This is a genomic window from Streptomyces sp. NPDC091682, assembly GCF_044756625.1.
In the GTDB taxonomy this organism is placed as follows: domain Bacteria; phylum Actinomycetota; class Actinomycetes; order Streptomycetales; family Streptomycetaceae; genus Streptomyces.
Genome location: NZ_JBIVTH010000016.1, coordinates 56,300 through 111,950, shown reverse-complemented (window position 1 = coordinate 111,950; position 55,651 = coordinate 56,300). Strand labels below are relative to the sequence as shown.

Genomic DNA, 55,651 nt, shown 5'->3' with positions numbered 1-55,651 from the left:
ACCCCGACAATCCGGATCACTGGGACCCGTACGCCGACCGCAACCAGCGCTGGTGGCTCAAGGCCGCCAAGGCCCGGGGCGCCGACACCTTCGAGGCGTTCTCGAACTCACCGCCCTACTTCATGACCCACAGCGGACTCGCCTCGGGTGCGGTCGATCCGCTGCACGACAACCTTCGACCGGACCAGTACGAGCCGTTCGCCGCCTACCTGGCCGGGACCGTGCAGCGCGTACAAAACAGCACGGGCGTCACCTTCACCTCCGTGTCTCCCGTCAACGAACCGGACACCGCCTACTGGCGCGCGGGCGGGCGCCAGGAAGGCTCCCACTGGGCCCGCGACTCCCAGGCCCGAATGATCACGGCGCTGCGCACCGAGCTGGACCGCAACGGGCTGCGCACGCCGGTCGCAGCGATGGACGAGACGAACCCGGACATGTTCCGTGCGAACTGGGACAGTTACGGCAGCACAACCCGCTCCGCCGTCGGACGGCTCAACGCACACACCTACGGGACGCAGGGACGCAGCGGGGTCCGGGACATCGCCAAGGCCGCGCACAAGCCCCTGTGGATGTCCGAGGTGGACCTCGGCGGGGCGGTCCCGCAGAGCTTCACCGACATGAGCCCCGCCCTCGACCTCGCCGAGCGCATCACCGACGACCTCACGCAGCTCGAACCGCGCGCCTGGGTGCTGTGGCAGGCCGTGGAGGACTACGAAAACATGACCCCGGCCCACGAGGACTCCAACTGGGGCCTCATCCAGACCGACTTCACCCCGGCCGACGCCGCGAGGGAGCCGCTGCGCAAGAACAAGAAGTACTGGGCCATGGCCCAGTACAGCCGGTTCATCCGTCCGGGATCCCGCGTCATCGCCACGGACGACGACCACACGCTGGCCGCAGTGCGCCCAGGCGGCCAGGGCGCGGTCGTGGTCCACACCAATGCCACGGGTTCGGCCCGGACGATCACCCTGGACCTCACGGGCTTCCGGCACGTCACCGCCGCTCCGGTGCAGCGCTACACCACGGACGCGACCCGCAACGTCCACCGGGAGGCCGACGTCGCCGTCACCGGCAAACGCGTCACCGTGACCCTCGCCCCCCACTCGGTCACCACCCTCGTCGTACCGGGCACGTCCGGCGTCGACCCCGAGCAGGCGGCCCCCGGCGCCGGTCCCCGGCTCCTCGTCAACGACCACAGCGGTCTGGCCCTCACGGCCGCCCGGGCCGGGGCCGGCGGCGCCGTGGTCCAGCGCCCCCCGAACCGGTCCGACGCCGCGCAGCAGTGGACCTTCACCAGGTCGGCGCCCGGCGACTGGAGCAGCACGGCCTCGTACCGGGTGACGAACGCGGGCAGCGGGCAGGCCCTCGCTGTCGCCGACGGTGAGCTCACCCTGCTTCCTCCGGGACCGTCCGCGCAGCAGCAGTGGATGTTGTCCACCTCCGGAGACGGGCACCACACCCTGATCAACAGCGCGACCGGCACCCTTCTCGACGTCACCGGCGCCTCCACAGCCGACGGCGCCCCGGTCGGCACCTACCGGCCCAACACAGGCCGCAACCAGTCCTGGACCATCCGCGCGGACCCGGCGGGCGGGTAGTCCCGACGGCGCGGCACGCACGGCCGGTGGCGGACCCTGCGGCCCGTCACCGGCGGTGCCGGGTCGGGGGAAGCGTTGCCCGTCATTCATGTGCCGGCCGCTTTGGTTGCGTAAACATGTGGCGTCTCCCCCACGGGTCGCTCGATCGCGCCCCACACCCCCGGAAGGGCTGCCACCATGAAACGCAGGTCTCTGATCACCGCGGCGGCCGGCGCCGTCGCCCTCGGCACCGCGACCCCGTCGCCCGCCGCGGCGCAGCCGCTCGGCCACGCCCCCACCGCGCCACTGTCCACGTTCAACGTCATCAGCGACATCCAGGGCGACCTGGGGGACTTCGCCGTCGCCCTGCGCGACATCCGGGCCACGGCCCCGCACGGCTCGGGGCTCGCAGTCGCCGGCGACATCACTCCGCGCGGCTACGACTTCGAATACGCGGCGGTACGGCAGGTACTGGAACGGGGCCCGCGCCCGCGCGAGGTCGCGTGGGCCATCGGAAACCACGAGTTCTACGTGCCCAAGTACGCCGATCCGCAGACGCTCTCCCTGGCCACCTGGCCCAACGGCGCCACGGAGGACTCCCTTTTCCGCAGCTTTCACCGGTTCGCCGGGCGCGGCACGGTGTACGCCGAGACCACCTTCGGCGGCATCCCCGTCCTGACCATCGGCACCGAGCGGTACATGCACTACCACGACCCGAAGCTCTGGGACGAAGTATGGCTGAGCGAGGCGCAGTTGCGGTGGCTGGAGGGGCGCCTGCGGTACTGGAGCGCACGTCGCAAGCCGGTCATGCTGATCACGCACCACCCCCTGCCCAACACGGTCTCGGGCACACGGAACAAGCTCTACGCCACCGACTACCTCCAGGCGGACGCGCTCCTCGGGCTGCTGGGGCGCCACCGCGACGTGTTCCTGTTCAGCGGACACACGCACTGGGACCTGGCGCTGTCCGACTGGTACGTGCGGCGCGTCGTGCCCGGGACGGCGAACCTGGACGGGTTCTCGGTGATCAACACGGGGGCCGTGCAGACCGGCTTCGCCGACAACGGCCAAGGAGGCGAGAGCACGGTCCCCGGCGTCTTCAACCAGGGCCTCCAGGTCGAGGTGCACCGCGACCGCGTCGTCATCAAGGCCCGGGACTTCGCGGCCGGTGTCTGGTTGAAGCAGATCTCCGTCCCGCTGGCGACCACGATCTGACCCGGGGCGCCCTACCCCGAAGGTGACGCTGCGGTGGCGGTCATGCACGGAATGTCGAATTTTTTTACGAGCTGTTGACATTCAGGTGATGCGTGCGCCAGCCTCTGCTCAAAGTTGTTGGTTCACGCGCAGAAATGTTGGTTCCTGTGCACATGGGGGGCGGGACTCCCTATGTGCCAGGTGCCGGCGTGCGCGCGGTGACATCAAGGATCTGCATGCGAAGAGTGAGATCCGTCCTCGTCGGCCTGAGCCTGCTCCTCCCCGTTCTGGGTGGGGCGCCGACGGCGCTGGCGGCGCCCGTCACCACCGAACCCGGCACCCAGTTCCCGGACACCGCGGGACAAGGGGTGCAGGCGCACGGTGGCGGCGTACTCAAAGTCGACGACTACTACTACTGGTTCGGTGAGGACCGCGGCGACGACAACAAGTTCCGTTACGTCTCCGCGTACCGCTCCAAGGACCTGAAGAACTGGGAGCCCCGCGGCCACGTCCTGACGCAGGAGGCCGACCCGGAGATACGTTCCGCCGTGATCGAGCGGCCCAAGGTCCTCTACAACGAGAAGACCAAACAGTTCGTCATGTGGATGCACAAAGAGGCCGACGCCTCCTACGCCGAGGCCCGCGCCGCCGTGGCGGTGTCCTCCACGATCGACGGCCCCTACACCTGGAAGGGATCCTTCCGGCCGAAGGACGCCTCCGGCGCCGAGCACATGTCCCGCGACATCACCGTGTACGAGGACAAGGCCGCCGGCAAGGCCTACATGATCTCCTCGGCCAACTACAACGCCGACCTGCACATCTACGAGCTCAGCGACGACTACACACAGGTGAAGGACCTGGTGGCGAACCCCTGGCCGGGCCAGCACCGCGAGTCACCGGCCCTGTTCAAGCGCGGTGACGTCTACTTCATGCTCACCTCCGGGACCAGCTACTGGGACCCCAACCAGCAGAAGTACGCCACCGCCACCAGCCTGGCGGGACCGTGGTCGCCCATGAAGGACGTCGGAAGCCACAACGGCCACCACTCGCAGACGGCGTTCGTCCTGCCCGTGGAAGGCAGCGACACCACCTCCTTCCTCTACATGGGAGACCGCTGGGCGGGCGTGTGGTCCGACCCGAAGCACGTCAACGACTCCACGTACGTGTGGCTCCCGCTGGCGTTCCCCACGGCCACGACCATGATCCTTCCGTGGTACCCCCAGGTCTCGATCGACACCGCGACGGGCCGGATATCCGGCTCCGGAGGGGACCCCCGGACGATCACCAACAAGGGGAGCGGCGCCTGCGCCGCCGTGCCCGGCAGCTCCTCCGACAACCAGGTGCCGGTGACCCAGGAGACCTGCGCCGCCGGCACCCTGAACAGCCAGTGGCGGTTCACCGACAACAGCAATGGCTACGTGCGCGTCCTCGCCCAGCACAGCGGCAAGTGCCTGGACGTGGCGGACGAGTCGACCGCCGACGGCGCTGAGGTCAAGCAGTACGACTGCGGCTGGAAGGACAACCAGCGCTGGCGCTTCGAGACCCTCCCCGACGGGTACGTGCGCATCGTCGCCAAGCACAGCAGCAAGTGCCTCGCCGTCCGGGGCGGATCCACGACGGCCGGCGCCGGGATCGTCCAGTCCGCGTGCGACGGCTCGCCCGGCCAGGCCTGGAAGGTCTCCGCCGCAGGCGGTCCGGCCGACCCGGCCGACCCGGCCGACCCGCCGGCCCCCGGTACGGCCGAACGGCAGCTCACCGCGTCGGTCGGAGCCGGTGTACTGACCATGGCCACCACCGCGGACCCCGTCCGGCTCCCCCCTGTCGACTTCGGTACCGGCGGCACCTCGGCCGGACAGCTGGGCACCGTCACCGTGAAGGACTTCCGCGGCGGCACGGCCGGCTGGTCACTCACCGGCAAGGTCACCGACTTCGCCGGACCGCGCGGGAAGGTCGAGGCCAACCGGCTCACGTGGACGCCCGTCTGCTCCACCGGAAGCGGCAGCCCCAGCACGTGCGCCGCGGGCAGCCCGGGCGTCGTCGGAACGGACGGCGCGACCCTGGCCTCTGCCGCCGCAGGTGACGTGACGGGCGGGGAGTTCACCGCCGACGCCACCGTGTCCCTCGACATCCCGAAGTACACCCCCGTCGGCAGCTACACCGGCATCCTCTCCCTCACCCTCCTCTGACAGCGCCCGCGGGCCGGACGTCACGCGTCCGGCCCGCGGCGCCAGGAAAGCCGACGAGCCATGCGCACCGCCTTCATTACCCTGCTCCTTCTCCTCCTGACGAGCCTCTCCCCCACACCGGCCGGGGCGGCGGACAATGGCGAATGGTCGGTCAGGCCCGCGGACTCCACGATCACCCCGCGGGCGGCCTTCGAACTGCCGGCAAGGCCCGGCACGACGCTCACCGACCGCGCGGTCGTCACCAACACCACAGCCGCGGAGCTGACGTTCCGCCTCTACGTCGCGGACGCCCACAACACAGAACGCGACGGCGGACTGGCCGTACGCGGCATCGAGGAGACCCAACGGGACGTCGGTGCCTGGGGAAAGCCCGAGCACGACACCGTCACGGTGCCGGCCCGCTCGGCGGTGACGATCGGCATCACCCTCACCGTCCCCCGCGACGCCCCGCCCGGCGACCACGTGGGCGCCCTCGTCGCGGTCGACACCCGCGTTCGGCCTGCCGACGGCTCCCACCTCGGCGTCCAGCGCGGTGTCGGAGCCAGGATCTATCTGCGCGTCGAGGGGCCGCGGCAACCCGGCCTGGCCGTGGAGGACGTACGGTTCACAGCGCGGAGCCCGCAGATACCGTGGACCGGCACCCGCGAATCGACCGTCTCCTACACCGTGCACAACACGGGAAACGTGAAGCTCACCCCCACGGTCTCCTTCCGCACCGGCGGCGTGGTCGTGGGAGGGCCCGGCGAACGGCGGCTCGCCAACGTACCGGCCGAACTGCTCCCGGGGCAGAAGGTCCGACTCACCGAGACCTGGGCGGGAGCCCCCTTCGCGGGCTGGGGGCAGGTCACCGTCACGGCGAGCGCGGACGACGTCCGCGGTTCGGGAACCGACGGCTTCCTGAAGGCCCCGTGGCTCTTCGCGGCGTGCCTGGCGCTCCTGTCGGCCGCCTGGTTGCTGCTCCGCCGCCGGCGCAGGGCCGCCCGCGCGGCAGGCGCCGCCGCTCGCGGCTGATGCCCACGGGATCGAGCCGACTTTGGCCGAAGCCCGTTCTTCATGAGATCCGCTCTCTACGGATCGGCGCAGGTCGAGACCCAGACGGGCGCGGGGACGGATGAGGGGCTGCTTGACACCGATCCCTCGAACCCTCAGTCTCATCCCGATCCAACGTTTGATTCTGTTCGTACACGTTGAATCATGATTGCTGCTCGCGTGGTCGACGCCTGCCCACGTCGTTCTCATGCCCTGGCGGGCGCTCAGGCCATCCGATCTACCCGAACGCTCTCCAGGAGGTAGACCATGGACAAGGCGTTACCCCGCACCATCGCCTGCGGGACCGCCGCCCTCGGCCTCACACTGGCCCTCGCCGGCCCGGCGGCCGCGACGCCCGGCGTGCCTGCACCCGAGGCATCGGCCGACGCAACGCTGGTGATCAGGACCGGCACGTCCGTCACGGTGACGGCCGCCGTGGGACTGAGCAACACCATCTCGGTGTGGCAGGTCGGCGACACCATCCGGGTCAGGGACACCGGAGACACCGTGACCGCTCTGGGCGGGTGCAGGGCGGTCAGCGCCAACGAGGCCGACTGCCCGGGGGCCGGCAGCCTGACCGAGCTCGTCGTCCACGCCGGTGACCAGGCCGACGACGTCACGTCGTTCCTGGAGAGCCTGGGGGTGACCCTCATCGGTGGCGCGGGGGACGACAGCCTCTACGGCGGCGGCGCCAACGACACCCTGGAAGGCGACGAGGGCGCCAACTTCCTCTCGGGGGGGGGAACGGCAACGACACGCTCACCGGCTCCAGCGGCCGTGACCGCCTCTTCGGCGGCCCGGGCAACGACTCGATCGAGGGTCGGGGCGGCGCCGACATCGTCAACGCGGGCGCCGGGAACGACGTGGTGAGCGGCGGCAGCGGCAACGACCAGGTGATCGCGGGAACCGGAAACGACTTCGTCGACGGCGGCCCGGGCTGGGACACCCTCGACGCCGTCGACGAGGTCGGCGGCAACGACTACGTGCGTGGCGGCGACGAGAGCGACACCTGCCGCGCCGACCTGGGCGACAGCGTCACCGAATGCCCGTGACCGGCCCGCGGGTGCGGCCACTGCCGCACCCGCCCACGATGCACGTGCCCACGACGAACGCGTACCGACGACGAGGGAGACACACGAACATGGCAGTGCGACACATCTGCGCCTTACTCACCGCGGGAGCACTTCTGTGCGCCGCGTCGGCCGGCACCGTCGCCTCGGCGGCACCACTCGCCTCCGCGTCGCGTGACTTCGCGGGCGCCACGGTGGTCGAGATGTCCGGCGGCACCCTGCTCGTCACGGCCGGTCAGGGGGTGGACAACGACATCACCATCCGCCGCCAGGGCGACATCGTCCTCGTCTCGGACACCACTGCCGAGGTACGCGCCTCGGCCCCCTGCGAAGCCCGGGCACCGGGCACCGTGGCGTGCCCGCTCCCCACGGACGTACAGGCCCGCGGCCAGGACGGCGACGACACCATCACGGTCTCCCCCAACCTCGACGCCCCGGCCACCCTCTACGGAGGCAGCGGCAAGGACCGGCTCAACGGCGGCCCGCACGCCGACCGCCTCGTCGGCGACGAACCGGCCGGAGTCACCGGCCTGACGGCAGCGACCCCCGGCAACGACACCATCAACGGGGGCCCGGGCAATGACACCATCTTCGGCCTTGGAGGCAACGACACCATCAGCGGCGGGCCGGGGAACGACACCCTCAACGGGAACGAGGGCAACGACACCCTGAACGGCGACACCGGCAACGACACGCTGACGGGCGAGGGAGGCAACGACACCCTGAACGGTGGGGAGGGCAGCGACACCCTCGTCGCCGCCGACGGCGTCAACGCCAACGACAGCCTCGACGGCGGGCCCGCATTCGACTCCTGCACCCGCGACACAGGCGACGCGATGGTCAACTGCCCCTGACGAAAAGGCCTGTGTGCGCCTCCGCAGGAGCGGAGGCGCACACAGGCCTGTACGGGACCCGTCGCTTCGCGGGACTCAGGGATGGATATGGAGAGCAGTATCGTCGATCACGAAATAGGTCGGGGCGGCCAGGTCCTCCCTGGCGTTGAACGCCAAGGTCACGAACTTCCCCTCGAAGTCACCGAGTTCGACGGTCCGCCGGACATAGTCGGCGCTCGCGTCCAGGTTCGAGAACGTCGCCGGACTCGCGCCGTTCACCTGGACCGTCAGCTTGTCGTACGGGACGGTCGTGGTCTCCTCCCTGGTGACGACCCGCAGCCAGAAGCTGATCGTGGCCCGGCAGCCGTACGGGATGAAGGCGGTCTGGGTGAGGGTGTCGGTCACCGAGCTCCCGTGGCCCCCGAGCAGGGCCTTCCACGAGCCCGTGCGCGCGGGGAGCCAGGAGTTGTCGGCAGTGATCAACGACGAGTTGCTGTTGGCCTTCCAGGCTTTCGGCCCCTCCTCGAAGCCGGCGTTGTCGAGCAGTTGTGTCGTGGTGCAGTTGCCGGGGGTGTAGACGAGCCAGGAGAACGAGACCACGTCGACGGCTCCGGTCGAGTCCGCCGCCGTGAGGGTGACGGCCGAGCTGCCGTCCGTGGTCGGCGTGCCGGTGATCGCGCCGGTCGAGGCGTCGAGGGCCAGGCCGGCGGGCAGGGTGGTGGCCGCGTAGGTCAGGGTGGCTCCCGGGTTGCCGGTGGTGGCCCGGATCCGGAGGTCGACCGCCGCGGTGGTCGTGGAGACCTGGTTGCCGGGGCTGGTCAGCGTGACGCCCTGGAGCATGCGGGGGCCGACATTGACGGCCGCCCAGGCGTTCCCGACGTTGTTGTAGACGACGCCGTCCTTCCCGTACAGGTCGGCGGCGGCCTCCAACGTGGCGGTGCGCGCGCCCGCGTAGTCGGTGGTCGACGTCATGTAGGTCGTCAGCGCCCGGTACCAGATCTTCGCGGCGACGTCGCGGCCGATCGGATTGACCGGCTTGCCGTCGTGGGTCGGCGAGTCGTAGGTGACGCCGTTGACGAGCTTGGCACCACTGCCCTCGGAGGCCAGGTAGAACCAGTGGTTGGCGGGACCCGACGAGTGGTGGACGTCGATCCGGGAGATGCCCGGATACCAGTGGTCGGCGGAGTCCCCGTCCTTGGAGGGCCGGTCCATGTGGCGCAGCGGCGTGCCGTCGCCATTGATGTCGATCTTCTCGCCCTCCAGGTAGTCGCCCGGGTCGGACGGGTTGTCCGCCCAGAACTCCACCACGGCTCCGAAGATGTCGGACGTGGCCTCGTTGAGCCCGCCCGACTCCCCGCTGTAGCGCAGACCTGCCGTGAAGGACGTGATGCCGTGCGTCATCTCGTGCGCGGCCACGTCGATCGAGGTGAGGGGGTGGGTGTTGTAGGCGCCGTCACCGTAGGTCATGCAGAAGCACTGGTCCCACCAGTAGGCGTTCGAGTACGCGTTCCCGAAGTGGACCCGGCTGTGGGCGGAGACCCCGTCGTTCCTGATGCCGTTGCGGCCGTGGATGTCCTTGAAGTAGTCCCAGGTCAGCTGGGCACCGTAGTGGGCGTCCACCGCGGCCGACTGGCGGTCGCCGGGGCTGCCGTCGCTCCAGACGTCGTCGGCGTCGGTGAAGAGCGTGCCGGGCGCGTCGTCGTCGGGGGCGTGTCCCAGGTCGGTGGTCCTGTTGCCGCCGCGGGTGTCGTCCTTGAGGACGTAGCTTCCGGTGGATCCCGAGGTACCGAGGGTGACCTGGCCACCGTACTGGCCGTGGCCGGTGCCGTTCTTGACGGCCTGGTACGCGAAGATCTCGACGCCCGTCCTCACGTCGGTGACGACATGCAGTTCCGAGGGCGTGCCGTCGCGCTGGAGGCCGCCGACGACCGTCTCCCAGGCCAGCGTGGGGCTACCGGAAGCCGCCCAGACGACCTTGCGCACGGATTGGGCTGCGGGGTCCTTCGTACCGTCGGTCCTCGCCCGGCCGAGGGCGAAGGACACCGCGGAGTCGGCGGTCACGCCGGCCATGGTGGAGGGCACGGCGATGGGGGCGCCCGCCGCCTTGGTGACGCCCTTGACGGCTCCTCCCGGCGCGGTGTGGACCACCAGGTCACCACCGAGCACGGGCAGTTGGGCGAACGTGCGGTCGTAGCGCGTGTGCAGCGTGCCGTCCGCGTCCTTGAGGACCGACGTGGGCACCAGGTCCTCCTGCCCGCCCAGGCCCAACGCCTTCGCCACGGCTGACCGGCCCGCACGGGCACCGGCGAGGAGGGCCGCGTTCTCGTCCGGGGTCTGCCGGACGTTCGCGGCGCCCACCTTGGGCGGGTCGGTGCCGGGCTGCTTGGCCGCCGTCGTGCCGGCCGCGGCCGCGGAGGGAAGGCCGGTGGCGAGCACGGCGGCGCTGCATAAGAGGGCACCCGTTCTCACTGCCCTGTGGAGGGTTCGTTTCACTGTGACTCCCGGTGCGGGGGCCGGCGTTCGCCGGCCGAAGCGGTCCGGGCGGACCTGTTCGAATCCGCCCGGCGGAGCTGATCTCACAGTTCGGGGCGCGTCCTACCGCGATGCTGGCCACACGCTTGCGGCCGACGCCCGCGTAGCGCCGGAGGGGAATGTTAACGTAAACATGTCGGCTCGGCCAAGGCCGCCGGACTCCCACCGCATCCCCGCGCTCGGGTCGCCGGATACGCACCGGCCCTCCGGGCGGGGAACACACCTCGTCCGGAGGGCAGGTCTGCCCGTCAGATCACCACGAAGGCGAGCCAGGCCGCGCCCGGGGCGATCGCGCACACGCCCGCGCCCCAGCGCAGCAGGTTGCGGTACGTGTCCGAGCGCAGTTGTTCCGGCGCGTTGGCGACCACCAGGGCTCCGTTGGTGGAGAAGGGACTCGCGTCGACGATCGTCGAGGCCGAGGCGAGTGCGACGACCAGACCCGTGGTCGTGATGGAGCCCGAGGCGAGAAACGGTGTTGCGAGCGGCATGAGAGCACCCAGGATGCCGGTGGTGGAGGCGAAGGCCGACACGACGCCCCCGACGTAGCAGATCAGCAGAGCGGCCATGAGCGGAGCGCCCACTGCGGCGATCGTCTCCCCGAGGGAGTCGACGACCCCGAGACTCTGCAGCAGGGCGATGTAGGTGACGATCCCGCAGACGAGCAGCACGACGGGCCAGGCGATCTCCTTCGCGGCCCGCTGGGCGGTGGCACGGAAGGCGGTCGCCAGGGCCGCGGCCAGGGTGAGCGCGAACAGGCCCGTGTCCAGGGAGAGGACGGTGGTTCCGAGCACCAGGAGCACCATCGCCAGCAGGGTTGCGCCCTGTTCGGCGTTCAGGACGGGCGAGGTCGCCGCCGCGGCGTCGGCGTCCTTCGCGGGCATGGCCACCGCTCGGCGCTGGCGGCCGAAGACCAGCCAGGTGACGAACGCGGCTGCCAGGTTGATGGCGAAGGTGCCTCCGAAGAGCGCCGCCCCGTCGACGTGCAGGTCGTTCGCGGCGAGGGACGAGTGCACGATGCCGCCCAGGATTCCGGTGGGCGCGAAGCTGCCCGCGGCGGCCCCGTTGACGGCCATCAGCCCGGCGTACAGCGGGCTCATCCCGTGGCGCACGGCGAAGGTGATGCCGATGGGCGCCACGATCGCGACCGCCGCCGGGGAGGCGGCACCGGTGGCGCACAGCAGTGTGGCGAGCAGGAACAGGACCCATGGCACGACCTCCACCCGGTGGCCGGCGGCACGGACCGCCGAGTGGACCATCCAGTCCACCGTGCCGTTGGCGCGGGCCATGCCGAACAGGAAGGTCACGGCGACGAGTACGACGAACATCTCGGCCGGGAATCCTGCCAGCACCTCCTTGGCGGGGTGCCCGAGCCACACGACGCCGAGCAGGAAGGTGGCGGTCAGGGCGAGGACGCCCATGTTGAGGCCGGTGACGGAGGCCAGGACGAAGACGACGGCGAGGACCAGCACGCCGATCAGTTCCGTGTTCATGACGTTCCTCCGTCGGGTGCGTGCTCAAGGGGCGTGTCGATCCAGGCGAGGACCGCGTCGGTGTGCTCGCCCAGGGCGGGTACGGGACGGAGTCGGCCGGGGGTACGGCCGCCCACGGTGACGGGAGGGACGAGACCGAGCAGTTCCCCGACGGGACTGTCGAAGGGGGCCCAGCGACCACGGGCACGGAGCTGCTCGTGGTCGCTGAACTCCTGCATGGTGCGCTGCCCCGCGTGCGCGATGCGGGCGCCGTCCAGCCTGTCGACGAGCTCCGCGGCGCTCAGCGCCAGGGTGGTCTCCCGTACGACGGCGTCGAGTTCGGCCCGGTGGGCGACCCGGTCGGCGTTGCCCCCGAACCGCGCGTCGTCGCTCAGGTGGGGCCGGCCGAGCACGGTCTCGCAGAACGCGGCCCACTCGTGGTCGTTCTGGAGACCGAGGATCACGCTCTGACCGTCACGCGTGGGGAAGGGCCCGTAGGGGGCGATCGTGGCGTGGCTGGCTCCGGTACGGGCGGGAGCGGTCCCGCCGTAGCGGGTGAAGTACTCGGCATATCCCATCCACTCGCCGAGCGCCTCCAGCATGGAGACTTCCAGCCGGATGCCCCGCCCGGTACAGGTCCGCTCCAGGAGCGCCGTGAGGATGCCGGAGTACGCGTACATGCCGGCGCAGATGTCGGCGATGGACAGGCCCACCTTGGACGGGGAATCGGGGGTTCCTGTGATGGCGAGAAGCCCGGCCTCGGCCTGCACGAGCAGGTCGTACGCCTTGCGCTCACGGTACGGGCCGGTTCCGCCGTATCCCGAGATGTCGCAGGTGATCAACTCGGGTCTTTCACCGGCGAGCCGCTCGCTGCCGATGCCGAGGCGGTCGGCGGCGCCCGGGGCGAGGTTCTGCACGAGGACGTCGGCCCGGTCGACGAGGGCGCGCAGCCGCCGGTTGCCCTCGGGCGACCGTACGTCGAGCTGGACGCTCTCCTTGCCCCGGTTGAGCCACACGAAGTGGCTGGACATACCGCGCACCGTACGGTCGTAGCCGCGGGCCAGGTCGCCGGTACCGGGCCTTTCGATCTTGATGACACGGGCGCCGAGATCGGCCAGCTGACGGGTGGCGAACGGCGCCGCGACGGCCTGTTCGAGCGAGACGACGACGAGACCGGCGAGCGGTCCGCAGACTGATGCACCGTCAGGTTCATTGCTCCGTCCGGCGGCTGGGCGGTGCGGGGGATGCGGCTCGGACATAGGGGCCCTCCGGGGCAGTCGGGATGTGTGGGGACACCCTTCCGCCGCCCGCGGGCCGCTGTGAAATGACGAGATGACCACCGCCCGATGCGTGGCGCGCATGGCACGAGGAGGCGGCTCGGCCATGCGTGTGGCACATGGGCCGGTGCACATCCCGTCATTTCACAAGCCGCCCTCGACGTTCCGAGGATGAGGTCATGACGAACGAGAAGCACAGCCGCCCCGACCAGGACCGCGCCCCCGTAGAGGGCTGGCAGGGTCGCTATTTCGAGGACTTCGCGGTGGGAGACGTGTACCGGCATCCGCTCGGACGGACCGTGCTGGAGACGGACAACTCGTGGATGACCCTGCTCACGCAGAACACCGCGCCGCTGCACTTCGACCGGCACTACTCGGCACAGACGGTATGGGGCCGCCCCCTGGTGGACTCCACCTTCACCCTGGCCCTGGTGACCGGGCAGAGCGTCACCGACATCTCCCAGCATGTGATGGCCAACCTGGGATGGGACCGGGTCCGCCTGCCGAACCCGGTCTTCGAGGGCGACACGATCTACTCGCAGTCGGAAGTCCTGACCGCACGAACCTCCTCCAGCAGGCCCGACGTCGGCATCGTCAGCGTGCGTACGATCGGCTTCAACCAGGACGGCGTCATCGTCATCACCTTCGAACGGACGCTCATGGTGTACCGGCGCGGCCACGGGCCGTCGTTCGCCGACGTGCGGCCCGTGTGGGACGAACGCTCCAGGGCGGCGGCGGGCCTGGAGAACTGACCGGGGCCGCCACGAACGCGGGTGCTTCGGCCCGCTTCCCCCATGGCACAGGGACCCGCCGGCCTCCTCGCAGGCCGGCGGGTCCCTGTACGACCAGCGGACGGCGGCCGGCAGCGCACCCGCCGACGGCCGCAGCGCCCTACCCGTCCACCGCTGCCGCGAACTCCAGCAGGTCGCGGGCGTGGTCCAGGCGAGGCCGGTCGATCATCTCGCCGTCCACCCGGACCGCGGCGCCGTCACTGTGCGCGGCCTGTTCCAGCACCCGGCGGGCCCAGGCGATCTGTTCGGGAGCCGGGCTGTAGGCGGCGTTCACGACGGCTGTCTGCGCCGGGTGGATGCAGAGCTTGCCGGTGAATCCGCCGGCCCGGCTCGCGAGCGCCTCGGCGCGTACCGCGGCGATGTCGTCCAGGTGCATGGCAGGGCCGTCTACGGGGCCGCGCAGTCCGGCCGCGCGACTCGCGATGACCAGCCGAGTCCGGCAATACGCCCACGCCTCGGGCGCGTCGCCCAGACCGGTCTCCCGGCGAAAGTCGGCGACACCGAAGGCGAGGGCGAAGGTGGCCCTCTCGCGGGCGATGGCGAAGGCGTTCTCCATGCCGAGCGAGGTCTCCACCAGGGCGACGACGGGTGTACCGGCCGGCAGGAGGGCCGCCGTCGAAGCCACGTGCTCGGCGTGCTCGGCCTTCGGCAGCATCACCCCGGCGAAGGCGGGCAGGCCGGCGACGGCTTCCAGATCATCACGCCAGTGCTCGCTGGTGCGGTCGTTGATCCTCACCCAGACCGGTGCGTCCACGGCGCCGGGGCGGGTGAGGTGGTGGCGGGCGAGCGCTTTGCGGCAGGGGGCGACGGCGTCTTCGAGGTCCAGGACGACGGCGTCCGCCCCCGGCCGGTCCCTGCGTGGGTATCGATCGGGACGGTCAGCCGGGGTGAACAGCCACGAGCGGGCGTACCGGGGAGCAAGGGCCATCACGTCCCCCCGTGGGGAGCGGGCGGGGTGAGGCGCAGGTCGGCCCGGACCATGTGCCACTGGCCGGACGTCGTGATCCGGAGGCGATCGGCGAGGTGGTCGACGATGGTGAGCCCCCGCCCGCACTCCCCGGCCGGACGGGCCGTGGAACCGGCCGCTCGCGCCCACGGAAGGGCGCCACCATCGCGTACGTCGATGCGGAGCGTCACCCCTTCCAGGGACAGCCGAACGGCGAGCTCCGCGCCCCCGTACTGAGCGGCGTTCGCACCGAGTTCGCCGACGATCAGGAGGGCCGACTCGCGGTCGCAAGCGGCCACGCCCCAGAAGGCCAGCAGGGACGAGGTGAAGTGCCGCACCTCGCGGACCATGTTCTTCTCGGCCGCTACGAAGACCGCTCCCAGCAGGGGCGCGGTCCGCTGCGGCTCCGGTACGGAAACCGTCTCGGCTGCACCGGGTCCAGGAGCCGGGTCCCGCGTCGGGTACCGGTTTCCACACGACCGCACAGGGACGGTGGTGGCATCAATGTTCATAGGACGATCCTCGGACCGGGAATCAGCCCTGTGAAATGACGCTTCTCATGCCGTTCGATGCACTGCGCGCATGTGGCCAGGTCACTGGCCCAAGGCCGGATCCCTCAGCCTTCGGAGGCCTGCGCGGTGGAGCGGATGTAGTAGTGGAACCGCGCCGCGACCGCGGCGCGCGGACCGCCTGCCTGCGCGATCACCCCGATGGTCCGGAAGGCCCCCGGGTCCGCCAAGGGGACGGAGACGGCGCCTGCGGGGTGAGCGGACGCGTCACCGGTGGCGGGCACCACGGCCACGCCGAGTCCGGATGACACCAGCGAGCGGAGCGTGCTGAGTTCGGTGCACTCCATGACGATCCGCGCGGTGAAGCCGGCCGCCTCGCACAGTTTGTCCGCGACTTGGCGCAGGCCGAACTCCGGCTGAAGCGCGAGGAAGTCCTCCGCGGCCAGCTCAGCCAGCCGTACCCGGTGGTGGGAGGCGAGACGGTGGCCCACGGGCACGAGAAGGGACAGCGGCTCGTTCTGCAGCGGCGTCCAGCGCAAGGTGGTGTCGGCGGGACGGGGACTGGTGATGCCGAGGTCCAGCCTGCCTTGCCGCACCCCGTCGACGACGGCGTCCGCGGCGCTGCCGCGCAGCTCGAAAGTGGTCGCCGGTGCGATCGCGTGGTACCCGGCGAGGAGTGCGGGGACCAGCCAGGTCCCGTAGGAGTGGAGAAAGCCGAGGGTGATGGTCCCGGTGTCGGGATCGATCAGGGTGGCGATGCGCTGTTCCGCGCGGTCCATCTCGCTGATGGCACGTACCGCGTGCGCCCGGAACACCTCACCGTACTTGTTGAGGTGGAGCCGGTTCTGCTTGCGGTCGAACAACGCCACCCCCATCCGCTTCTCCAGGCGGGCGAGCGCACGGGAGAGGGTGGGCTGGGCGATGTTGAGTCGTTCGGCCGCGGAGGTCACGTGCTCGCACTCGGCGAGAGCCACGAACCACTGCAACTCTCTGATCTCCATGGAACCACCCTACGTGTGGTGCGTGATCCCGCCACGGTGCCGTCGGCGGCACGGGCACGGTCACCGCCGGCCGGGCCGCAGGCGGGGAGCCGGCCCGGGCTGCGCGCTGCCACCGGGCAGCTCGGGGTGCCGGGCCTGGGCAGCAGGCAGAGCGTGCAGACCGGGACCGCCGAGGGTGCCGGCGCGATCGGCCATCAGCCTGCGCAGACACGTCTCGGCCGCCGTGTCGGCCGGTGTGAGGACGATGAGGCACTGCCCGGCCCCGTCCAGGGTGGCCAGTGTGTCGTAATGGACGGTCAGTTCGCCGACCGAGGGATGCCTGATCCGTTTGGTGCCATGAGCGCGCTGTCTGACTGTGTGGTCGTCCCACCAGAGGGCGAACTCCCTGCCGGTAGAGCGCAGTTCCCCGATCACTTCCAGCAGCCGCGGTTCGTCGGGGTGGCGTGCGAGCGTGGCGCGCAGGTTGCCCACCGTCTCGCGGGCCACCCGGGCCCAGTCCAGCTGCATCTCCCGCATGCGGGGCGACAGGAACAGCATCCGGGCCACGTTGTCCGCGACGCCGGAGCCGAAGTCCTCGCCGAACAGCGCGGCCGCGGCACTGTTGTGGGCCAGTACGTCGAACCTGAAGTCGACGAGGTAGGCGGGCAGGAGCGGCATTCCTTCCATCAGGGCGCGCAGCGACTCGCTCACCGGCAGGCACTCGGGGCGGGGCACCGGCGCCTCGCCGCGGGCGATCACGTGCAGGTGGCGGCGTTCGGCGGGCGACAGCCGCAGCGCCTGGGCGAGGGCGTCGAGCACCGCGGTCCCGGGCTCGCTCGCCCGCCCCTGCTCCAGCCGGACGTACCACTCGACGCTGACGGCGGCCAGCTGGGCGACCTCCTGGCGCCGCAGACCCGGTGTGCGGCGACGTCCCTGGACCGGCAGTCCCACGTCGTCCGGCTGCAGCCGCGCCCGCATCGCCCGCAGGAACTGCGCCAGCTCCTCGTTGCGCCCCGTTCGCATGTGCACCACACCTCATCATCGCCCCGCAACGCGGCCCCCTGTCCACAGCAGAGAGTGGTACGGCGCATACCAGCATCCAGAGGGCCTTCCCCCACTGTCCGCCCGGTCCGGACCATCGGTCCACCACCGAGATTCAGGAGGACCGATGAAGAAGTCCCTGCGCACGGGCGTGGCAGCGGCCGTCGCCGCCGGTGCCGCGCCGGCCACCGGTGTGGCCCTGACCGCTTCCGGAGAACCCGAGCCCACCACGCCCTCGACCGATCGCCTGGGCTACGGATACACCAAGATCCGCAGGGGCGTACCCGACTCCGCCGAACGCTTCACGGTGACCAGCCCCGACGTGCGCGACGGCGAGGCGCTCCCCGCCGACACCTGGGCCGACGCCTTCGGCTGCACCGGCGACAACCGGCAGCCCCGGCTGTCGTGGAGTGGCGCTCCGCAGGCCACCCGCAGCTACGCGATCACCATGTTCGACCCCGACGCGCCCACCGGAGCCGGATTCTGGCACTGGCTCGTCTGGGACATCCCCGCCGGTCACACCGGCGTGGACACCCAGCTGCCGGCCGATGCGATCACCGGAATTGGAGACTCCGGAAAGGCCGGCTACCTGGGGCCCTGCCCGCCCGGTGGCGACCTCACCCACCACTACGAGATCTCCGTGTATGCACTCGACGTACCCACGCTCGGCCTACCCGCGTCCACGCCGCCGACCGTTGCCGCGTTCACAATGTCCGGCCACATCCTCGGATACGCGCGGATCACCGGCACGGCCCGCCGCTAGCCTGTTTTGCACCCCCGAGCTGACTCCCGTGCTGGTTCGGTGCTGACTACGCAGCGTTGAACTCGGTCATTCACGGGCGGACCGAACCCTTTGCGTTGCCCGTCCGGCGATGCGGCCGGCTGGGCGAGACCGGTCGCGCCACTGGGCGTCAAGCCGCTTGGGCCACGGCCTCAACCTCGAGTGGCAGGCTCAGCTCGGTTTCACGCGTGAAGACCGAATCCATCAGGGCCCTCAGCCGTCCCGGGGTGTCCGGCATCACGTGCGCGTACGTCTCGTGGGTGATGCGTGGATCCCGGTGCCCGAGCCACTCGGCCATATCCGTCACCGGTACCCCCTTGGACAGTCCCGCCGAAGCGAAGAAGTGACGCAGCCAGTGCGAGGTGATTTTCCTTGTGATGCCCGCGCTCTGCTCGGCTCTACGCCACAGCCGGTCGACGAGCGAGTACATGAGCATGTTGGTGCCCCCGACATTCGAGAAGAGGTAGTCGCCCGGAAGTCGATTCACCGCATCGCCGACGCACAACGTTCCAAAACACGTCCGAACGACGAGTGCGCTGCGCGCAGGTACTCGCCGATACGGTGATCTGCACGGGGTTCAGGGCGGCTGTGCTGATGCCTTCGCGGTGGTCTGGTGACCAGAGGCGGCCTTCTGGTGTCCACGCAGACGGAACGTCAGCTTTGTGGCGGCACGCCGGACCCGTCGCTGTGGGCCAGGCGGGCGAGGACCTTGGCGTACACCGTGGTTGCCGCTGCGGTGACAGTCGTTATGGACGCCAGCGCGAGGATTCCCATCAGCGCGGGCCACTGCCGCAGCTCATCGCTTCGGCAGACTCTGTCCTGAGGCGACGGATCGCCGAGCGGCCCCTGGCACACAGCGTGGGTCCCCTTGTATGAGGACACCTCGGGGCCGTAGTCGGCGACCATGAGGAAGATGAAGCATCCCCAGATCAGCATGGCGAGGAGCATCCAGGCGATCGACCAACCCTCGATGCGGCGCGCGTCCCGGGCCCTCTTCTCAGCCCTCTCTGGTGCGGTGTCTTCAGGAACCGACACTTCCAGAGGTGTCTCATCGGCTTCCATTCGTCCCCCTCCTGCTTTCAGTTAACGATCATCAGTTCATCACAGCCTGATCGCGCACCCTGGACTGACGTCCCCAGAAGTCGTGGCCGGACCTGCGTCTTTGCAATGGGGAGCGCAGCTCCGCAAACGCGAGGCAAGCAGGGGATCGCCGCCTCACGGACCGGAGGGATGTAGGGGCTGTGGAACGTGGGAAGAACGTGCTCCACCGTTCCAAGACGCTCGGCAGCTCTCGGGGCCACGCACCGGCCGATTGGCCGCTCAAGGCTCGGGCGGGCTGGTGGGCAGCGGGGCCGGCCAGGGTGTGGGGGTGCTCGCCGGTGGTGGCCACGAGTATTCGTATCGTGGCGGACTCCATGTGGGCGCGGGCTCCGGTGCGAAGGGGCCTGCCCGGTTCGCCATGAGGAGCATCATCGTCCCGGCGAAAAGCAGGGAGACGATGATCAGGGTGAGTCCGATGGGGTTGCGCGGGTTGTAGTAGTACCTCTGGGTGCCCCACTTGCTTCGTTTGAAAACCGGCTCACGGTCGTAGTTCACCTGGCATCCCCCTCGCTTCGCGCTCGCGTCTTGGGGCCCGCTCTCAGCGGGCCCCAAGGATGTGTGAGCTAGCCGGCGATTTCGATCTTGCCGTTGGATGAGTTGGGCTCGGGCATGGCGGACGTCTTGGCGGTGGTCAGGCCGCCCAGGAGTTGGGCGAGGTCGACGCCTGTGGTGGAGGAGAGAAGTTCCATGCCCTGGGCGACGTTGTCGGTGACGGTGCGGGAGAGTTTGCTCGCGCCGTCGGTGGAGATGACGGTCATCTTGTCGATGGCGGACAGCGGTTCGGCGGCCTTGGCCACGACTTGGGGCAGTGCCTCGACCATCATCTGGATCATTGCGGCGTCGCCGTAGCTCTCGAAGGCGTCGGCCTTCTTCTGCATCGCCTCGGCCTCGGCCGCGCCCTTGGCCGCGATCGCCGCCGCCTCCGCGTCGCCCTCCAGGCGGACCGCGTCGGCGATGGCCGCACGGCGGGCGCGTTCGGCCTCACCGCGCTTGGCGCCCTCGATGGCTTCGGCCTCGGCGAGGGCGGAGCGGCGCTGCTTCTCGCCCTCACCCGTCAGGCGGGCCCGCTCGGCCTCCGCCTGGGCGGCGGCGATGGCGGCGAGGCGCTCGGCCTCGGCCTGCTTCACACGGGCCACCCGCAACGCTTCGGCCTCCTGCTCCGCCTGGTAGCGGCGGGCATCGGCGGGCTTGCGGACCTCGGTGTCGAGCTGTCGGTCAGTCAGTGCCGCCTGGCGTTCAGCGACCTTCTCCTGTTCGGCCAGGATCTGCTGCTGCCGGTCGGCGTCGGCCAGCGGGCCTGCCGCGTTCGCCTGAGCGGTCGCCGCGTCGGTCTCGGCCTTGATCTCGGCCTGGCGCAGGTACAGGGTGCGCTGGGCGACGGCGATTTCCTCCTCGGCTTTCAGGCGGGCCTGTTCGGCGGCCTGGCGGGAGTTGGCCTCGGCGATGTCGGCTTCCTGCTTGGCGCGGGCGGCCTCGGGACGGCCGAGGTCCTCCAGGTAGGAGCCTTCGGTGGTGATGTCCTGGATCTGGAAGGCGTCCAGGACGAGGCCCTGCCCGGAGAGGCTGGCCTCGGCCTCCTCCGCGACCTGCCCGGCGAAGGCGGCCCGGTCGCGGATGATGTCCTCGACCGACATCCGTCCGACGATGGCCCGCAGGGCGCCGGAGAGCACTTCCTGGGTGAAGCCGACGATGCCGTCCTGCTGCTGGAGGAAGCGCTGGGCGGCGGCGCGGATGGCGTCCTCGTTGCCGCCGACCTTGACGATCGCCACGCCTTCGAGGTTCGCCTTGATGCCGCGCAGCGTGACCGCTCCGCGCACGGCGATCGGGATGTGCCGGCTGGACAGGTCGAGGGTGTAGCGCTGCTGGACGAACGGGACGACGAACACCGCGCCACCGACCACGACCTTCTGACCGGTGTTATCGGTCGATATCCGCCCGGTCTCCGGATCGGTCGACCGCTTGCCCCGGCGCCCGGTAATGATGAACGCCTCGCTGGGTCCGGCAACCTTGTAGCGGGTGACGACAACGAGGGCGAGCAGGACGAGGAGTACGACGACTCCCACGACCGCGGTGACAACAGGACTCATGGTGGTTCCCCCCTGCCTCCCGGAAGGGGGCAGACTCAAGGGTTGATGGAAAGAGGATCGGAAGGTGGAAGGCTCTGGTGGTGCTGCTCAGCGCTTGACGGCGCGGACGTTGACCGAGGTCGTGGACGGCGTGGCCGTCACCCAGATCTCGGCCCCCCGCTCTATCGGGGCGTCGGCGGTCGCGGCGTACTTCAGCGGCTGGCCGCCGAACGACAGCAGTACCTCGCCGTAGCCGTCGGCCGGGATGGCGGTGACCACCCGGCCCGCCGAACCGACGAGGTCCGCATGGTGCGGGGCGCTGCCGTCGCCGTCCCGTTGCAGGGCCCGGCTGAAGCGGTATGTCGCCCAGCCTGTGCCTGCTCCGGCCACGGCCCCCGCGGCGGCTGCCGCTCCCGGCCCGAGACCCGTGGACCCCAGCACGATCGCCCCCGTGAAACCGAGCATCGAGACGAAGCCCGCGACCACCGGCAGCGACAGCCACCCGTCGAACAGTCCGTCCAGGACGCCGTCGAAGACACCTTCGAGGACCCCGTCGAACACCAGTGAGGCAGCGAGCAGCACGAGCCCCCCGATGCCGAGACTCAGAAACAAGCCCATGAGCACCCCCGCTGTCGCACCGCTGTCCTCCCTGGACAACGGCATCGTGGCAGCTGGGAAGGGCCGCGCACATTGCCAGACTCCGGCAATCTTTACGCCTCTTTGACGCACGTGGTCGAGGTTACGGGGGCCGGGGGCCCGCTTGTCAGCCGGCCGCGGGCTCCGCTTGGAGCGTCGTAGCCGGAAAGGGGGCGCACGTGGGTGCTGGGTACAAGGCATCCTGGGGCCGTGTCGAATTCCTTGCAGGCTCAACTCCCTCTTCCCGCTGGTCAGATGGTTGTCTGTGGCGATGACGGTCTGGCCCGTCGGCTGGCCGCCGAGCTGCGCGACGTGTACCGGGAGCAGGTGACGCTCGTGGTGCCGGCGGGCGTGCACGCGCCGCACGGGGCTGTCGGCCGCTGGAGCGTACGGAGTCTCGGACTGCGCGGGCGCGTACCTGGCAGCAGGCAGGCAGGGCGGGCCGAGGCAGAGCGCGTCGGTAGCCGGGATCTGCGTGTCGTGGAGGCGGCGGAGCCGGATGAGGAGGCGCTGGTCATGGCGGGGGTGGCCGGGGCGGCCGCGCTGGCGCTGGTGTACGAGGATGACGACACAAACCTACGGGCCGCGCTCGTGGCTCGTCGGCTCAACCCGCGGCTGCGGCTGGTCATCCGTCTGTACAACCGCAAGCTCGGTCAGCACCTGGAGGAGTTGCTGGACCAGGCGGCGGTCGTCGCCGAGCCGGGTATCGACCTGCGCGAGCTGGACTCGTCGACGACCGTCCTTTCGGACGCGGACACCGCCGCGCCGGCGCTCGCTGCCAGCGCGATCGCCGGGACCAGCAAGGTCATCCAGGCCGACGGCCTGCTGCTGCGTGCGGTGGAGCGTACGCCTCCGGGGCGGGGCGAGGTGGCCGATCCGGGCCTGTGCACCCTGGCGCTGCTGTCCGCGACCGCCGCCGATCCGGCCGGAAGCGAAGGTTCGGACCGCAGTGGTGACCAGGGGCCGCAACTGCTGCCCGACGACCGGTCGGTGGCCGCCGCGACCGGCCGCGGCATCGTTGCGCTCGAGGCGATGACGCATGCGGGTCCGGCCGTGGCGGGGCGGCGCCTGGCCGCGGCGTCGCTGCCGGTGGCGTCACTCTTCTCGCGGCGGCTGCGCTGGTCGCTGGCCGGCATCGTGGCTGCGGTGGCAGGCCTGGCGGTGGCGGCCTGGCTGACCACCGGCGACCATCCCCTGCACGCCGCGTACATCACCCTGCTCGACATCTTCGCGATCAACGACCCGGCGGTCGACGAGGCTCCCGAGCGCAAGACGTTGCAGATCCTGGCCGGCTTCGTCGGCCTGCTGCTCCTGCCTGTGCTGGTCGCGGCCGCGCTGGAGGGCTTGGGGGCGTTCCGCAGCGCGACGGCGCTGCGCCGTCCGCCCCGCGGACTTTCCGGGCATGTGGTCCTGTTGGGGCTCGGCAAGATCGGGGCCCGGGTCCTGGTCCGGCTGCGGGAGTTGGAGATCCCGGTGGTGTGCGTCGAGTCCGACCCGGAGGCCCGCGGTCTCGCGCTGGCCCGCCGCATGAGGGTGCCCGTCGTTCTGGGGGACGTCACCGAGGAGGGCGTGCTGGAGGCCGCCCGGATCCACCGCGCCCACGCGCTCCTGGCCCTCACCAGCGCCGACACCACCAACCTGGAGGCCGCCCTGTACGCGCGCGCGGTCAGGCCGGACCTCCGGGTCGTCATGCGACTGTTCGAGGACGACTTCGCCACGGCCGTCTACCGCACGCTGCGCGCCGCGCACCCGGCCGCCCTCACCCGCAGTCGCAGCGTCACGCACCTGGCCGCGCCCGCCTTCGCCGGCGCCATGATGGGCCGGCAGATTCTCGGTGCCATCCCGGTGGAGCGGCGCGTGCTTCTCTTCGCGGCCCTGGACGTCGCCGGGCACCCGCAGCTGGATGGCCGTACCGTCGCCGAATCCTTTAGGCCGGGGTCCTGGCGGGTGATCGCCCTGGACAGCGCTTCGCCGGAGGAACGGCTACCGGACCTGTCGTCCACGCCCGGCGAAGCGGCCGAACCCCACGCCCGTCTGGTGTGGGACCTCCACCCGGGCTTCGTCCTCAAGGCACAGGACCGGGTCGTCCTCGCCGCCACACGCCGGGGGCTGGCCGAGCTCCTCGGCCGCCAGGACGTCCACGCCTCGGGCTCCTGACCGGGACAGCTGCGGTGGAACCTGCGGCCGGTGGCCCTGTACCGTGCGCCCGGGCCGTGGGAGCCTGGTGGTTCGACTCTCTCCCTACCAGGAGCACTCCCCATGCCTCGCCCTTCCCGAACCGGGCGTCCCTCGCCGCTGTTCGCCTTCGGCGCCGTGCTGACCGCAGCCGGAGCCGCGATGTACGCGCTGCCGGAGTACAGCCGTGCGCTCCTCGCTCTGTGCGCCTTCGCCGCGGCGGCCGCGGCGGCCGTGTGGATCTCCGCCGAGCAGCGGTGACCGGTTTGCGCCGCACGTGATCCGGCAGGGGCCGCGGCACGCGCACTCGCCTGGTCACGGCGTACGAAGGGGGCGTAGACGGCAGGACGGATGCGGAGGTGTGAAGTCATGCGGCAGCGCCGGATCAGGGTGGCGGCCGCGTTGAAGTGGATGCGGACCTGCAAGGACGGCCGCCTCGATGCGCCGGGTCTGACCGCGCCCACAGCCCGGCTCCTCAGCAGGCTCTCCATACCTCGCGTCGGGTGGGCACGAAGGCCCCTCGCCGCAGGTTCCTCCGCTCGGCTCCACGCCGGGCGGTCAGGGGCTCTTGCGGGTCGTCCCCAGCATCGCGAGCCCGGTGAGCAGCAGGGAGAGCCCGATGACCAGGAAGGGGAAGCCGGGGCCGGGAAGGACGTACAGGGCGACGCCGGCCAGGGTGGTGGGCGTTCCTGCGATCACCATGGCGATCGCCAGGCGGCGCTCGGTGATGTTGCGGCGCGCCCACGCCGTGATGCTGCGACCTCCCATGGTCAGGCCACCTGCTTGGTGCCGGCTCGCCGCGCCGTGCGCTCGGCCTGGATGAAGCAGCCGACAGCGGCCGCGATGAGGACGAAGCCGAGGACCGTGCAGGCCATCACGGCATCCGCAGATGCGTCCAGCATTCGGGGGACGGCGTTGAGCGGCATGAGGGTGTAGAGGGCGAGGACGGCCCAGGCGTAGGGGCGGGCGGCCGGTCGCCGCCCTCGCAGGCCGCGTGGCGTCCAGCCGGTGAGGATCGCCACGGGGATGGGCAGCGCGAGCAGTGTGCCGGCCGCGAGGGCGATCGCGTGGTAGGTGGGGTTGCCGTTCATCGGTACCTTCCTGGATCGGACGCCCACGATAGACGGTGTTTCGGTGGCACGTTCATGCCGGAGTCCGGCAACCTTCCGGTTCGCTCAACTGCTGTCAGGGAACCGTCAAAGAGGCGTATGGAACCTGTAAAGTCCGCCGTGGTGTGCCGGGAAGTCTGGTCGGCGATGGGGATAGCTCTCTTCGCGGATCGGGGTTTTGACGTCATGGTGCTCGTCGCTGTTTTTGGTGTGGCGCTGCTGGTCGCCGTGCTGCTGTCCGGCCTCGCGGCCAGGACTGTTCTGTCAACCTCGCTGCTGTTCCTGCTGGGCGGGGCGCTGGTCAGTGACGGATTTCTCGGACTGATCCACATCACGGCCGGCAGTGAGATCGTCTCGGTGACTGCCGATCTGGCGCTGTTCGCGGTGTTGTTCACCGACGGGATGCACGTCTCGTTCCCGAAGCTGCGGCAGAACTGGAGGAACCCGGCCCGTGCGCTGGGGCTGGGCATGCCGCTGGCCATGGCCGGCATGGCGGTGATCACCCATTATCTGGTCGGGCTGGACTGGACGACGTCGTTCCTCATCGGTGCTGTGCTCGCGCCGACCGACCCGGTCTTCGCCTCCGCGATCGTGGGCCGTAAGGAAGTGCCCGCCAGGCTGCGGCAGCTGCTGAACGTGGAGAGCGGTATCAACGACGGCCTCGCGCTGCCCGTCGTTCTGCTCCTCATCGCCGCGGCCGGCCCCACTTCCGGCCAGGCGGATGCCTCCGTCGGCGAGATCGCCCTCGAGCTCGGGCTCGGTCTGGCCTTCGGGGCTGTGCTGCCGCTGCTGGTGGCGGGCCTGGTTCGGCTGCGGCTGCTGGGCGCCGAGCCGAAGCTCCAGCCGCTGCTGCCACTGGCCACCGGGATCATCCTGTACGGGTTGTGCCACCTCACCCATGCCAACCCCTACCTGGCGGCGTTCTCCGCCGGCGCCGTCCTGGCGTCCGTCTCGCCCGAGGCGAAGACGGTGTTCGAGCCGCTGGGCGAGATGCTCGCGGAGCTGGCCAAGTTCGCGGCCCTCCTCGTCTTCGGCGCGCTGCTCACCCCGGCGCTGTTCGGGGACCTGTCGGTGGGCGGTTACGCGGCCGTGGTGCTGGCGATCGTGCTGATCCGCCCCGCCTCCCTGCTGGTTTCCCTGCTGGGGGCGCGGATCGAGCGGCGGGAGAAGCTGGTCGCCGCTTGGTTCGGGCCCAAGGGCTTCGCGTCCGTCGTCTACGGCCTGCTCGTGCTCCAGGCTGGCATCCCTCAGGGCGAACAGGCGTACACGCTGATCGCGGTCTGCATCGCCTTCTCGATCATCGCCCACTCCAGCACCGACGTGCCGATCGCCCGCCTCTTCGACGTGGAAGACCTGGCAGGCATCCCCACTGACGACGACCACGCCCCGAAGCCGACCGCCCCCGTTCCCGCGCTGAGCAGTGCACCCGACCAGGAGAAGCGCCATGATCGCCCGTGATCTCGCCGAGCCCTATCCACATGTGACCACCGATGACCCGGCCGTGGACGCGGTCCGTCTGCTCGCCGAGCACGACCTCGCCGCGCTCCTGGTCCTGGACTCCGACGGGACGCCGTACGCGGTGGTGCCCGGGTCCCAGCTGGTTCGGCAGCTGGTGCCCGAGTACGTCATGGAGGACCCGCTGCTCGCAGCCGTCATCGACGACCGGTACGCCGACGGCCTCACCGAGGACCTGGCCGGCAAGAGCGTGGCCGAGTGGATCCCGCGGCGGACGTTCAAACCGGCCTTCGTCGGCCCGGAGGCCGGGGCTCTTCAGATCGCAGCCCTCATGGCGCGTAGCCACGTCCCGCTGGTGGCCGTCGTCGACCGCGACGACGACGGACGCCGGTTGGTGGGGGTGGTCTCGGCCGCCTCTTTGATGCGCCATCTGCTCGACGTGGGAGGCAAGGCGTGAGCGGCTGGCAGAGCTGGGCCGCGATCGCCGTCTTCGCGGGCGTCTACGTCCTGATCATCACCGAGTGGATCCACCGCGTCGCCGCGGCCCTCGGTGGCGCGGCCCTGATGCTCGCCATCGGCGCCACGGACGACAAGGCCGCCTTCCACTCGGACAAGACCGGCATCGACTGGAACGTCATCTTCCTACTGCTCGGCATGATCATGATCGTCGGCGTCCTGAAGCGGACCGGTCTCTTCGAGTACCTGGCCATCTGGTCGGTGAAGAAGGCGAAAGCCAAACCGTTCCGGGTGATGGCCATGCTGGTCGTCATCACCGCCGTGGCTTCCGCCCTGCTGGACAACGTCACCACCGTGCTCCTCGTCGCGCCGGTGACGCTCCTGGTCTGCGACCGGCTGAAGCTGTCGCCGATTCCGTTCCTGCTCGCCGAGGTGTTCGCGTCCAACATCGGCGGAACCGCCACCCTCGTCGGCGACCCGCCCAACATCATCATCGCCAGCCGGGCCGGCCTCACCTTCAACGACTTCCTCGTTCACCTCGCCCCGCTGGCCGCGGTCCTGACCCTCGTCCTCGTGCTGCTCTGCCGACTCATGTTCGCCAAGCACTTCGTCTTCGACGAGCAGCGCGCCGCCGAAATCATGAAGCTGCGCGAACGCGAGGCGATCAAGGAGCCCCGGCTGCTCATTCAGGGTCTGGGCGTCCTGACCCTGGTCGTCGCCGGGTTCGTCCTGCACCCCGTGCTGCACTACGAACCCAGCGTCGTCGCGCTCCTGGGTGCCGGTCTGCTGATCGCGATCTCCAAGGTCGAGACCGGCGAGGTGCTCGGCGAGGTCGAATGGCCGACCCTCGCCTTCTTCGCGGGCCTGTTCGTCATGGTCGGCGCCCTCATCGAGACCGGCGTCATCGGCGAGCTCGCGAGTTCCCTCGCGGGCATCATCGGCGGAGCCCAACTGGGCGGCACCATGCTCCTGCTGGGCGGCTCGGCCGTGCTGTCGGGGATCGTGGACAACATCCCCTACGTCGCCACCATGGCGCCCATCACCAGCGAACTCGTCACCGACATGGGCGGTGACCCCGACCACGTCATGTGGTGGGCCCTCGCCCTGGGCGCCGACCTCGGCGGCAACGCCACCGCCATCGGCGCCTCCGCCAACGTCGTCGTCCTCGGCATCGCCGAACGCAACCGCCACCCCATCAGCTTCTGGCAATTCACCAAGTACGGCCTCGTCGTCACCGCCGTCACCATCGCCATCTCGGCCGTCTACCTGTGGCTGCGCTACTTCGCCCTGGCGTGAGAACCGACCGCCCCTTCCACTGGGAAGGCGAGAAAGGGAGGTTCGGCATGGCACGCAGCCGGCGCGTGGAGGCCGTCTCCATCGCCCTGTGGTGGGGTGGGCTCACCGCGTTGTTGTGGGGTGGAGGGCACCTCAGGGACGCGCCTGCCTCGCTGGTGGCGTGTGCGGCGAGCGCCGCCTTGCTGATCAGCCTCGGCCAGGTGGCCCACCGGCTTCGCTGCCGCATCCGGGAGCACTGGGCGGCGGCCCGCAGGAACCGCACGCGCTGAGGTGCGGGCTCACAGCTCGGTGTCGGGCCAGCCGAGCAGGCGGGCGCCGATCACCGCGGTCTGGAGGGTGTAACGGTTGACCGGGTCGGCCGGGTCGGCGCCGGTGAGGCTGTGGATCCGCTCCAGCCGGTAGGTCAGTGCCCGCACGCTCAGCGACAGCCGCCGCGCTGCCTCGGTCGCCACACAGCCGCTGTCGAAATACGCGGTGAGGGTGTCGATGAAGGGCCGGACGCCACCGCGCCCCTTGCGGAGTGGGCCCAGCACGCTTTCCACTAGGTCCGCCATCGCCTGCCGGTCCCGTGTCAGGACCGGATACACCAGTAGATCCGCGGCGTGCAGCACCGGACCTTCCAGGCCCATCCGCTCCGCCAGGTCCAGGGCGTTCAGTGCCTCCTCGTAGGAGTGCACCACGCCCCCGGCACCGGGGTGGGAGCGGCCTATCGCGACGCGGCCACCGTCGGTGGCCGCGTAAGCCTGCTTCGCGAAGAACGCCAGAACATCGGGCTGGTCTCCGGGGGCCACACAGATCAGCCGCCCGTCCTTCGTGGTCAGCAGGATCTGCCGGCCCGCGAACCGGGCCAGCACCGCCGACTCGATCCCGCGCGCCACCGGGTACCCGTCCCCGTACGGCTCCGGGCCCGTCGCCACGGCCACCGCGTGGGCCTGGGACAGACGCAGCCCGAACCGTTCGGAACGCTCAGCCAGCCGGCCCAGATCGCTGCGCCCGTACAGCAGGTCGTCGATGAACTCCCGACGTGCGGCCTCCTCCTGGCGTACTGCCTGATGCTGGGCACGCTCGTAACCCTCCACGAACGCATCCACCGCCTGCTCCAGCACGGCCAGCAATGAACCTGCCGCTGCGGGGGGGGCAGGGTCATAAGTGCCTCCTGAGCCGCGCACACGTGCTGCCGCAGGGGCCCACGAACCGGCACGCCCAGTTCCGCCGCCCGTTCCCCCCGGACCCGGCAGGCCTCGAGTTCGGCGCGGGTCAGTCGGCGCCCCGTGAGACAGGCAGAGTGCAGGAGATCGGGCAGCCCTGCCACATGCTCGTTCGATACTGCCTGGTCAGCCACGTCGTCCCCCTGATCGCAACACCTCTATGGCGCGGAACAAGGGTGCCACGCAGACAGACGGGCGCTGTCTGTGCCACCAGAAGAGTGCAGTCCGATGCCGGTGCGCAGCAGCGCTGGTCCGTGGCGATCATGCCACGCGCTGCGCGTTTCAGCGGTGGCGGGCCGTCACCCACACCGCGGCCACGACCGCCAGCACGAACGCGCCGACAGCGAACAACGGCGTACCGCAGCGGGGCACCACGTACAGCGCCAGACCGGCCGCGGTGAGGACGAGACCGGCGGGAAGGAGTGGCGATACCGGCCCACGACAGGGAGCACGGAGCATGGCATGTGCCTCCTGGCAGGAGGGGAAGATCGGACTGATCCCAGACTCGCATGCTGCGGCCACGGGGCCCAGGCTTCCCCCAGGCCCGGGCCGCAGATCGGGAGTGGCGGAACAGGCTCTTTCCGCCCCCGTGGGGGCGGTTCACGACGCAGATACGCGCGTCCCGCGACCTGATCGGCAGCCGCGCTCGATCGCGATGAATCCGCACGCGTGATCGATGAGCTGCCGCCGTGCCGTTACCCAGGTGGGCTGGGCAGCCCTGCAGCCCGCTCCCCGTCGGCGCGGCGTGCCTCCGGCTCGGTGTGAGTCATGCGGCGCCCGGTGGTGCAGGCGGCGTCGCGCAGGCACTCGGCACATCTCGTCAGCTGCCCTTACGGCGCTTCCGGCTCCGCCCCCTCCCCGTTCTCATCGCTTCGGCGAAGCCACTTACGTGGAATCAGCGCCACAGGTAGCGAAGTCTCCTCCACCGGCAGCGGATGGCAGGTGAAGACTGCCGGTCTACGGCAGTGTGCTGCCGCGAAGCGACAGAGAGGATCAAGGAATGCCGTGTGCCAAGGAGAGCTGCGCCGTGCCCGGCATCCGATGGTCGCTGCCGCGGCAGTACTGGACGCGGCAGGCATGGCACAGCGCATATTCGCAGCTCCCAGACCGTCGTCGATCCGTGGTTCGTCCGCGAACACAGGCAGTTTGACGGTCTGCAGGAAACAAGGCTTTTCGAGTTGAACGGGGACGGTCGTGTCGGGGGACTTCACGCAGGAGTGGGGCGGCGAGAGAGCAAGGGCCGCAGATCAGGCGGCGATGCGGCTCAACAGTGTTCCGGCGGCCGACGGCGGTGGCGGTGGGACTTTCGCTTCGACGCCGGCGCAGAAGAGGTCTGCCGCAAACACCATTCAGACCGAGCTCGAGCCGAACACCAAGAAGGCGACGGAGCACGCGGACGAGAGCACCAACACCGCGGTCAAGGGCTTCGACGGCTGGGACGCGGCAGTGGGGCTGAAGAAGGTGGCGGACACGTGGGACCAGCAGGTGAAAGTCCTGATGGGCCGGCTCGGTTCTGAAAAGGGATCGCTGCGCGGCGCCTCGGGCCTGTTCGTACAGAACGACCTCGGCACGGGGGACGGGTTCCGTCCCCTGGGCACCCACTCGAAGCTCAACGGTCTGTAAGGCGGAGCAGTACATGTTGACGTACCACGAAGTGATGTCGACCGACCTGGGCCTGCTGACGACGGCAGCGGGCAAGTGGGACGATATGGCGGGCGAGCTGAGGAAGGTCGAGACCCGTTACGGCGACAGTGTCCAGAAGATCACCATGGGGCCCGACTGGAGCGGTGTCAGTGTCGGCGTCGCCCAAACGAGCTTCGCGGCCACACGGTACGAGTACTCCGCAGCGCAGATCCAAGCAAAGGCGGTCGAGAGCCTGCTGCGCGATGCCCACACCCATTTCGCCGACCTGAAGAAGCGCCTCGAGTCCGCGCGCGACGACGCGATCAAGGCGGGCATGACCGTCTCGGAGCAGGGCACGGTCGCATTCGACTACGCCAAACTGACTCCCGCCGAGCGCAGCGCCTATCACCACGACCCGGACGGCCAAACCACCAGCCGTGACGCGGTCAACAAGTGGCAGCAGCACATCAACGACCGGGTCAAGGCCGTCTCCGAAGCCGACCACGGCGTCAAGATCGCCCTTGGGGCGGTCGTGGTGGACAGCAACAAGGACGCCTTCGGCAAGGGCAACGACGGAACCCTCAACGGCTTCAACGCCGACGCGCAGGGCGACATCGAGGTGTACGAGGCCCGTAACGCCGAGGACATCGCCACTCGTATCAACAGCGGCGACAAGGTGTCGGCAGCCGACTACGCCGAGCTGGACCGTTCCTTCCGCGACAACGCCAAGAGCACCGAGTTCAACCAGACCTTCCTCAACGGGATGGGTGCCCAGAACACGCTCAAGTTCACGAACAAGCTCAACGACCTGGCGTATCAGGATGACAAAACGGGCAAGCAGACCTACCTGGACCTGGAGAAGGGGCTCGCCAACTCTCTGTCCAACGCGATGCAGGACCCGAAGTCGAAGTTCTACAAGGACTTCCGGGAGCAGCTGAAGAAGGCCGGTGTCGAGAAGTTCGACCTAGCGGTAGCCGCCGAGGCTCCGAACGTCATCAGTCGTCGCCACGGGGAGCAGCAGGTCCGGGGCTATCAGAGTCTGATCACGCTGATGCAGAGCGGCGACGGATACTCGGCGCCGTTCCTGCACGACCTGGCGGACGACATCCGCTCGGCCGAGGACAAGAAGCGCGGCGGCGATCCGAACGTCTGGGATCTGCAGGGCGACTTCAGCGGCAAGAACGGCGGATGATTCGCCAACGACCCGCTCGACGGCCTGCTCGGCATCATGTCCAAGGACCCCGCCGCCGCCACCTCGTATCTCGACCCGGGTGCAGACCACAAGAACGACAACCTCCAGTACCTGCTGAAGGAACGCGACTGGAAGTTCGACGACACTCCCGTCTGGCACGGCGAGATCGAGACACGCAGCGACATCGAGAGTGAGGGCAAGGACGCCCGCACCGGTCTGGGACTGCTCCTTGAATCCGGCACGACCGGCCATACGCCGCTCGGCCCGAACCAGGAACCTCGGCCGGCGACCCCGCACACCGAGGGACAGGCGCGCATCATGCACGACGGGATCGGCGGGCTCGGACCCGACCAGAGCGTCCACGAGAACATGCGCGAGCCCCTGGCCCGCGCCCTGGGCACCTACACCGCCGACACCCACGAGATCCTCGGAGGCCTGGACTCCAAGTACATCTCCGCTTCCGGGGCCGGCTACTTCCAAGACGGCGACAAGATCCACATGGCGGTCAGCCAGAAGGATCTGGTGCAGTTCATGCGTGGCCTCTCGGAGGACCCCGAGGCCTACGGAACGCTCCACAAGGCGGAATCCCGGTACATCGACCTCTCCCTCGAAGAGATCCCCAAGGGAGCGCACGGATCGGAGCTCACCAACCCGATCAACAAAGCGGGTACGGCTCTGGGCGTCATGAGCTCCATCCGGGAGGACGTGATCAACGACGGCCGGATGGCCGGGTACAGCGAGGCCGACTGGAAGGCGAAGCTCGCCTACCACGTCATCGGCGGTGCGGTGACTCCCATGTACTTCACCACGGCCGGCGGTGTCTCGCTCGCCTTCGGCGACGCGATCCAGCGCGGCGTGGACACCTGGGCCTGGGAGTGGGGCAACCGGATGAAGGGAGAGGTCGATGCCAAGGTCAACCCCCAGATCGCGGACGAGTACCTTTCCGTCAACACCCAGGCGCCGATCCTGATCCGCGAATGGGCCAACGACCGGGCCGACATCTCGGAGAGCGACGTCCAGGACTACACCCGCGATGTCCTCGAAGGCCGGGTCCGCGGTACGGAGACAGCACACAAATACCTGACCGACACGACGAACTGATCGGGCAGGCAGGCAGAGAAGTGGGGACATCGATGACGGGGAGCACAGGACGCCGAGCCGTGTCGGCGAAGGCTTGGGCTGCGGCAGGAGTATGCCTGGCGCTGCTGGGCGGATTCGTTGCCTGGTTCCTCGTCGGGCGCGAGACGGCCCCTACTTGTAACGGCCTGGCCGAAGACACGAGGGTGCAGAAGTCGGTGGGGCACTCTGTCCACCCCGGCATCAGTTGCGCGGCGCTCGGAGAGGCGATCGTAAAGGCGACTACGGGCAGCCAACCGGGGCGTCACACCCAGGCGCAGGCGCAGGCGATGAAAGATGTTGTCTTTGCGCTCGGCTGGGTGCAGTCGCAGAAGATCGAGATCGACCCCGCCTTGAGGGTGCCCCTTGCCACCGCCCTGGCCGACTACGCCCCCGACGTACATGAGATGCTCGCCGGTCTTGACAACGAGTACATAGTGAACGCGGGCGACAACAAGTCGCCCTGGGAAGCCGATGGTACATACCACCTGTCGGTCTGGAACAACGTGCTCACGAAAACCCTGCGCGCGGTGGCGGTGGATCCCCAGGCGTACGCCCTGCTGCGAATGGCGGAGACCCACACCGCGGCTGCCCAGCTTGCGGCCGTCCCTGCGGACGCGACCGGCGTAGACCTCTCCCTGCCACCGACGAAGAACGCCCGCGCCCTCGGCATCCTCGACGGCATCGCCGACGCAGCCGTAAGCCAGGACGCCCAAGAGGCCCGAAAATGGCACACCACGGTCTTCGACCGTCTGCTCACCGAACAGGCAAACCAATCGGAGTCGGCCGGTCGCCTCACCGCCACGTGGCTCCAGGAACTCAAGAACACCCCCGAACAGCAACGCGCGGAACACCTGCGTGCCCAGGGCCTTGACATGGCCCGCACCTGGGCACACACCCGCACCATGGACGAGCCCACCCGGCAGGACCTGCTCACCAAAGTGGAAAACAGCGCCCGCAACGCCCACCAGGAGACTAAGCACTGAGCCCTCGGGCTTCACTGCGAGAAAGCCCAGCCTTCACCGCCGCCACGAAGCAGGCCCTTCCGTCCGACCCGTGGCCGCCGGCCAGACATCGCAGAACCGTTTCGCACCGCAGCCAACACCACCCATGCACCCGGGGACGGGGGCAACGCCCTTCCCCCGTGAACCGCCCCGCTCAAGCGGGTGCACTCCCCCACCACAGGACAACGCCGACGACGGCAGAACGCTACGCGCCGGTCCGCCGTCGACAGCGTGATGCGGGGCAGCGACCGCCGTCTTCCTCCGAGGGATACCGATGAACAAGAAGTGGCTGCCGCTGACCGTCGTGCTCGGCGCCGCCGGGGTGGCCGTCGTGACGGCGAGCTTCTGGCCTGACGACGAGAAGCCGCCGCTACCGCAGACACTGTGCCATGGGGCGCTCAGCCGGCAGACGGCGGAACTGATCGACGACGGCAAGGGGGGCGAGGCCAGCACGGAGGAGTGGGAGAGCAAGGGCAAGAGCACCGATCACGCGGTGTTCAAGGGGTGCCAGGTGCTGCGCGCCAACGCGGACAGCGACTACCCCCGAGGGGTCTACACCCTGATCATCGAAGACAACCGGAACGACCCTCACTACAAGCCCAAGGACTCCGTCCCCCTCGGCCCCGGCTTCACCGGCTGGGCGCTTCCCGACAGGGCCGAGGCCAACCTGCCCGCCGGCTGTGCCGCCCGCATGGGCTCGACGGCGCCGAACATCGCGGTGACGCTCATGGCGCCCTCCAAGAAGGGGGAGAAAGAGGAGAAGGACCTCGTCGACCGGGACGCCCCCGAGATCAGCAACAATGCGGCCGTGGTGCGGGAAGCCGCCACCAAGCTCGCCAAGAAGTACGGCTGCGAGGCGTAGAACCGACGTCAGCGGGGGCAGTCGTCCACGGGCCCCCGCTGACGTCGGCACGATGACCCGCCCGTCGTGCCTCCGCAGGGGGTGGGTTCGGTGTGGGTGGTGAGGCGGTCGATGAGGTGCCATCCGTAGCCGCCGGTCCCGTCGGTCCGTGGCAGGCGGGGCTCTGCCGGTTCGGGGCTGGTGTCGGTGACGCGGATCTCGATGTGGTCGCCGTGGAATTCGAGGCGAAGGACGGCCGAGCGTCCGATCCTCTTCGAGCCCGCCCTGATGTCGGCCGGTCAGCGCGACCGGGCCATCCGGCCTGGGCGGCATCATGGAGGTGGTAAGGCGTGCATGGGTCTCTTGGTCATACGCCGGCGGGATCAGGTACGTGGTGAACGGAATCGTGAGAGGGAAGTACGAGGGTGGCGACAGTAACCACTGACATCGAGAGGGCAGCGGACGTGCTGCGGGCGGGGGGCCTGGTGGCCTTGCCGACCGAGACCGTCTACGGTCTGGGCGCGGATGTCGAGGACCCCATTGCCGTGGCGCGGATCTTCCAGGTCAAGGGGCGGCCGGCCTCTCACCCGCTGATCGTCCACATCGCCGCTGCGGACGAGCTGGACGCCTGGGTCGAGGAGGTGCCCGCGGCCGCGCGCCTACTGGCTGAACACTTCTGGCCCGGGCCGCTGACCCTGGTCCTGCGGCGCGGCCACCGCGTGCCGCTCGAAGCCACCGATGGTCTGGAGACGGTGGCCGTGCGCGTGCCCGACCATCCCGTTGCCCTCGCGCTGCTGTCGGCCTTCGGCGGCGGCATCACGGCCCCGTCCGCGAATCGCTTCGGCTCGGTCAGCCCCACCACCGCCGACCACGTTCGGGCGGAGCTCGGTGACGCCGTCGATTTCGTCCTGGACGGCGGCTCCTGCCAGGTTGGCGTCGAGTCGACCATCGTCGACGTCACGGGTGAGACCCCGAGCATCCTGCGGCCGGGCGGGGTGACGCGTGAGGACCTCGAAGCGGTGCTGGGGCACCCGGTCGTGGTCCCGTCTACGAGCGATGTCCGGGTACCGGGCCAGCACCCGTCGCACTACGCGCCGCGTGCCCGGGTCGTCCTCGTCGAGCCGGAGAAGGTCGTCGCCGAAGCCGAGCTCGCCCAGCAGGCGGGGCACCAGGTAGGCGTCCTTCTTCCCCCGCCCCTCGCCGACGCTGCGGTGAAGGCGCACGTCGTGGTGCCCCTGCCCGGTTCGCTGGACGCCTACGCGCACGGGCTGTACGGGTTCCTGCGTGAGCTCGACCAGCAGGGATGCGACCTCATCGTCGCGTCCCTGCCGGTGGAGGAGGGGCTGGGCCTCGCGATCGCCAACAGGCTTCGCCGGGCCGCGGGGCCCCGATCCTCCCAGTGAGCGGCCACGGCCGGGGCGGTCAGGACGTGGTAGGGACGGCCGCGTCGAGGCCGCGCGTGGCGACGAGCTGGGCGCTGCCGTCGGACAGGCGGTAGGACAGCCCCACCACGGCGGACCGGCCGGCCGCCACCGCCTCGGCCAGGACACGGGAGCGTTCCAACAGCAGGTCCACGGTGTGCTCGATGTGCTCGGCCAGGATCTCCTCGGCCGTCTCGCGTCCGGCGGCACGGGCTGCCAGCACACTCGGGGTCACCCGTTCGACAACGTCCCGAACGAAGCCGCCCGGCGTCTGCCCGTTCTCCAGGGCGGAGCAGGCAGCGGCGACCGCGCCGCACGAGTCGTGGCCGAGGACGACAACCAGTGGCGCTTCGAGAACGCTCACGCCGAACTCGATGGACCCGAGGACTTCGGTACCGGCGACGTGCCCGGCGGTGCGGACCACGAACAGGTCACCCAGGCCACGGTCGAAGATGATCTCGGCGGCCAGCCGGGAATCCGAACACCCGAACATCACCGCGAAGGGCTGCTGGGAGGGTGCGACCTCGGTGCGGCGGGTGGCGTCCTGGTTCGGGTGCTCGGGGGTACCGGCGACGAAGCGCCGGTTACCGGCCATGAGCATGTCGAAGGCGTCGCGGGGCGTCGGGGTCTGGGTCTCGGTCATGGCCGCAGCCTACGAGCAGGCACCCGCCGTCGCGACAACTGGTCCCGCCGGACACACTGGCCACGGTCACCATCGTGACCGTGCTGGACGCCGAGGACACCGACGACGCCATCACCACGGCCGTCGACAAAGTTGTCGCGGAGACCGGCCGCCTGGCCGTCCTGAGCTGCGCGGCACCCAAGAGACGCCGCCGGACGGACATGTCCTTGCCACCGCGCGCCTGCGGGGATGGGGCTGCGAGGGTAGAACGATTCGGGGCGGTCAGTCGCCCGCGCGGGAGGCGCCCAGGACTCGATCGCCGCCACCATCGCCGAGCCCGTTGACTTCGAGCTGCGGGGCCACCAAGCACCAGCTCGGTAGTGGGGTAGCGCGCTACGGTACGTGACCGGCTCCGGGATTCGACTCAACGTCGCCGCCAGGCGGAACGTGTACATCCTCGTTCGTCTGCCCACGCGAGATTCTCCGATGCTGGTTCGGTGCTGACTTCGGAGGGGTAGCGGCGGGAAATCTGCAGGTCCTAGCTCTGGTCTGATGAGTTGTCGTACCACTCGATGGTGGTCCCGATGAGGCTGGCGGCGACGATTCTGCGAATTCCGGTTGACGATGGTGCGGCTGTTGCGGGGGAGGTCATGTGCACCACTTCCGGGGGCTGCGGGGACGTTTGGTGTGGCCACACCGTAGAAGCCCGCAGGTCGGCAACATATGTGGCGGGACATCACATTCAGGCACCACCTTGTGTACCCAACCACCACGCCGCTGCCTTGGACACCTTGAAGGCTTCCGGAACACCTAACCGACTCCTGCCTCAAAGCGTGGATCAGCCTGTTTTGCACCCCGATGCTGACTCCCGTGCTGGTTCGGCGCTGACCCCAAAGCCCTTGTCAGCACCTCTGGCGACTCGTCGTCCCGTGCTCGTTCGGTGCTGACTACGCAGCGTTGAACTCGGCTATTCACGGGCGGACCGGATCCTTGGCACTGCCAGTCCGGGGATGCGGCCGGCCTGGCGAGACCGGTCGCACCGCGGTCCCGCCACCGGGCGTCAGGCCGCTTGGACCACGGCCTCGAACTCGAGCGGCCGGCTCAGCTCGGTCTCGCGCGTGAAGACCGAATCCGTCAGGCCTGGATGCTGCCCGCGGGCACCCCAGCGGGTGCAGAAGTTCGCCGTGCCGAGCGCGTACTAGGACACACGCAGGCCGGTCCGGTGTCCGAAGGTCGTGTAACGCATCAGATGTCCTTGCTCAAGGGTCGATAGGGGCAAGCGGTGGTGCGGCGGGGCGTGCCTCACGCCGCATCCGGCGAAGCGCTCAGGCTCTGCCTGACGTACCGGCTGATTTCGTCGGCGAGGACCGAGAGCAGGCCCGTCGATGCCGTACAGGGCCTGCGCGGCAACATCGGCGGGGCCGCCCTCGTGGATCCGTCGGCGCGGCCGCGCTCACGGTCTTCGGTCCAGGGCTTGGGCAGGTAGAGCTCGCGGTCGACCAGAGCGTGGCCGCGCACGGTGGTGGCGTAGGCGGCGAGGACGCCGATCTGACAGTTCTCGGTTCGCCCGGCATGACCGTCCCGCGACCGCCGCACACCCACTACGCTCCCCACCTCCAGGCCGTTGACCATGCAAGTCACTGAGACTCCGGCCGCAGTGTCAGCCCGTGGCAGTCGTCAGGAGAAGGTCCTCGTAGATCGTCGGGTCGTCGGATTCGATCACCGGAAAGCCGACGCCGTAGGAGCCTTCCCAGCGTACGTCGATCCCGGGGTTGGCCCAGTCGCTGCCGTCGGGCAGGAACAGGTGCGGGCTGCAACTGACCGCCTCGGTACGGGCGACCGCGGTCTGGCCGGAGAGGTTGCTGCGGGCTCGGCCGTCGTCCAGGGCCTCCGCCAGCGCCGTCACGTCGACGACGCCGGTCTCCGCGGCCACGTCCAGGATGACCTTGCGGTGACTGACGGACCGCGACTCGGCCCAGAACGCCTTCCGCAGGCCGAGGTCGAGCTGTTCGGACGCCGCAAGGGACTGCAACTTGGCGGCCTGGACCGCCTCCAGCGCGGGCAGCATGGTGGAGGGATAGAGCCAGTCCTTGGCCTGCCAGAGCTGCCAGCCGGCCGCCGGCTCCAGGCTGGCCATCCGGCCCACCTCGCTGTCGGTTCCGGGGCGGGGGCTGGGCGCGTCGTTGAGGAGCTCAAGGGGGAAGGCCCGCAGGTCGAAGCCGACCTGGGTCTCGAGTCCGAGCCGCTTGCGCGTGGCGTGCAGACGGTGGATGGCGATGTGTGCGAACGAACACCAGATGTCCGAGAAGACGGTGATGATGCCCGGCGGCGGTGTCAGGGATGCGGTGGTCAACGGTGGCTCCGAGGGGTTTCAAGGAATGGTGGAGTGATGGAGTGATGGAGTGGTGATTCAGGGCTCAGCAGTCGCTGAGGTTCGAGAGCTCGACGGTGGCTGAGAGTCGAGTGCCCGGACAGTCAGGGGGCGGCCCGGCCACCGTGCGCGTCCAAGGCGGCTTCGAGGTCGACGTCCGCGCCCGGGAGCCATGCCGGCAGGAACGGAATGCGGGCCATAGCCTCCATCAGGGAGGCGACCATCCGGCCCTCCACCGTCGGCCCGTGGGCGGACAGCAGTCGGGCCGGGGAGAGGGAGGACACCGCCTGGACGGTGCGGAGGAACTTCTCCGCGTCGACGAGGGCCGTCCACGGGGCGATCGCCCGGTTCAGGACGTCGAAGCCTTCGAAGAATTCCTTGGCGTCGGCGTCACCGACGTGCTGCACGGTTTCAGGCAGGACGGTGCCGAAACTGTCCGAACTGAAGAGCGTGCCGGCCTCGTGGTCGAATACCGCGAGCGTGCCCGGCGAGTCGAACGTGGGCGGCCGGTGGAAGCTCACAGTCCGGTCACCGATCGATAACCGGCTCCCGGAGTTCACCGTCACGACCCGCCCACGCGGGATCTCGAATTCCTCGGACAGTCGGGTGAGTGATATCCCGTTCGTGACGACCTTGGCACCGGGAGCGCGATCGAGTATCCGCATCAGGCTCCCGGTGTGGTCCCGGTCGTCATGGGTGATGGCGATCCACCGCAGATCGGCGGGGTCCACCAGGGACCACAGGGCCTCTTCGAACGCGTCCCGGTCCACGGGCATACCGGCGTCCACCAGCATCGGCTGCTCACCGCGCAGCAGGTAGGCGTTGACCGGTTGCAGGCCTGAGTCGGGTATCGGCAGCGCAGAGGGCAGGGCGTGCAGTTCGGGCCCTACGGCGTAGGTCTCCAACAGGAACAGTCTTCTCTCTCAGGGTCGTACGAGCGCGAGCTCAGACGAGTTGGATGGCCAGCGATCCGGCGAGCAGCAGGCCGAGTCCCGTCAGACGCGGCACGCTCAGCACCCGGGTCGGCAGCCGGAACATGCCCCGGTGATCGATCAGGGCGGAGGTCAGCTGCTGGCCGGTCACGGTCAGCCCGACGGTCACGGCAGCGCCGATCTCGGGGATCAGCAAGAACGTGCCGGTGACGTAGCCCGCGGCGCAGGCTCCGCCGAGCCAGCCCCACCAGGGCATCGCCTTCAGCGGGGCCAGCTGCGGCCTGGGGGTCTTGCCCGTCAGGCGCAGCACCAGCAGGACGACGGTGATGGTGAGCGTGGCCACCGTGAAGCTGAAGGCCGCCACCGCGATCGGGGCGCCCAGACCATGCCGGAGCTCGGCGTTGACCGCGCCCTGAACCGGGAGCACACCGCCGGCGACGATGCCGAGGACGATCCATCCGATCCGGCCCGGGCCCGACGTCGTCGGGGCTCCGGGCGGGGCGGTCGCCCGCTGCCCTCGGATGATCACGATGATGCCCGCGAGGACCGCGAGGGCGCCGAGAGCGACGCCCGGGCTCAGGCCCTTCTTCTCCAGCCCGAGGAGGCCGCCCAAGTCGAGGACCAAGGAGGAGAACATCTGCCCCGTGACGAACAGCCCGACCGAGGCCAGGGCCCCCAGCCGGGGGAAGAGCAGTATGCCGCTGGTGATGTAGAGGGGGCTCGCCAGGCCGCCCAGCAGGTGCCACCACTCGACGCCGGGGAGCTTCCCGAGCGCGCCGAGCGCCCCGGTTAGTGCCGCCAGGACCACCAGGAGTCCGGTGGCCACGCCCAGTTGGACCGTGGAGGCGCCGTAAGGGGTTCCCACAGCCTTGTTCAGTTGCAGGTTGACCGACGCCTGGACGGCCAGGAGGCACCCCACCAGGAGGGCTGCCGTGAGCAGCGCAGCGTTCATCTCGTTCTCCCCCACATTAAACGGACGCTCGTCTCATTTAATGTAGTCCAGAGGCTCCTAAGCGGACAAGCTGTCCACTTAGGTTTCTGGGAAGTAAGGTGACCTGCATGAGCAACGGCGACGAGCATCCCGCCCCGCAGGTGGTCCTCCGCGGTGACCTCCAGGCGGCACCCCGAGGTGCCACCGCACCCCGGCAGCGGGCCGACGCGGTGCGCAATCGCGCACAGATCCTCTCCGCTGCCGAAGCGCTCTTCACCGCACACGATCCGAGCACCGTGACGATGGAGCAGATCGCGAAGGCCGCGGGTGTCGGCCGCGCGACCCTCTACCGCTCGTTCCCCGACCCGCCCTCCGTCGCCACCGCCCTCCTGGACGAGCACGAACGCCTGCTACAGGGGCAGATGATCTACGGACCGCCGCCCCTGGGGCCTGGGGCACCCCCCGCCGAACGACTGGCGGCGTTCTACATCGCCTACCTGGACTTGATCCGGCGGCATCTGCCCCTCGCGTTGGGCGCGGAAACCGGGCCCGCCCGCTACGCCACCGGCGCCTACGGCTTCTGGCGCCTCCATGTGCGCACCCTGCTCATCGCCGGCGGATCCCCGGACCCCGACGCGCTCGCCGACATCGCCCTCGGCCCCTTGGCCCCGCAGCTCTACCACCATCAGCACAACACCCTGGGCATCCCCCACGAGCGCATCGCCCATGCCCTCTCCGCGTTCGCCCGACGCCTCCTGGACTCCGGCCGATCCTGAAAACCCGGCCTGCCCACCCCCAGGCCGCCGACAAGGAAGAACACCGAACTCCGGCCGGAGAACCACATGGTTCGCGTCCCAAAGCGCTGCTCTACGGGTGAGGTGATGGGCCAAACCGACCAGAGATCGAACTGGGGACCGTCCGAATCTTCCGGAGGATGCTCTTCTCCTAAGCTACGCGCCTGGCGACCGGACGCATGCGGTATCCGCCCTGGGGGGGGGCCGTCGGGGAGCGACCAGTGATCACAGGTCAAGAAGCCTGCTCCCCGAACCAGCGGGGCCCGTATCTGCGCGGGTCCGCTGCTCCCCACACCTGCAGGGATGTGCCCGGGCTCAGGGTGCTCCCAACGCTCCCTCCCCTCACTGCGGCTGCGGCTGCGGGGACCTGGTCGATGACCACACACTTTCGGAACCATGCGAAGGCACTGCAGACACCAGTCGAGGGCATGGAACAACGCCGCTTCCTTGGGCGAGAGACAACCTCAGGACACCTACACCTGAAGACCTTGGATGGCGGAATCGGCGACGCTCCGTAGTCGGCCCCGATACGCCAGTCGAGCCAGTGGCATGCGCCGCGAAAGCCACTTCGTCAGCATCTAGCAGGCGCGCCGTTGACCCGTGCTGGTTCCGTGCTGACTTCGATCGCACAAATCCTGGGATACGACAGGTCATAGCCCCGATCAGATGAGTTGTCATACCACTCGATGGTGGTGCCGATCAGGATGCGGCGGATGCCGCCTCCTGGGGACTGGGATTCCATGGCAGGGTGACCACTCCTCGGTTGATGGGGATGTGCGGGAGGTGTGTCAAGTGCGTCAGGTACGGGATCTCAGGAGGCGGTCCAGCCCCCGTCGAGCGGCAGGGAAGCCCCGGTCAGCTGTGCGGTCTGGGGGCCGCACAGCCAGAGCACGACCGCCGCGACGGCCTCCGGGGCGATCAGCTCCTTGATCGCGGGCCGGGTGAGCAGCACATCGGATACGACCCTCTCGGGGGCGATGCCGTGGGCGGCAGCCTGCGAGGCGATCTGGTGCTCGACCAGCGGGGTGCGGACGTAGCCGGGGTTGACGCAGTTGCTGGTCACTCCGTGGGGCGCGGCTTCGAGGGCGGTGACCTTGTTCAGGCCTTCGAGGGCGTGCTTTGCCGTCACGTACGCCGATTTGTACGCGCTGGCCCGCAGCCCGTGGACGCTGGAGATGTTGACGACCCGGCCCCAATGACCGGCGTACATGTACGGGAGGGTGTGCCGGAGCAGCAGGAACGGTGCGGTGACCATCACCCGCTGGATCAGTTCGAAGCGTTCCGGGGGGAACTCGGTCAGCGGCGCCACGTGCTGCAACCCTGCGTTGTTGACCAGGATGTCCACGTCTTTCGGCAGCCGCGCAAGCGCCGCGGCATCGGCCACGTCGACCGTGTGCGGGTGGCCGCCGGTCGCATCCGCCACGGCCTTGGCCGCGTCCGCGTCGAGGTCCACCACGTGAACGCGGGCCCCGGCCGAGGCCAGGGCCACGGCGCAGGCCCGGCCGATTCCGCTGCCGCTTCCAGTCACTAGGGCGGTCCGTCCGGTGAGGTCGACCGCTCCGCCGGCGGCCGGCGCGGTGCCGCCCCCGGGATGGATTCCGCTTGTCATGGCCGGAAGCATGCGGGAAGCCGAGGACACTTCCCACATGTATGAAACACATAGTCTCGCGCCGGAACATATGGGAGCACCATACGATCTCGTGGCGCGCTGTTGCGGCAACGCCGAAGTGGGCCCGAGGGGTCCGCTTCGCAGAAGGCGCCGGACGCGAACAGCCGGGAGCCGTGGCCCGTCAGCCGTCGGCGTTGATCTCCAGCTCCGCAGAGACGGTCAGCTCCACGCCGGGGGCGGCACGGACCTCGTCCACGGTGACACCGTGGACCAGTTCCCGCAGCAGCAGCCCGGCGGGGACACGTCGATGACCGCGGGCAGTTCGCGGGCGGCGCGCACCGCCATCTGCTCACGTGTCAGTGCCATCTCAGACCGCCTGACCGCCTCGCCCTGCTGTCGGCGCGCAGTACGCCGCTCGATCCGCTTGTCCGCCCAAGGATCCGCGGCCACGACCTCTACCACCTGCTGGACGAACACTCCGGGCAAGTGCACCTGGTCCGGGGCGATTTCGCCCGCCCCCGCCAGCTCCTCCGCTTCCGTCACCGTGATCCGCCCGGCCGTCACGGACACCCGCCTCACCGGACGGCCGGGCGAACTCGTCATCCCTCTCACTTGCTCCCTGCCGATCTAGCGGAACAGTCGGGCGGGTCACTTCGGGCGGCATTCGCCGGGGCCCGCCCCTGCGTCGGGCCCGGGCCGAGGCTCTCGAAGCCCGGTGAGCTCGTTGGCTGGCGCCATCCCCGCCGGGAGAGGTACCGGCCTGGTGATGGCACAAGGCGGGCCTCCTGGCCACGGGAGTGGCCTTGAAGTCCAAAGCCGCACCCCCACCCTGTCCAGACCCATCCCCTGCGCCGTCAGCTGCACCGCCTGACGCGGCTCAAGCCTGTACGAGGTACGGGTACGTTCACGCCACGCCATGGCGCCGCAGGTCGTGCAGCACCTCGCGGGCGGCCCGCGCACCGGAGGCCAGCGCGCCCTGGGTGGAACCGGTGGCCCGGTGATCACCACACACATAGCGGCCCGGCGCGACGCGCGTGGTACGGGTCAGCGGCTGCGGCGGAGCCATGGAAGGCAGTGCGTCCTCGATGGTGCGGACGGTGACGAGGTCCCAGCCGTCCGTGTCCGTGCCGTACGCCTCCGCGAGCGCCTTTCGGAGCTCGCGCTCACGGCCCTGCCCGTCCCGGCCGGTGACCGACGTGGCGATGAGGGCGTGGCCGGGTGGTGCGTAGCCGGGCACGACGTCGCTCAGGACGCAGGTGTTGAGGAAGCGGCGGCGGGTGTCCACGAGTAGGGTCGGCTCGCCGAGGGGGGACCGCGGAGCGACGTGGTAGTACGTCGTCAACGTTCGGTAGGCGGGCAGGGTCACCTCGGGGAGCAGCGTTGCGACGCCCCCGGGGCCGGTGGCGACCACGACGGCGAGTGCCGGGATCTCCCGTCCCTCGGTGGTGAGCACACCGTCGGCCGTGAGCTCGGCCACTGGGGTCTCAAGCCGCACGGCACCCTCTGGTAGGTCGGCGGCAAGGGCCTGCGGGACCGCCCCGATGCCCTCGGTTGGCAGGCAGATCGTTCCGCGCAGCATGCTCCGCCACACCATGTGGAACACCCGTGCGGAAGTCTCCAGTTCGTCCTCCAGGAAGACCCCCGACACGAAGGGGCGGAAGAACCGCTCGACGAACGCTTCGGAGATCCCGGCGTCGGCGAACGCGGTGCGGACAGTGGTGTCCGGCCGTCGTTTGAGCCGAGCCGGGGGCAGCAGCGTGTCACGAGCAGACAACAGGCCGAGGGCGGCCAGGTCGCGACGGCCGGCGAGGCGACCCGAGAGCAACTCGGGCAGCGTGCCCGGGCGACGGGTGGGGTCGTTGAAGCTGAGTCTTCCGGTCGGAGTGTGAACGAGGAACCCTGGGGTGAAGGGCCGGAGCCGGAGTTTCTTCAGGTCGAACCTGCCACGGACCTGGGGGTATGCGGTGTTGAACACCTGGAACCCGCGATCCACGAGGAAGCCCCCGACCCGGTCCGAACGCATGCGTCCGCCGACCGCGTCGCTGGCCTCCACCACCCGTACGCGCACACCGGCCGCCAGCAGGTCCCGGGCGCACGCCAACCCGGCGGCTCCGGCACCGACGATCAGCACGTCAGTCGTGTCGAGGCCCGAGGACATACGACCACCTCTCTCACGTGTCGCTTCGATGCGGCCCTCGCCGCTCGTTCACTGTGTGCCGCGGATGACTCCGACACGTACGCGACACCGCCCGGAGGCCCGACGGCCGCCCGTCCGGGTGTGTCCAGTGCGTGTGCGGGTCCGGGTCCGGGACGGGCGGAGGGTGCGACATCCGGCGGGCGAACCCCCGCCACACCGGTGCTGCTCGGTCGTCCCCGGGGCCGCCTCCACCGCGACGGAGTCCCGCTCGATCTGGGGTGAGGACCTGGCGGGTCACGCCGGTGCAGGTAGAGGTTCCGGCAGTGTCCACGTCGCAGCCCGTGCCTTCCACCCGGCCCGCCCGTCGGCGAACCGAGTGCGCGTACGCACCCGGCTACCGGCCCGACCACGGCAGGTCAGCGCACTACGCCACCTCGCCGGGGGCTGCTGTGTGCTGAACTCCTGGCGCGCCTCCAGGCAGCGCAGCCAGACGCCGGGCCGCCCCGGTTCCCGTGTCGTACGGTGTGATGTCGCGGCCGCCCACCGTCCGCAACGGCTCTCACCGAACCCGTCGGTGCTGCCGGTACGGCCGAAGGGTCTGAACCACAACCGGGACTCAGGCAGCGACCAGTTCCTGATCGCGGTTCGGCGTCTTGACCTTGGGCTTCTTGTTCGGGAGCGAGAGCCGGAAGACCTTGCGCCACGCGGAGAACACCTGCTTGGGCAGCGGCCCGGTGACGTACTCCAGCTCGTACTTTTCGAACAGCGCGCGCACCTTCACCGCGACCTCGGCGTACCGGTTGCTCGGCAGGTCCGGGAACAGGTGGTGCTCGATCTGGTGCGACAGGTTGCCGGTCATGAAGTGCATGGCTCTGCTGCCGCTGATGTTCGCCGAGCCCATCATCTGGCGCAGGTACCACTGGCCGCGCGTCTCGCCCTTGATCGACCGGCGCTCGAAGACCTGTACGCCCTCGGGGAAGTGCCCGCACATGATCACCGAGTGGGACCAGATGTTGCGGACCAGGTTCGCGGTGAACGTGGCGGCGAGCGTGGTGAGGAACGACGGGCCGGACAGCAGCGGGTGGATCACGTAGTCCTTGAGCACCTGCTTGCGGATCTTGCGGCCCACGGCCTTGGCCCGCGCGCGGAACTCCGGGTTCTTGCGGCGGCGCTTGCTCAGGTTCCTGCCGAGCTCCAGGTCGTACGCTGCGATGCCGTACTCGAAGAAGCAGGCGTTGATGAAGTTCCACAGCGGCTGGCCGAGGTGGAACGGGTGCCACCTCTGGTCCTCGTCGACGCGCATGATGCCGTAGCCGAGGTCGTTGTCCTTGCCGATCACGTTCGTGTACGTGTGGTGCAGCTCGTTGTGCGAGTGCTTCCACTGCTCGGACGGCGAGACGTGATCCCATTCCCAGGTGGTGGAGTGGATCTTCGGGTCCCTCATCCAGTCCCACTGACCGTGCAGGATGTTGTGGCCGATCTCCATGTTGTCCATGATCTTCGCCACGGACAGTCCGGCGGTGCCGATCAGCCAAGCGGGCGGGAAGAACGAGAACAGCAGCACGCCCCTGCTGACCAGCTCGAGCTTGCGCTGCGCCGAGATGACCTTTCGGATGTAGGCGGCGTCCTTCTCGCCGCGGCTGGCGATCACCTCGTCGCGGATCGCGTCCAGCTCGCGGCCGAGCTCCTCGATCTGCTCCGCGGTCAGGTGGGCGGTGGGGTCGATGGCGGTCAAGGTGCTCCTACCGTTCGATGTCGCAGGGGCCCGCCGCGGCGGACACGCAGGTCTGGATGAGGACGCCCGGCTCGGCCTCGGTGATCTCGCCGGTGCGCAGGTCGCGGACGGCGCCCGCCTTGAGCGGCGTGACGCAGCCGAAGCAGATGCCCATGCGACACCCGGACGGCATGAGCACGCCGGCCTCCTCGCCGACGTCCAGCAACGGCGTGGCGCCGTCCGCGTCAACGGTCTTGCCGGTGGCGCTGAACGTGACCTCGCCGCCGTCACCGGCGACGACGATGCCGGGGCGGAAACGTTCGGTGTGCAGGCGCTCTTGGACGCCGTGTTCGCTCCAGAGCCGTTCGGCGGCGTCGAGCAGGCCCGCGGGCCCGCAGGCCCAGGTCTCGCGCTCGGCCCAGTCGGGTACCAGTTCGTCGAGACGGGCCATGTCGAGCATGCCGTCCGTGTCGGTGTGCACCTCGGTGAGCCGCAGCTTCTTGTCCGCGACCATGTCGTGCAGTTCGTTGCGGAAGATCACGTCTTGCGGCTGTGGCGCGCAGTGGACCATGACGGCATCGTCGAACTCGACGTCGCGCAGCATGCCCATCACGGGCGTGATGCCGCTGCCGGCCGTCAGGTAGAGCACCTTCGCGGGCTTGGCCTCCGGCAGCACGAAGTCACCGGTTGCCTGGTCGAGCTGGATCAAGGTGCCCGGTTTCGCGCTGCGGACCAGGTGGTTGCTGACCTTGCCGTCCGGGATCGCCTTCACGGTGATCGTGAGGCGGCCGTCCTGGCGGTTTGTCGGCGAGGTGAGGGAGTAGGCACGCCACAGGCGCCTCCCGTCGACGTCGACCCCGATCCTCACGTACTGACCGGCCGTGTGCCCGCGCCAGCCCCGCCCCGGCCTGATCACGATGGTCGCGGCGTCACCCGTCTCGGGATGCACGGCCTCGATGCGCCCTCGCAGATCCGCACCCGCACGCAGCGGGCTGACCAGGTCGAGGTAGTCCGACGGCAGCAGCGGCGTCGTGACCATCTCCAGCAGTTTCCACGCCCTACTGCGGAGGGCTGTACTCGTCATGACTCCAGCTTGATGCGCTTCAAGGCGTAAAGTCTTGACCGCAGGACGTAAATTTGGTCGGCTGAATTGTTCACAGAGAATAAAACATGAGCCATGCACTCCGGAGGGCCACCGAACTGGCCCTGGATGAGACGACGGTCACCGCACTTCGGGCCGCGCTGAAAACCACCGCCGACGAGGTCGTCCAGGCGATCATCGACGAGGTGCCTCCCTACGCCAACGCCCTTTCGGGCCGCATGGGCGGCACCATCCGCCGTGCCGTCCGCACCGCCCTGGGGCACTACCTGGACCTCGCGAGCGGGAACGCCACGGGCGGCGACGCCGGTGACGCAGCCTACGAGCTGGGCCGCGGCGAGGTGCGCGACGGCCGTTCGATGGACGCCCTGCTCAGCGCCTACCGCGTCGGCGCCCGCGTAGCCTGGCGATGCCTGGCAGCGGGTGCGGTTCCCGCAGGTCTGCCCGCCGCCGAGGTCGCCAAGTTCGCCGAGCTGACCTTCGCCTACATCGACGAGCTCTCCGCCGCGAGCGCCGCGGGCCACGCCGACGAACTGGCCGCCCGGGGTCGGGACCAAGAGCGCCACCTGGAACACCTGGCCCGCGACCTCCTCACCGGCGCGAGCCCGGACGTGCTGCTGGCCTCTGTTCAACGGGCCGGGTGGCAGCCTCCGGTTTCACTGACCGCGGTCCTGCTGCCCGCCGCCCAGGCCCGGCCTGCCTACCGCGCGCTCGACCCGAGCACCCTCGTCCTCGACGATCTGCCAGACGCCACCGGTGTGCTGCTCGTCCCCGATGCGGACCGATCACGTCTCTTGCGGCAGCTGACCGACCGCACCGCAGTGGTCGGCCCGGCCCGGCCGTGGACTCGTGCGTCCGCCTCGTACGCACGGGCGGCACGCGCGCGCTCCCTCTCCTCCGATATCCGCGACACCGAGGACCACCTGCCCGAGCTGGTGCTGAGCGCCGACGTGGACGCGTTCGCAGACCTGCGTGCCCGTGCCCTCGCGCCGTTGCGGACCTTGCCCGTCGCGACCGCGCGGCGGCTGGAGGAGACGCTGCGGGCGTGGCTGATGCACCAGGGCAGGCGGGATGAGGTGGCGGCGGCGCTGTTCGTCCATCCCCAGACCGTCCGGTACCGGATGTCGCAACTGCGGGAGCTGTTTCCGGATCTCACATCGCCGGACCGAGTCCTTGAACTGACGCTGGCAGTCGGTCTGCGGATGAGCTGACGCGTACTTCTACCGTCCATGATCGCGTCCGCGAGCGGTCCAGTATGGCCTGTGTATGCAATCGACGCTGAAATTATGGTGTGCGGTTCTTGTGAACCTACAGCTGGTACGGGATCTCAGCGCCCATGCCTGAGCCATTCCCGCCAAGTGTCGTGTAGGGCGGTTGAGTTGGGCTGTCCGAGCGTCAGCGTCGGCTGGCTGCGCAGCTGTCCCCCGATCTCACCCCGCAGAGTGTCAGGGGGCATAAGCTGTGCTGCTGTCTGTGCATCTCGGCGGTGATCACCCAGCACTCGTGCTCCCTCCACTCGCCGTTGATGAACTGGAAGACTGCGGAATAGCCCTCGCGCTGGTAGCCCAGTCCGCGCTTGACGAGGTTCAGCAAGGAAGTGTTGTCCGGCTGAATGTGACCGCACCGGTGCTGTGCGGGCAAATCACGAGGCCCGCACGGGTGGGCTGCTCAAGTCGTTCGAGGTAGCTCTCGAACGCTTCCACTGTGTTCTCGCGGGCGCCAGACAGCGGCGAAGCACCGCGGCGCTCTCCGGGGCAAGCGCTGTGAGTTCGTCGTAGTCCTGACTGCGGACGCGGCGTATGACCACTCGCGGCCCGTGTAAGAGGTAACTGGTGATTGGCATCCGGGGATGCTACGCAGCTTGCCCGTGCACTCGTCCAGCGGCTCATGGGTATCCGCTTCCGCGGCACCATCTGAGCCCGCCGTCAGGTCACCAACGACCCAGTACCCCAGCGGACGATCCGCAGCAGCCGTTGCCCCTCGTCGTCATCGATCTGACGCACACGCACGCGTATAGCCACGCGATCATTGTGAGCACCCTTTCCGGACTGTGGAGTGGGGACTTCATCGTGAACGGCGACGTGTCAAGATCCTGGAATGAACGAACTGACGCTTCGCCCTCGCGCCGATGACGACATGCACGGCTGCGTACAGGCACTCGCCACGGTCCATGCGGCAGATCGCTATCCAGTGGATTGGCCTGTCGATCCCGAAGGTTGACTGACTCCCAGAAGCATGCTCGATGCCTGGGTGGCCGTGGATGGTTCGGCTGTCCTGGGGTCATCTGGCCCTCGCTCGTCCCGGGGAGGCGCTGGCCATCGCTGTCGGTCTGCCTTCGCAGCGTCTGGTGTCCGTGGCGCGGTTCTTCGTCAGTATTGGCGCCCGCCGACGAGGGGTGGCCGCGAAGCTGCTGGACAAGGCGATCGAAGTAGCTGCAGCCGACGGACTCAGGCCCGTTCTGGAAGTCGAAGCCGGGGCGACCGCGGCCATCAACCTCTATGAACGTGCCGGATGGCGGTACGCCGGCAGTTCCGCAGCTGAATGGATTACGGCCGACGGGCGCGTCGCGCAGATGCGTTCTTATGTTGCTCCCTCAGGCAACCAAACCTGACGAAAGGCTCATCTGATGATGCTTCAGGCAAGGGCCCCGGTCGACGGCGCAGGTTCCAGGGCCTGGCCGGTGTGCCTGGCGAAAACCTCGATGAGACTGCATGCTCGCGCTGTTCGACCCAGCAACCAGACGACAAGTCACAGCGAGGCGAACGTTGCCTGATGCGGCACTAGGAGGTGGCGAAACCGTCCCCAGCCTTACTGCGCTTCCGGAGAAAGCCTGTCCAGCGTGATGAACGCCGGCCGCCTTCGGGAGGGGACGGCGACAGCAACTGGACCACCGGGTGCGGGCACCAGGTGAGGTGTCGTACACGGTCGCCCGGGATGCCCAGGGTCTGGATGAGGACCGCGAGGGAGGCCTCGTCGTCGGTGTTTCGGCGGTCGAGCCACACGGTGACCCCTGTCCTCCACATCGGTGAACTGGCTCAGGCTGAAAGAGCCGAAAACCGCGCCTGCCTCGACACGGCCGAACTGAAGATCCAGGGGATCGCGAGCTTCCTGCAGGGCCAGTTCAGCCAGCGCGTCGTCGCGCGCCTCGCCGCCATCGAAGACCCCAAGCAAGTCGGCCGCTGGGCCAGGGGCCAGAACGAACCACGCTGGTGGAGGTGGTGCGTGAGGTGAGGGCCTGGGTCGCTCGCGCGGCGGGTTCACCCTGGGCGCATCACCCTTCGCTCCATCCGCCCCGTCGCCGGAGGAACCTTCGCACGCTGCCAGCGACGGCGCGGCGAACGGCGTCACCACACCCACGGCTACTCGGAACTTCTTGCCCATCGCCTGTCCCCCGAGCACGAATTCGGTGGCTGCGGAAGTGTCCGGGTCGGGCTCGAAAACCCCCTTGGCGCAACTGCGGCGGTAATCCTCGTCATCCGGCGCATACGTGATCGCCCGGGCAGGTCCCAACCGGGCAGACACATCCGATCGACTCACCAACCCATAAAAGAGACGCGCGCTAGCCAGGAGACCCCGGCCGGCTGCTCCCGCGGGGCAGTCGGGCCCCGGTCAGATCGTGACCGGGCCATGGGCGGTGGCGAACTCGACCGATACCAGGCCCGGTTCCTCGTCCTCGACCCAGGTGACGTCGATCTGGTCGAGGGGGTGGTCGGCCGGTTCTCCGAGGAACTCGGCGATGGAGGCGGCGTCGCCGGCGATGGAGACCCCGTGGATGGTGCTGGAGGTACGCGGGTCGGCACTCGGGCGCTCCTCGCTGGGGACCAACCACTGTAGGAAGTAAGGCAGTTGCGGGTCTTCCAACAGTTCCAGCAAGCCGATCTGCTTCCACCTCAGGTCGAATCCGTCGGGGCGGACACGGTGGCCTTCGGCCGAGGTGCGGCCGAGGCGGGCCTCGACCGGGGCGATGTCGTCGACGGAGACCACCCAACCGAGCCAACCGCCTCCTTCGGCGGCGCGGCGCGCAACCGCCTGGCCGAAGGGTGCGCGGTCGGCGGCGGGGTGGTCGAGTGTGGTGACGACCTCGACGTAGGTGCCGCCGCTCAGCGGGAGAATGAAGTTGCGGGTGCCGAATCTCGGGTGCACGCCCCCGTCGACGAACCCGGCGCCGAGGGCCGATCCGATCCACTGGACGGTCGAGACGAAGCTGTCGCGGGCCACCGCATAGGACACATGATCAAGTCGCACTTCGCCATCATCACCCGACAACCCGCACAAATCCCGACGCCACGCCCGCCGCCCCGACCGCGTCCGCCGTGGATTCAGCCGTGGAGCGGATCGATCATCGTCGGCCTGGTCGTCCGCCCCGCACGCCGAAAGCCAGGCGCGGATGTCGGTGTCCGAGGGCTGACCGCCGGAGCAGCGCGAACCAGGACCGATGTCGAAGAAGCCCGCCCACGACCCGGCGTACGGCTACGCCTCGGAGGCGAGAACCGTTCGGTTTGGTCAGCGCGACCTGGCGCGGCTGCTGTTGATGTCCCGCTCGCTGATGCGCTACCAGAAGCCGGGCTCGTGAGATCACGCAAACGACTGCGACCCGTCCTTCGAGCCCGACTCGGTCGATGCCAGCTCGCAGCTCCGGTACGGCAAGCGCTGAACTAGGCCTGACCTGCTCATACGCTGTGCCACGACCGAATCGATCTATGACTGACCCAAGGGCGCACCGTACGTCAGGGAGGCAACGGTCACCTGGAACGTACCGGGCTACGGCTCGCATGCCACTGAGGACGAAGAGAGCCAGCCGTGCAGCACGGCCACAGCCTTGTACGGGTTCAGCTGGGCCAAGAGGGATCGGCCGCGCCGGATGAACTGCCTGCCGAACTGCCCGGAGTGTCTGCGCGAGGTCCGACGCGGCGTCGAACGCCGCCGCGGCTACTGGTGAGCTCCATGCCAGGGATGCGCGTTGCCCCGGCTCGATGCGGCGGCCGGAAGACCGGCGCTCTCCAAGGTCACGGCAGTCGCGAGACCCGGTGGTTTCCTCCAAGGGGATACCAGCCGGCGCGTTGGCTGGCCTACGGTCGTTCCATGACCAGTGAAGGCGTAGTGGTGGATGAGGCGGTCCGTGCGGCGTGGGACTCATATCGGGTCCTGGAGAAGCGGACTTCCGCCGAAGAGCGTCAAGAGGCGCAGCAGCGGGTCAAGGCCGCGGTGGATGCGTACGGACGCGAGGAGGTGTCCCGGGGCACGGTCTTCCTGGTGGGCGTGCTGACCGGATACCTGATCGCCGAACAGTCCGGTGGCGAAGACCGGCTTGATCCGCTCAGCGATCTGATTCCCGCAGTGATCCGCAGGCTCCCCGGCTTCGAGACGGCCGACCCGGCTCAGGTGCCGATGGTCACCGGCGTTCTCATGGCCGCCGCCATGGGCATGGACACCGTGGCGTGGCGTGACCGGTACGGGCAGATTCCGCCGGAGGAAGCTCTGGTGCACGGCTTCGTGTTGTGGCTGCTCGCCGACCTCTTCGATTCCCTGATCGAACAGCCCGGAGCCATCGACCGGATGATGCGGGAGACCTTCGACTCCATGGCCGCCGGACACAGCTGACCTGCGGGCATGCCCATCGGCGCAAGCAGTTGAAGAGGCGCTGCGCGTACGCGGGTGGAGGGTGGACGGTCAGGTGGCGGAAGCTGCCGTCGTCGGTCGTGCCGACCGCGGTGGTGTACCCGTACCGGATGCGGGTCTCCAGCGTGATGCCGGTGCTGGCGGCAGCCTGCTTGCGGCGGCGGCTGCGGACCACGGACTGGCATCGTGCGCAGACGGCGTCGTCGATGCGGTCGGCGATCCCTTCGGCGGAACCTTCCGTTCGCCCTTGCGATAACGCTCCACCGACCGCTGGCTGACACCAAGCTCTACGGCGACGCCCTCGGTCGACTTCAGCTGTGTCTGACCAAGAAATCGATCCGCCCCCTTCAGGGCCTTGGGCGGCTCCCGCGTGAACCCCTCCCGATCGGCGCGGGCCAGGGCGTCATCGATGTCCCCCCCACCAGCCGTGTTCCTTCCTCGCGGCACCGCGTCCCGAGCGCATCGCCCGGTACGGACAGCCCCTTCTACGCCGGGCTCCTCACAGCTCCCGCGCGGCGAAGGGCGTCTACCAGCGTCCAGGAGAGGTCGTCGGAGTCCAGGTCGTCGGCCGCGACTTCTGCCAGGTAGTAAGCCCCGATGGCCTCGCCCGGGACCTCGGCCTTCTCGCCATCCGTCACAGCGGTCAGTCTGACCGACCACCGACCACCGCCGGCCGCGAGGCCACGGGTCCGGGACAGGCCGGTGCAGCGGATCCCTCCGCCGGGATGCCACTCCATCACCGGCTCGACGGCCAGCCCGTGCTCGGCGCACCAGAGCCCGTACGCAGCACTGCCAACGGCTGCGGCGTTTCGGAGAGCACGTAGCGATCCGGTAGCTCGTGGATCGGTGAACCACGACCCGCAATAATCTTCCACTTGTCGTATCAGCGTCAGACACAGGAAGCTCAGT

Annotated in this window: 53 protein-coding genes and 5 pseudogenes (1 of these 58 only partly in view); 29 read left to right on the top strand and 29 right to left on the bottom strand. The window is 69.4% G+C overall.

The genetic code is table 11. From position 1 onward, the window contains the following. The 8 genes and pseudogenes from ACIQK6_RS31395 to ACIQK6_RS31360 form a co-directional block, all read left to right on the top strand. Positions 1–1,598: the 3' portion of a glycoside hydrolase gene (locus tag ACIQK6_RS31395; RefSeq protein WP_329106940.1), read on the top strand. 421 nt of this gene lie to the left of the window's left edge; only the last 1,598 of its 2,019 coding nucleotides appear in the window; its start codon lies off the left edge, out of view; its stop codon occupies positions 1,596–1,598. A 177-nt stretch (positions 1,599–1,775) separates the two neighbouring features. Then, a complete protein-coding gene (locus tag ACIQK6_RS31390; protein ID WP_329106938.1) occupies positions 1,776–2,792 on the top strand; it encodes a DUF4073 domain-containing protein in 1,017 nt (338 codons plus the stop codon). 215 nt (positions 2,793–3,007) lie between these two features. Continuing rightward, positions 3,008–4,957, top strand: a complete 1,950-nt coding sequence (locus ACIQK6_RS31385; protein ID WP_329106936.1) for an RICIN domain-containing protein — start codon at positions 3,008–3,010, stop codon at positions 4,955–4,957. A 60-nt stretch (positions 4,958–5,017) separates the two neighbouring features. Next, on the top strand, positions 5,018–5,968 hold the full coding sequence (locus ACIQK6_RS31380) for a DUF916 domain-containing protein (RefSeq protein ID WP_329106934.1): 951 nt from the start codon (positions 5,018–5,020) through the stop codon (positions 5,966–5,968). Between the two features lie 285 nt (positions 5,969–6,253). Further along, positions 6,254–6,706, top strand: a pseudogene (locus ACIQK6_RS31375) (hypothetical protein); the annotation flags it as partial. Positions 6,707–6,771: 65 nt separating this feature from the next. Continuing rightward, positions 6,772–6,831 (top strand): annotated as a pseudogene (locus ACIQK6_RS31370) (hypothetical protein); the annotation flags it as partial. 21 nt (positions 6,832–6,852) lie between these two features. Continuing rightward, entirely contained in the window at positions 6,853–7,038 is a 186-nt protein-coding gene (locus ACIQK6_RS31365) for a hypothetical protein (protein ID WP_402696012.1), read from the top strand. 89 nt (positions 7,039–7,127) lie between these two features. Further along, positions 7,128–7,910 carry a calcium-binding protein gene (locus ACIQK6_RS31360; protein ID WP_402696011.1) on the top strand — a complete coding sequence of 261 codons (783 nt, stop codon included), beginning with the start codon at positions 7,128–7,130 and terminating at the stop codon, positions 7,908–7,910. Positions 7,911–7,985: 75 nt separating this feature from the next. Here the strand turns inward: ACIQK6_RS31360 and ACIQK6_RS31355 are convergent, their stop codons facing one another. The 3 genes from ACIQK6_RS31355 to ACIQK6_RS31345 all read right to left on the bottom strand — a co-directional run bounded on the left by ACIQK6_RS31355 (position 7,986) and on the right by ACIQK6_RS31345 (position 13,149). After that, a complete protein-coding gene (locus ACIQK6_RS31355; protein ID WP_402696009.1) occupies positions 7,986–10,325 on the bottom strand; it encodes a M4 family metallopeptidase in 2,340 nt (779 codons plus the stop codon). A 344-nt stretch (positions 10,326–10,669) separates the two neighbouring features. Beyond that, positions 10,670–11,911 carry an SLC13 family permease gene (locus tag ACIQK6_RS31350; RefSeq protein WP_329106926.1) on the bottom strand — a complete coding sequence of 414 codons (1,242 nt, stop codon included), beginning with the start codon at positions 11,909–11,911 and terminating at the stop codon, positions 10,670–10,672. Continuing rightward, the gene (locus tag ACIQK6_RS31345; RefSeq protein ID WP_402696008.1) at positions 11,908–13,149 is read right to left on the bottom strand and encodes a CaiB/BaiF CoA transferase family protein; all 1,242 of its coding nucleotides are present in this window, start codon (positions 13,147–13,149) and stop codon (positions 11,908–11,910) included. The genes ACIQK6_RS31350 and ACIQK6_RS31345 overlap by 4 nt, the downstream gene beginning before the upstream one ends. A gap of 197 nt (positions 13,150–13,346) precedes the next feature. Here ACIQK6_RS31345 and ACIQK6_RS31340 point away from each other — a divergent pair, with 197 nt between their 5' ends. Beyond that, positions 13,347–13,919, top strand: coding sequence for a MaoC family dehydratase (locus ACIQK6_RS31340; RefSeq protein ID WP_329106921.1), 573 nt, complete (start codon positions 13,347–13,349; stop codon positions 13,917–13,919). Positions 13,920–14,058: 139 nt separating this feature from the next. Here ACIQK6_RS31340 and ACIQK6_RS31335 read toward each other — a convergent pair whose 3' ends face one another. The 4 genes from ACIQK6_RS31335 to ACIQK6_RS31320 form a co-directional block, all read right to left on the bottom strand. Then, complete coding sequence (locus ACIQK6_RS31335; RefSeq protein WP_329106919.1) at positions 14,059–14,886, bottom strand: CoA ester lyase; 828 nt, start codon at positions 14,884–14,886, stop codon at positions 14,059–14,061. After that, positions 14,886–15,416, bottom strand: a complete 531-nt coding sequence (locus tag ACIQK6_RS31330) for an ATP-binding protein (protein ID WP_329106917.1) — start codon at positions 15,414–15,416, stop codon at positions 14,886–14,888. Before ACIQK6_RS31330 ends, ACIQK6_RS31335 begins: the two co-directional genes overlap by 1 nt. A gap of 104 nt (positions 15,417–15,520) precedes the next feature. Then, the gene (locus tag ACIQK6_RS31325; protein WP_329106915.1) at positions 15,521–16,414 is read right to left on the bottom strand and encodes a LysR family transcriptional regulator; all 894 of its coding nucleotides are present in this window, start codon (positions 16,412–16,414) and stop codon (positions 15,521–15,523) included. Between the two features lie 60 nt (positions 16,415–16,474). Further along, on the bottom strand, positions 16,475–17,416 hold the full coding sequence (locus ACIQK6_RS31320) for a helix-turn-helix transcriptional regulator (protein ID WP_329106913.1): 942 nt from the start codon (positions 17,414–17,416) through the stop codon (positions 16,475–16,477). Positions 17,417–17,561: 145 nt separating this feature from the next. Here ACIQK6_RS31320 and ACIQK6_RS31315 point away from each other — a divergent pair, with 145 nt between their 5' ends. Then, positions 17,562–18,197, top strand: coding sequence for a YbhB/YbcL family Raf kinase inhibitor-like protein (locus ACIQK6_RS31315; protein ID WP_402696005.1), 636 nt, complete (start codon positions 17,562–17,564; stop codon positions 18,195–18,197). A gap of 148 nt (positions 18,198–18,345) precedes the next feature. Here the strand turns inward: ACIQK6_RS31315 and ACIQK6_RS31310 are convergent, their stop codons facing one another. From ACIQK6_RS31310 to ACIQK6_RS31295, 4 genes are all read right to left on the bottom strand, one after another. Next, positions 18,346–18,702, bottom strand: a complete 357-nt coding sequence (locus tag ACIQK6_RS31310; RefSeq protein WP_329108268.1) for a tyrosine-type recombinase/integrase — start codon at positions 18,700–18,702, stop codon at positions 18,346–18,348. A 167-nt stretch (positions 18,703–18,869) separates the two neighbouring features. After that, positions 18,870–19,277 carry a hypothetical protein gene (locus ACIQK6_RS31305; protein WP_402696003.1) on the bottom strand — a complete coding sequence of 136 codons (408 nt, stop codon included), beginning with the start codon at positions 19,275–19,277 and terminating at the stop codon, positions 18,870–18,872. 602 nt (positions 19,278–19,879) lie between these two features. Continuing rightward, positions 19,880–21,403 carry a flotillin family protein gene (locus ACIQK6_RS31300; RefSeq protein ID WP_402696001.1) on the bottom strand — a complete coding sequence of 508 codons (1,524 nt, stop codon included), beginning with the start codon at positions 21,401–21,403 and terminating at the stop codon, positions 19,880–19,882. Between the two features lie 87 nt (positions 21,404–21,490). Beyond that, positions 21,491–22,000, bottom strand: a complete 510-nt coding sequence (locus ACIQK6_RS31295) for a hypothetical protein (RefSeq protein WP_329106905.1) — start codon at positions 21,998–22,000, stop codon at positions 21,491–21,493. A gap of 273 nt (positions 22,001–22,273) precedes the next feature. Between ACIQK6_RS31295 and ACIQK6_RS31290 the strand changes: the two genes are divergently transcribed. Beyond that, positions 22,274–24,175, top strand: a complete 1,902-nt coding sequence (locus tag ACIQK6_RS31290) for an NAD-binding protein (protein WP_329106903.1) — start codon at positions 22,274–22,276, stop codon at positions 24,173–24,175. Positions 24,176–24,277: 102 nt separating this feature from the next. Further along, positions 24,278–24,454 (top strand): hypothetical protein, encoded by a 177-nt coding sequence (locus tag ACIQK6_RS31285; protein WP_329106900.1) that lies wholly within the window; start codon positions 24,278–24,280, stop codon positions 24,452–24,454. A gap of 297 nt (positions 24,455–24,751) precedes the next feature. Here ACIQK6_RS31285 and ACIQK6_RS31280 read toward each other — a convergent pair whose 3' ends face one another. Continuing rightward, positions 24,752–24,961, bottom strand: a complete 210-nt coding sequence (locus ACIQK6_RS31280) for a hypothetical protein (protein ID WP_329106899.1) — start codon at positions 24,959–24,961, stop codon at positions 24,752–24,754. A gap of 2 nt (positions 24,962–24,963) precedes the next feature. Then, entirely contained in the window at positions 24,964–25,284 is a 321-nt protein-coding gene (locus ACIQK6_RS31275) for a hypothetical protein (protein WP_402695998.1), read from the bottom strand. 204 nt (positions 25,285–25,488) lie between these two features. Here ACIQK6_RS31275 and ACIQK6_RS31270 point away from each other — a divergent pair, with 204 nt between their 5' ends. The 4 genes from ACIQK6_RS31270 to ACIQK6_RS31255 are packed head-to-tail and all read left to right on the top strand — an operon-like array spanning position 25,489 to position 28,778. After that, positions 25,489–26,760, top strand: a complete 1,272-nt coding sequence (locus ACIQK6_RS31270; RefSeq protein ID WP_402695996.1) for a cation:proton antiporter — start codon at positions 25,489–25,491, stop codon at positions 26,758–26,760. Continuing rightward, entirely contained in the window at positions 26,747–27,214 is a 468-nt protein-coding gene (locus ACIQK6_RS31265) for a CBS domain-containing protein (protein ID WP_329106893.1), read from the top strand. Before ACIQK6_RS31270 ends, ACIQK6_RS31265 begins: the two co-directional genes overlap by 14 nt. Continuing rightward, a complete protein-coding gene (locus ACIQK6_RS31260) occupies positions 27,211–28,509 on the top strand; it encodes an ArsB/NhaD family transporter (RefSeq protein WP_329106891.1) in 1,299 nt (432 codons plus the stop codon). The genes ACIQK6_RS31265 and ACIQK6_RS31260 overlap by 4 nt, the downstream gene beginning before the upstream one ends. 47 nt (positions 28,510–28,556) lie before the next feature. Next, complete coding sequence (locus tag ACIQK6_RS31255; RefSeq protein WP_329106888.1) at positions 28,557–28,778, top strand: hypothetical protein; 222 nt, start codon at positions 28,557–28,559, stop codon at positions 28,776–28,778. A gap of 9 nt (positions 28,779–28,787) precedes the next feature. Here ACIQK6_RS31255 and ACIQK6_RS31250 read toward each other — a convergent pair. Next, a pseudogene (locus tag ACIQK6_RS31250) lies at positions 28,788–29,851 on the bottom strand (PucR family transcriptional regulator). A 148-nt stretch (positions 29,852–29,999) separates the two neighbouring features. Continuing rightward, positions 30,000–30,176, bottom strand: a complete 177-nt coding sequence (locus ACIQK6_RS31245; protein ID WP_329106885.1) for a hypothetical protein — start codon at positions 30,174–30,176, stop codon at positions 30,000–30,002. A gap of 735 nt (positions 30,177–30,911) precedes the next feature. On the opposite strand from ACIQK6_RS31245, the gene ACIQK6_RS31240 reads away from it, so the two are divergent. From ACIQK6_RS31240 to ACIQK6_RS31215, 6 genes are all read left to right on the top strand, one after another. Then, positions 30,912–31,340: a hypothetical protein gene (locus ACIQK6_RS31240; protein ID WP_329106883.1), complete on the top strand. Its 429-nt coding sequence runs from the start codon at positions 30,912–30,914 to the stop codon at positions 31,338–31,340. Positions 31,341–31,374: 34 nt separating this feature from the next. After that, positions 31,375–32,532 carry a hypothetical protein gene (locus tag ACIQK6_RS31235; protein ID WP_402695993.1) on the top strand — a complete coding sequence of 386 codons (1,158 nt, stop codon included), beginning with the start codon at positions 31,375–31,377 and terminating at the stop codon, positions 32,530–32,532. A 36-nt stretch (positions 32,533–32,568) separates the two neighbouring features. Continuing rightward, positions 32,569–33,633, top strand: coding sequence for a hypothetical protein (locus tag ACIQK6_RS31230; protein ID WP_402695991.1), 1,065 nt, complete (start codon positions 32,569–32,571; stop codon positions 33,631–33,633). Between the two features lie 59 nt (positions 33,634–33,692). Next, positions 33,693–34,634, top strand: coding sequence for a hypothetical protein (locus ACIQK6_RS31225; RefSeq protein WP_402695989.1), 942 nt, complete (start codon positions 33,693–33,695; stop codon positions 34,632–34,634). Positions 34,635–34,926: 292 nt separating this feature from the next. Continuing rightward, complete coding sequence (locus tag ACIQK6_RS31220; RefSeq protein ID WP_329106875.1) at positions 34,927–35,514, top strand: hypothetical protein; 588 nt, start codon at positions 34,927–34,929, stop codon at positions 35,512–35,514. A 404-nt stretch (positions 35,515–35,918) separates the two neighbouring features. Continuing rightward, positions 35,919–36,896, top strand: coding sequence for an L-threonylcarbamoyladenylate synthase (locus tag ACIQK6_RS31215; RefSeq protein WP_329106873.1), 978 nt, complete (start codon positions 35,919–35,921; stop codon positions 36,894–36,896). Positions 36,897–36,915: 19 nt separating this feature from the next. Here the strand turns inward: ACIQK6_RS31215 and ACIQK6_RS31210 are convergent, their stop codons facing one another. The 5 genes and pseudogenes from ACIQK6_RS31210 to ACIQK6_RS31190 form a co-directional block, all read right to left on the bottom strand. Then, positions 36,916–37,557 carry a carbonic anhydrase gene (locus ACIQK6_RS31210; RefSeq protein ID WP_329106871.1) on the bottom strand — a complete coding sequence of 214 codons (642 nt, stop codon included), beginning with the start codon at positions 37,555–37,557 and terminating at the stop codon, positions 36,916–36,918. 1,413 nt (positions 37,558–38,970) lie between these two features. Continuing rightward, positions 38,971–39,135: pseudogene (locus ACIQK6_RS31205) on the bottom strand (transposase); the annotation flags it as partial. Between the two features lie 61 nt (positions 39,136–39,196). After that, positions 39,197–39,889 (bottom strand): DsbA family protein, encoded by a 693-nt coding sequence (locus ACIQK6_RS31200; protein ID WP_329106869.1) that lies wholly within the window; start codon positions 39,887–39,889, stop codon positions 39,197–39,199. A 122-nt stretch (positions 39,890–40,011) separates the two neighbouring features. Next, positions 40,012–40,812: an MBL fold metallo-hydrolase gene (locus ACIQK6_RS31195; protein ID WP_329106867.1), complete on the bottom strand. Its 801-nt coding sequence runs from the start codon at positions 40,810–40,812 to the stop codon at positions 40,012–40,014. A 40-nt stretch (positions 40,813–40,852) separates the two neighbouring features. Further along, complete coding sequence (locus tag ACIQK6_RS31190) at positions 40,853–41,791, bottom strand: DMT family transporter (RefSeq protein WP_329106865.1); 939 nt, start codon at positions 41,789–41,791, stop codon at positions 40,853–40,855. Between the two features lie 107 nt (positions 41,792–41,898). On the opposite strand from ACIQK6_RS31190, the gene ACIQK6_RS31185 reads away from it, so the two are divergent. Further along, on the top strand, positions 41,899–42,546 hold the full coding sequence (locus ACIQK6_RS31185; protein WP_402695985.1) for a TetR/AcrR family transcriptional regulator: 648 nt from the start codon (positions 41,899–41,901) through the stop codon (positions 42,544–42,546). An 829-nt stretch (positions 42,547–43,375) separates the two neighbouring features. Here the strand turns inward: ACIQK6_RS31185 and ACIQK6_RS31180 are convergent. The 6 genes from ACIQK6_RS31180 to ACIQK6_RS31155 form a co-directional block, all read right to left on the bottom strand. Next, positions 43,376–44,173, bottom strand: a complete 798-nt coding sequence (locus tag ACIQK6_RS31180; RefSeq protein WP_329106860.1) for a 3-hydroxybutyrate dehydrogenase — start codon at positions 44,171–44,173, stop codon at positions 43,376–43,378. 219 nt (positions 44,174–44,392) lie between these two features. Beyond that, positions 44,393–44,776 carry a hypothetical protein gene (locus ACIQK6_RS31175; protein WP_402695983.1) on the bottom strand — a complete coding sequence of 128 codons (384 nt, stop codon included), beginning with the start codon at positions 44,774–44,776 and terminating at the stop codon, positions 44,393–44,395. A gap of 301 nt (positions 44,777–45,077) precedes the next feature. Then, complete coding sequence (locus ACIQK6_RS31170) at positions 45,078–46,331, bottom strand: NAD(P)/FAD-dependent oxidoreductase (protein WP_402695981.1); 1,254 nt, start codon at positions 46,329–46,331, stop codon at positions 45,078–45,080. 273 nt (positions 46,332–46,604) lie between these two features. After that, complete coding sequence (locus ACIQK6_RS31165) at positions 46,605–46,919, bottom strand: DUF6207 family protein (protein WP_329106853.1); 315 nt, start codon at positions 46,917–46,919, stop codon at positions 46,605–46,607. A gap of 7 nt (positions 46,920–46,926) precedes the next feature. Beyond that, positions 46,927–48,045, bottom strand: a complete 1,119-nt coding sequence (locus ACIQK6_RS31160; protein ID WP_329106851.1) for an acyl-CoA desaturase — start codon at positions 48,043–48,045, stop codon at positions 46,927–46,929. Positions 48,046–48,052: 7 nt separating this feature from the next. Continuing rightward, a complete protein-coding gene (locus ACIQK6_RS31155; protein WP_329106849.1) occupies positions 48,053–49,108 on the bottom strand; it encodes a ferredoxin reductase in 1,056 nt (351 codons plus the stop codon). An 86-nt stretch (positions 49,109–49,194) separates the two neighbouring features. On the opposite strand from ACIQK6_RS31155, the gene ACIQK6_RS31150 reads away from it, so the two are divergent. The 4 genes from ACIQK6_RS31150 to ACIQK6_RS31135 all read left to right on the top strand — a co-directional run bounded on the left by ACIQK6_RS31150 (position 49,195) and on the right by ACIQK6_RS31135 (position 52,354). Next, the gene (locus ACIQK6_RS31150; protein ID WP_329106846.1) at positions 49,195–50,334 is read left to right on the top strand and encodes a helix-turn-helix domain-containing protein; all 1,140 of its coding nucleotides are present in this window, start codon (positions 49,195–49,197) and stop codon (positions 50,332–50,334) included. 886 nt (positions 50,335–51,220) lie between these two features. After that, positions 51,221–51,343, top strand: coding sequence for a hypothetical protein (locus tag ACIQK6_RS31145; RefSeq protein ID WP_329106844.1), 123 nt, complete (start codon positions 51,221–51,223; stop codon positions 51,341–51,343). 40 nt (positions 51,344–51,383) lie between these two features. Continuing rightward, positions 51,384–51,734 carry a GNAT family N-acetyltransferase gene (locus ACIQK6_RS31140; protein WP_329106842.1) on the top strand — a complete coding sequence of 117 codons (351 nt, stop codon included), beginning with the start codon at positions 51,384–51,386 and terminating at the stop codon, positions 51,732–51,734. 392 nt (positions 51,735–52,126) lie between these two features. Continuing rightward, positions 52,127–52,354 carry a hypothetical protein gene (locus tag ACIQK6_RS31135; RefSeq protein WP_329106841.1) on the top strand — a complete coding sequence of 76 codons (228 nt, stop codon included), beginning with the start codon at positions 52,127–52,129 and terminating at the stop codon, positions 52,352–52,354. A 378-nt stretch (positions 52,355–52,732) separates the two neighbouring features. Here ACIQK6_RS31135 and ACIQK6_RS31130 read toward each other — a convergent pair whose 3' ends face one another. Then, positions 52,733–53,368 carry a VOC family protein gene (locus ACIQK6_RS31130; protein WP_329106840.1) on the bottom strand — a complete coding sequence of 212 codons (636 nt, stop codon included), beginning with the start codon at positions 53,366–53,368 and terminating at the stop codon, positions 52,733–52,735. Positions 53,369–53,558: 190 nt separating this feature from the next. Between ACIQK6_RS31130 and ACIQK6_RS31125 the strand changes: the two genes are divergently transcribed. Beyond that, the gene (locus ACIQK6_RS31125; protein ID WP_329106838.1) at positions 53,559–53,696 is read left to right on the top strand and encodes a hypothetical protein; all 138 of its coding nucleotides are present in this window, start codon (positions 53,559–53,561) and stop codon (positions 53,694–53,696) included. 509 nt (positions 53,697–54,205) lie between these two features. Further along, complete coding sequence (locus ACIQK6_RS31120) at positions 54,206–54,724, top strand: hypothetical protein (RefSeq protein ID WP_329108318.1); 519 nt, start codon at positions 54,206–54,208, stop codon at positions 54,722–54,724. A gap of 28 nt (positions 54,725–54,752) precedes the next feature. Here the strand turns inward: ACIQK6_RS31120 and tpg are convergent. Both tpg and ACIQK6_RS31110 read right to left on the bottom strand, forming a co-directional pair. Then, positions 54,753–55,189, bottom strand: a pseudogene (gene tpg, locus ACIQK6_RS31115) (telomere-protecting terminal protein Tpg); the annotation flags it as partial. 38 nt (positions 55,190–55,227) lie between these two features. After that, complete coding sequence (locus ACIQK6_RS31110; protein ID WP_329106836.1) at positions 55,228–55,380, bottom strand: hypothetical protein; 153 nt, start codon at positions 55,378–55,380, stop codon at positions 55,228–55,230. Positions 55,381–55,651: the final 271 nt, after the last annotated feature.

Excerpts from the sequence above, each read along its gene's own strand:
- ACIQK6_RS31340 (WP_329106921.1), top strand. The coding sequence starts at position 13,347 with ATGACGAACGAGAAGCACAGCCGCCCCGACCAGGACCGCGCCCCCGTA.
- ACIQK6_RS31170 (WP_402695981.1), bottom strand. The coding sequence starts at position 46,331 with ATGTCCTCGGGCCTCGACACGACTGACGTGCTGATCGTCGGTGCCGGA.
- ACIQK6_RS31180 (WP_329106860.1), bottom strand. The coding sequence starts at position 44,173 with ATGACAAGCGGAATCCATCCCGGGGGCGGCACCGCGCCGGCCGCCGGC.
- ACIQK6_RS31125 (WP_329106838.1), top strand. The coding sequence starts at position 53,559 with ATGTCGAAGAAGCCCGCCCACGACCCGGCGTACGGCTACGCCTCGGAG.
- ACIQK6_RS31155 (WP_329106849.1), bottom strand. The coding sequence starts at position 49,108 with ATGACGAGTACAGCCCTCCGCAGTAGGGCGTGGAAACTGCTGGAGATG.
- ACIQK6_RS31190 (WP_329106865.1), bottom strand. The coding sequence starts at position 41,791 with ATGAACGCTGCGCTGCTCACGGCAGCCCTCCTGGTGGGGTGCCTCCTG.
- ACIQK6_RS31285 (WP_329106900.1), top strand. The coding sequence starts at position 24,278 with ATGCCTCGCCCTTCCCGAACCGGGCGTCCCTCGCCGCTGTTCGCCTTC.
- ACIQK6_RS31235 (WP_402695993.1), top strand. The coding sequence starts at position 31,375 with ATGTCGACCGACCTGGGCCTGCTGACGACGGCAGCGGGCAAGTGGGAC.
- ACIQK6_RS31320 (WP_329106913.1), bottom strand. The coding sequence starts at position 17,416 with ATGCGAACGGGGCGCAACGAGGAGCTGGCGCAGTTCCTGCGGGCGATG.
- ACIQK6_RS31270 (WP_402695996.1), top strand. The coding sequence starts at position 25,489 with ATGGTGCTCGTCGCTGTTTTTGGTGTGGCGCTGCTGGTCGCCGTGCTG.
- ACIQK6_RS31185 (WP_402695985.1), top strand. The coding sequence starts at position 41,899 with ATGAGCAACGGCGACGAGCATCCCGCCCCGCAGGTGGTCCTCCGCGGT.
- ACIQK6_RS31150 (WP_329106846.1), top strand. The coding sequence starts at position 49,195 with ATGAGCCATGCACTCCGGAGGGCCACCGAACTGGCCCTGGATGAGACG.
- ACIQK6_RS31345 (WP_402696008.1), bottom strand. The coding sequence starts at position 13,149 with ATGTCCGAGCCGCATCCCCCGCACCGCCCAGCCGCCGGACGGAGCAAT.
- ACIQK6_RS31275 (WP_402695998.1), bottom strand. The coding sequence starts at position 25,284 with ATGAACGGCAACCCCACCTACCACGCGATCGCCCTCGCGGCCGGCACA.
- ACIQK6_RS31315 (WP_402696005.1), top strand. The coding sequence starts at position 17,562 with ATGAAGAAGTCCCTGCGCACGGGCGTGGCAGCGGCCGTCGCCGCCGGT.
- ACIQK6_RS31295 (WP_329106905.1), bottom strand. The coding sequence starts at position 22,000 with ATGGGCTTGTTTCTGAGTCTCGGCATCGGGGGGCTCGTGCTGCTCGCT.
- ACIQK6_RS31390 (WP_329106938.1), top strand. The coding sequence starts at position 1,776 with ATGAAACGCAGGTCTCTGATCACCGCGGCGGCCGGCGCCGTCGCCCTC.
- ACIQK6_RS31265 (WP_329106893.1), top strand. The coding sequence starts at position 26,747 with ATGATCGCCCGTGATCTCGCCGAGCCCTATCCACATGTGACCACCGAT.
- ACIQK6_RS31360 (WP_402696011.1), top strand. The coding sequence starts at position 7,128 with ATGGCAGTGCGACACATCTGCGCCTTACTCACCGCGGGAGCACTTCTG.
- ACIQK6_RS31120 (WP_329108318.1), top strand. The coding sequence starts at position 54,206 with ATGACCAGTGAAGGCGTAGTGGTGGATGAGGCGGTCCGTGCGGCGTGG.
- ACIQK6_RS31245 (WP_329106885.1), bottom strand. The coding sequence starts at position 30,176 with ATGCTCCGTGCTCCCTGTCGTGGGCCGGTATCGCCACTCCTTCCCGCC.
- ACIQK6_RS31210 (WP_329106871.1), bottom strand. The coding sequence starts at position 37,557 with ATGACCGAGACCCAGACCCCGACGCCCCGCGACGCCTTCGACATGCTC.
- ACIQK6_RS31255 (WP_329106888.1), top strand. The coding sequence starts at position 28,557 with ATGGCACGCAGCCGGCGCGTGGAGGCCGTCTCCATCGCCCTGTGGTGG.
- ACIQK6_RS31300 (WP_402696001.1), bottom strand. The coding sequence starts at position 21,403 with ATGAGTCCTGTTGTCACCGCGGTCGTGGGAGTCGTCGTACTCCTCGTC.
- ACIQK6_RS31290 (WP_329106903.1), top strand. The coding sequence starts at position 22,274 with ATGGTTGTCTGTGGCGATGACGGTCTGGCCCGTCGGCTGGCCGCCGAG.
- ACIQK6_RS31335 (WP_329106919.1), bottom strand. The coding sequence starts at position 14,886 with ATGGCCCTTGCTCCCCGGTACGCCCGCTCGTGGCTGTTCACCCCGGCT.
- ACIQK6_RS31385 (WP_329106936.1), top strand. The coding sequence starts at position 3,008 with ATGCGAAGAGTGAGATCCGTCCTCGTCGGCCTGAGCCTGCTCCTCCCC.
- ACIQK6_RS31175 (WP_402695983.1), bottom strand. The coding sequence starts at position 44,776 with ATGACGAGTTCGCCCGGCCGTCCGGTGAGGCGGGTGTCCGTGACGGCC.
- ACIQK6_RS31305 (WP_402696003.1), bottom strand. The coding sequence starts at position 19,277 with ATGGAAGCCGATGAGACACCTCTGGAAGTGTCGGTTCCTGAAGACACC.
- ACIQK6_RS31325 (WP_329106915.1), bottom strand. The coding sequence starts at position 16,414 with ATGGAGATCAGAGAGTTGCAGTGGTTCGTGGCTCTCGCCGAGTGCGAG.
- ACIQK6_RS31330 (WP_329106917.1), bottom strand. The coding sequence starts at position 15,416 with ATGAACATTGATGCCACCACCGTCCCTGTGCGGTCGTGTGGAAACCGG.
- ACIQK6_RS31350 (WP_329106926.1), bottom strand. The coding sequence starts at position 11,911 with ATGAACACGGAACTGATCGGCGTGCTGGTCCTCGCCGTCGTCTTCGTC.
- ACIQK6_RS31230 (WP_402695991.1), top strand. The coding sequence starts at position 32,569 with ATGTCCAAGGACCCCGCCGCCGCCACCTCGTATCTCGACCCGGGTGCA.
- ACIQK6_RS31140 (WP_329106842.1), top strand. The coding sequence starts at position 51,384 with ATGGTTCGGCTGTCCTGGGGTCATCTGGCCCTCGCTCGTCCCGGGGAG.
- ACIQK6_RS31220 (WP_329106875.1), top strand. The coding sequence starts at position 34,927 with ATGAACAAGAAGTGGCTGCCGCTGACCGTCGTGCTCGGCGCCGCCGGG.
- ACIQK6_RS31280 (WP_329106899.1), bottom strand. The coding sequence starts at position 24,961 with ATGGGAGGTCGCAGCATCACGGCGTGGGCGCGCCGCAACATCACCGAG.
- ACIQK6_RS31145 (WP_329106844.1), top strand. The coding sequence starts at position 51,221 with ATGAACGAACTGACGCTTCGCCCTCGCGCCGATGACGACATGCACGGC.
- ACIQK6_RS31380 (WP_329106934.1), top strand. The coding sequence starts at position 5,018 with ATGCGCACCGCCTTCATTACCCTGCTCCTTCTCCTCCTGACGAGCCTC.